55 protein-coding genes and 6 tRNA genes (1 of these 61 running past the window's edge) are annotated in these 57,671 nt (G+C 60.4%); 27 read left to right on the forward strand and 34 right to left on the reverse strand.

Annotation, left to right across the window (positions count from 1 at the left end):
- Position 1: 1 nt before the first annotated feature.
- From VMH34_02280 to gltX, 8 genes are all read right to left on the reverse strand, one after another.
- A complete protein-coding gene (locus VMH34_02280; GenBank protein ID HTT07607.1) occupies positions 2-1,171 on the reverse strand; it encodes a cation:proton antiporter in 1,170 nt (389 codons plus the stop codon).
- A gap of 24 nt (positions 1,172-1,195) precedes the next feature.
- Positions 1,196-2,995 (reverse strand): lipase maturation factor family protein, encoded by a 1,800-nt coding sequence (locus VMH34_02285; GenBank protein HTT07608.1) that lies wholly within the window; start codon positions 2,993-2,995, stop codon positions 1,196-1,198.
- Positions 2,996-3,043: 48 nt separating this feature from the next.
- Positions 3,044-3,119, reverse strand: a tRNA-Lys gene (locus tag VMH34_02290).
- Between the two features lie 164 nt (positions 3,120-3,283).
- A tRNA-His gene (locus tag VMH34_02295) sits at positions 3,284-3,359 on the reverse strand.
- A 16-nt stretch (positions 3,360-3,375) separates the two neighbouring features.
- Positions 3,376-3,452, reverse strand: a tRNA-Arg gene (locus tag VMH34_02300).
- Between the two features lie 192 nt (positions 3,453-3,644).
- A tRNA-Pro gene (locus VMH34_02305) sits at positions 3,645-3,721 on the reverse strand.
- A 65-nt stretch (positions 3,722-3,786) separates the two neighbouring features.
- The gene (cysS, locus tag VMH34_02310; GenBank protein HTT07609.1) at positions 3,787-5,187 is read right to left on the reverse strand and encodes a cysteine--tRNA ligase; all 1,401 of its coding nucleotides are present in this window, start codon (positions 5,185-5,187) and stop codon (positions 3,787-3,789) included.
- Positions 5,184-6,593 carry a glutamate--tRNA ligase gene (gltX, locus tag VMH34_02315; GenBank protein HTT07610.1) on the reverse strand — a complete coding sequence of 470 codons (1,410 nt, stop codon included), beginning with the start codon at positions 6,591-6,593 and terminating at the stop codon, positions 5,184-5,186. Before gltX ends, cysS begins: the two co-directional genes overlap by 4 nt.
- Before the next feature lie 115 nt (positions 6,594-6,708).
- On the opposite strand from gltX, the gene VMH34_02320 reads away from it, so the two are divergent.
- From VMH34_02320 to VMH34_02345, 6 genes are read left to right on the forward strand one after another with little or no spacing between them, the layout of a single operon-like run.
- Positions 6,709-7,266, forward strand: a complete 558-nt coding sequence (locus VMH34_02320) for a peptidylprolyl isomerase (GenBank protein HTT07611.1) — start codon at positions 6,709-6,711, stop codon at positions 7,264-7,266.
- A complete protein-coding gene (locus VMH34_02325) occupies positions 7,263-7,763 on the forward strand; it encodes a peptidylprolyl isomerase (GenBank protein ID HTT07612.1) in 501 nt (166 codons plus the stop codon). The genes VMH34_02320 and VMH34_02325 overlap by 4 nt, the downstream gene beginning before the upstream one ends.
- A gap of 27 nt (positions 7,764-7,790) precedes the next feature.
- On the forward strand, positions 7,791-8,549 hold the full coding sequence (locus tag VMH34_02330) for a UDP-2,3-diacylglucosamine diphosphatase (protein ID HTT07613.1): 759 nt from the start codon (positions 7,791-7,793) through the stop codon (positions 8,547-8,549).
- 12 nt (positions 8,550-8,561) lie between these two features.
- A complete protein-coding gene (locus tag VMH34_02335) occupies positions 8,562-9,245 on the forward strand; it encodes a CPBP family intramembrane glutamic endopeptidase (GenBank protein HTT07614.1) in 684 nt (227 codons plus the stop codon).
- 6 nt (positions 9,246-9,251) lie between these two features.
- On the forward strand, positions 9,252-9,560 hold the full coding sequence (locus tag VMH34_02340; GenBank protein HTT07615.1) for a DUF1272 domain-containing protein: 309 nt from the start codon (positions 9,252-9,254) through the stop codon (positions 9,558-9,560).
- Positions 9,561-9,594: 34 nt separating this feature from the next.
- Complete coding sequence (locus VMH34_02345) at positions 9,595-10,419, forward strand: c-type cytochrome (protein HTT07616.1); 825 nt, start codon at positions 9,595-9,597, stop codon at positions 10,417-10,419.
- Between the two features lie 91 nt (positions 10,420-10,510).
- On the opposite strand, the gene ampE is transcribed toward VMH34_02345, so the two are convergent.
- Together ampE and ampD are read right to left on the reverse strand one after the other, a co-directional pair.
- The gene (gene ampE / locus VMH34_02350) at positions 10,511-11,371 is read right to left on the reverse strand and encodes a regulatory signaling modulator protein AmpE (protein ID HTT07617.1); all 861 of its coding nucleotides are present in this window, start codon (positions 11,369-11,371) and stop codon (positions 10,511-10,513) included.
- A gap of 23 nt (positions 11,372-11,394) precedes the next feature.
- Entirely contained in the window at positions 11,395-11,958 is a 564-nt protein-coding gene (ampD, locus tag VMH34_02355; GenBank protein HTT07618.1) for a 1,6-anhydro-N-acetylmuramyl-L-alanine amidase AmpD, read from the reverse strand.
- Between the two features lie 66 nt (positions 11,959-12,024).
- Between ampD and nadC the strand changes: the two genes are divergently transcribed.
- On the forward strand, positions 12,025-12,870 hold the full coding sequence (gene nadC, locus VMH34_02360; GenBank protein HTT07619.1) for a carboxylating nicotinate-nucleotide diphosphorylase: 846 nt from the start codon (positions 12,025-12,027) through the stop codon (positions 12,868-12,870).
- On the opposite strand, the gene VMH34_02365 is transcribed toward nadC, so the two are convergent.
- The gene (locus VMH34_02365; protein HTT07620.1) at positions 12,865-13,488 is read right to left on the reverse strand and encodes a cyclodeaminase/cyclohydrolase family protein; all 624 of its coding nucleotides are present in this window, start codon (positions 13,486-13,488) and stop codon (positions 12,865-12,867) included. The genes nadC and VMH34_02365 overlap by 6 nt on opposite strands.
- 196 nt (positions 13,489-13,684) lie before the next feature.
- On the opposite strand from VMH34_02365, the gene VMH34_02370 reads away from it, so the two are divergent.
- The 11 genes from VMH34_02370 to VMH34_02420 all read left to right on the forward strand — a co-directional run bounded on the left by VMH34_02370 (position 13,685) and on the right by VMH34_02420 (position 27,906).
- Positions 13,685-14,536: a methylene-tetrahydromethanopterin dehydrogenase N-terminal domain-containing protein gene (locus tag VMH34_02370; GenBank protein HTT07621.1), complete on the forward strand. Its 852-nt coding sequence runs from the start codon at positions 13,685-13,687 to the stop codon at positions 14,534-14,536.
- Positions 14,517-15,659 (forward strand): SPOR domain-containing protein, encoded by a 1,143-nt coding sequence (locus VMH34_02375; GenBank protein ID HTT07622.1) that lies wholly within the window; start codon positions 14,517-14,519, stop codon positions 15,657-15,659. Before VMH34_02370 ends, VMH34_02375 begins: the two co-directional genes overlap by 20 nt.
- Before the next feature lie 21 nt (positions 15,660-15,680).
- Positions 15,681-16,415, forward strand: coding sequence for a hypothetical protein (locus tag VMH34_02380; protein HTT07623.1), 735 nt, complete (start codon positions 15,681-15,683; stop codon positions 16,413-16,415).
- 81 nt (positions 16,416-16,496) lie between these two features.
- Positions 16,497-17,213 (forward strand): hypothetical protein, encoded by a 717-nt coding sequence (locus tag VMH34_02385; GenBank protein ID HTT07624.1) that lies wholly within the window; start codon positions 16,497-16,499, stop codon positions 17,211-17,213.
- Between the two features lie 23 nt (positions 17,214-17,236).
- Entirely contained in the window at positions 17,237-17,623 is a 387-nt protein-coding gene (locus VMH34_02390) for a hypothetical protein (GenBank protein HTT07625.1), read from the forward strand.
- A gap of 51 nt (positions 17,624-17,674) precedes the next feature.
- On the forward strand, positions 17,675-18,172 hold the full coding sequence (tpx, locus tag VMH34_02395) for a thiol peroxidase (GenBank protein ID HTT07626.1): 498 nt from the start codon (positions 17,675-17,677) through the stop codon (positions 18,170-18,172).
- 382 nt (positions 18,173-18,554) lie between these two features.
- Positions 18,555-20,996: a PAS domain S-box protein gene (locus VMH34_02400; GenBank protein ID HTT07627.1), complete on the forward strand. Its 2,442-nt coding sequence runs from the start codon at positions 18,555-18,557 to the stop codon at positions 20,994-20,996.
- Positions 20,997-21,312: 316 nt separating this feature from the next.
- Entirely contained in the window at positions 21,313-22,152 is an 840-nt protein-coding gene (gene otsB, locus VMH34_02405; protein ID HTT07628.1) for a trehalose-phosphatase, read from the forward strand.
- A gap of 28 nt (positions 22,153-22,180) precedes the next feature.
- A complete protein-coding gene (locus VMH34_02410; protein ID HTT07629.1) occupies positions 22,181-23,965 on the forward strand; it encodes a glycoside hydrolase family 15 protein in 1,785 nt (594 codons plus the stop codon).
- Positions 23,965-26,244: a trehalose-6-phosphate synthase gene (locus VMH34_02415; protein HTT07630.1), complete on the forward strand. Its 2,280-nt coding sequence runs from the start codon at positions 23,965-23,967 to the stop codon at positions 26,242-26,244. The genes VMH34_02410 and VMH34_02415 overlap by 1 nt, the downstream gene beginning before the upstream one ends.
- A 204-nt stretch (positions 26,245-26,448) precedes the next feature.
- Complete coding sequence (locus tag VMH34_02420; protein HTT07631.1) at positions 26,449-27,906, forward strand: multicopper oxidase domain-containing protein; 1,458 nt, start codon at positions 26,449-26,451, stop codon at positions 27,904-27,906.
- Positions 27,907-27,931: 25 nt separating this feature from the next.
- Here VMH34_02420 and VMH34_02425 read toward each other — a convergent pair.
- The 11 genes from VMH34_02425 to VMH34_02475 form a co-directional block, all read right to left on the reverse strand.
- Positions 27,932-28,008: transfer RNA gene (locus VMH34_02425), tRNA-Arg, on the reverse strand.
- Positions 28,009-28,214: 206 nt separating this feature from the next.
- On the reverse strand, positions 28,215-28,673 hold the full coding sequence (locus VMH34_02430; protein HTT07632.1) for a DUF2214 family protein: 459 nt from the start codon (positions 28,671-28,673) through the stop codon (positions 28,215-28,217).
- Positions 28,674-28,682: 9 nt separating this feature from the next.
- Positions 28,683-28,775, reverse strand: a tRNA-Ser gene (locus tag VMH34_02435).
- 56 nt (positions 28,776-28,831) lie between these two features.
- Complete coding sequence (gene csrA / locus VMH34_02440) at positions 28,832-29,050, reverse strand: carbon storage regulator CsrA (GenBank protein ID HTT07633.1); 219 nt, start codon at positions 29,048-29,050, stop codon at positions 28,832-28,834.
- A 118-nt stretch (positions 29,051-29,168) separates the two neighbouring features.
- Entirely contained in the window at positions 29,169-30,389 is a 1,221-nt protein-coding gene (locus tag VMH34_02445; GenBank protein ID HTT07634.1) for an aspartate kinase, read from the reverse strand.
- An 80-nt stretch (positions 30,390-30,469) separates the two neighbouring features.
- Positions 30,470-33,091, reverse strand: coding sequence for an alanine--tRNA ligase (gene alaS, locus VMH34_02450; protein ID HTT07635.1), 2,622 nt, complete (start codon positions 33,089-33,091; stop codon positions 30,470-30,472).
- A gap of 10 nt (positions 33,092-33,101) precedes the next feature.
- Positions 33,102-33,512 (reverse strand): regulatory protein RecX, encoded by a 411-nt coding sequence (locus tag VMH34_02455; protein ID HTT07636.1) that lies wholly within the window; start codon positions 33,510-33,512, stop codon positions 33,102-33,104.
- 38 nt (positions 33,513-33,550) lie between these two features.
- Complete coding sequence (recA, locus tag VMH34_02460; protein ID HTT07637.1) at positions 33,551-34,591, reverse strand: recombinase RecA; 1,041 nt, start codon at positions 34,589-34,591, stop codon at positions 33,551-33,553.
- A 140-nt stretch (positions 34,592-34,731) separates the two neighbouring features.
- Positions 34,732-35,391, reverse strand: a complete 660-nt coding sequence (locus VMH34_02465; protein ID HTT07638.1) for a DUF1614 domain-containing protein — start codon at positions 35,389-35,391, stop codon at positions 34,732-34,734.
- Positions 35,392-35,436: 45 nt separating this feature from the next.
- Entirely contained in the window at positions 35,437-35,760 is a 324-nt protein-coding gene (locus tag VMH34_02470) for a chaperone modulator CbpM (GenBank protein HTT07639.1), read from the reverse strand.
- Positions 35,757-36,698: a DnaJ C-terminal domain-containing protein gene (locus VMH34_02475; protein HTT07640.1), complete on the reverse strand. Its 942-nt coding sequence runs from the start codon at positions 36,696-36,698 to the stop codon at positions 35,757-35,759. The genes VMH34_02470 and VMH34_02475 overlap by 4 nt, the downstream gene beginning before the upstream one ends.
- Positions 36,699-36,841: 143 nt before the next feature.
- On the opposite strand from VMH34_02475, the gene VMH34_02480 reads away from it, so the two are divergent.
- Positions 36,842-37,717, forward strand: a complete 876-nt coding sequence (locus VMH34_02480) for an ATP-binding cassette domain-containing protein (protein HTT07641.1) — start codon at positions 36,842-36,844, stop codon at positions 37,715-37,717.
- Between the two features lie 3 nt (positions 37,718-37,720).
- Here the strand turns inward: VMH34_02480 and VMH34_02485 are convergent, their stop codons facing one another.
- From VMH34_02485 to VMH34_02510, 6 genes are all read right to left on the reverse strand, one after another.
- Positions 37,721-38,143: a DUF6691 family protein gene (locus tag VMH34_02485; protein HTT07642.1), complete on the reverse strand. Its 423-nt coding sequence runs from the start codon at positions 38,141-38,143 to the stop codon at positions 37,721-37,723.
- 8 nt (positions 38,144-38,151) lie between these two features.
- Positions 38,152-38,583, reverse strand: a complete 432-nt coding sequence (locus VMH34_02490) for a YeeE/YedE family protein (GenBank protein ID HTT07643.1) — start codon at positions 38,581-38,583, stop codon at positions 38,152-38,154.
- Entirely contained in the window at positions 38,580-40,310 is a 1,731-nt protein-coding gene (locus tag VMH34_02495) for an FAD-dependent oxidoreductase (protein HTT07644.1), read from the reverse strand. The genes VMH34_02490 and VMH34_02495 overlap by 4 nt, the downstream gene beginning before the upstream one ends.
- 12 nt (positions 40,311-40,322) lie before the next feature.
- Positions 40,323-40,541, reverse strand: coding sequence for a DUF2892 domain-containing protein (locus tag VMH34_02500; GenBank protein ID HTT07645.1), 219 nt, complete (start codon positions 40,539-40,541; stop codon positions 40,323-40,325).
- 9 nt (positions 40,542-40,550) lie between these two features.
- On the reverse strand, positions 40,551-41,204 hold the full coding sequence (locus VMH34_02505) for a BON domain-containing protein (GenBank protein HTT07646.1): 654 nt from the start codon (positions 41,202-41,204) through the stop codon (positions 40,551-40,553).
- Between the two features lie 91 nt (positions 41,205-41,295).
- The gene (locus tag VMH34_02510) at positions 41,296-41,742 is read right to left on the reverse strand and encodes a host attachment protein (GenBank protein HTT07647.1); all 447 of its coding nucleotides are present in this window, start codon (positions 41,740-41,742) and stop codon (positions 41,296-41,298) included.
- 251 nt (positions 41,743-41,993) lie between these two features.
- Here VMH34_02510 and VMH34_02515 point away from each other — a divergent pair, with 251 nt between their 5' ends.
- From VMH34_02515 to VMH34_02525, 3 genes are all read left to right on the forward strand, one after another.
- Positions 41,994-42,536, forward strand: coding sequence for a phasin family protein (locus VMH34_02515; protein HTT07648.1), 543 nt, complete (start codon positions 41,994-41,996; stop codon positions 42,534-42,536).
- 39 nt (positions 42,537-42,575) lie between these two features.
- Positions 42,576-44,390, forward strand: coding sequence for an alpha/beta fold hydrolase (locus VMH34_02520; protein ID HTT07649.1), 1,815 nt, complete (start codon positions 42,576-42,578; stop codon positions 44,388-44,390).
- Positions 44,391-44,633: 243 nt separating this feature from the next.
- A complete protein-coding gene (locus VMH34_02525; GenBank protein HTT07650.1) occupies positions 44,634-45,884 on the forward strand; it encodes a cytochrome C in 1,251 nt (416 codons plus the stop codon).
- Positions 45,885-45,942: 58 nt separating this feature from the next.
- Here the strand turns inward: VMH34_02525 and VMH34_02530 are convergent, their stop codons facing one another.
- From VMH34_02530 to VMH34_02545, 4 genes are all read right to left on the reverse strand, one after another.
- Positions 45,943-46,353: a response regulator gene (locus tag VMH34_02530; protein HTT07651.1), complete on the reverse strand. Its 411-nt coding sequence runs from the start codon at positions 46,351-46,353 to the stop codon at positions 45,943-45,945.
- Positions 46,353-47,141, reverse strand: coding sequence for a cyclic nucleotide-binding domain-containing protein (locus VMH34_02535; protein HTT07652.1), 789 nt, complete (start codon positions 47,139-47,141; stop codon positions 46,353-46,355). The genes VMH34_02530 and VMH34_02535 overlap by 1 nt, the downstream gene beginning before the upstream one ends.
- A 159-nt stretch (positions 47,142-47,300) precedes the next feature.
- Positions 47,301-47,912 (reverse strand): response regulator, encoded by a 612-nt coding sequence (locus tag VMH34_02540; GenBank protein ID HTT07653.1) that lies wholly within the window; start codon positions 47,910-47,912, stop codon positions 47,301-47,303.
- Entirely contained in the window at positions 47,899-49,446 is a 1,548-nt protein-coding gene (locus VMH34_02545; protein ID HTT07654.1) for a PAS domain S-box protein, read from the reverse strand. Before VMH34_02545 ends, VMH34_02540 begins: the two co-directional genes overlap by 14 nt.
- A 402-nt stretch (positions 49,447-49,848) precedes the next feature.
- Between VMH34_02545 and VMH34_02550 the strand changes: the two genes are divergently transcribed.
- From VMH34_02550 to VMH34_02570, 5 genes are all read left to right on the forward strand, one after another.
- The gene (locus tag VMH34_02550; protein ID HTT07655.1) at positions 49,849-50,154 is read left to right on the forward strand and encodes a c-type cytochrome; all 306 of its coding nucleotides are present in this window, start codon (positions 49,849-49,851) and stop codon (positions 50,152-50,154) included.
- A 57-nt stretch (positions 50,155-50,211) separates the two neighbouring features.
- Positions 50,212-51,042 (forward strand): potassium channel family protein, encoded by an 831-nt coding sequence (locus VMH34_02555; GenBank protein ID HTT07656.1) that lies wholly within the window; start codon positions 50,212-50,214, stop codon positions 51,040-51,042.
- Positions 51,043-51,215: 173 nt separating this feature from the next.
- Entirely contained in the window at positions 51,216-51,662 is a 447-nt protein-coding gene (locus VMH34_02560) for an Hsp20/alpha crystallin family protein (protein HTT07657.1), read from the forward strand.
- A gap of 363 nt (positions 51,663-52,025) precedes the next feature.
- A complete protein-coding gene (hpnI, locus tag VMH34_02565; GenBank protein HTT07658.1) occupies positions 52,026-53,168 on the forward strand; it encodes a bacteriohopanetetrol glucosamine biosynthesis glycosyltransferase HpnI in 1,143 nt (380 codons plus the stop codon).
- A 75-nt stretch (positions 53,169-53,243) separates the two neighbouring features.
- Positions 53,244-53,765: a DUF3828 domain-containing protein gene (locus tag VMH34_02570; protein ID HTT07659.1), complete on the forward strand. Its 522-nt coding sequence runs from the start codon at positions 53,244-53,246 to the stop codon at positions 53,763-53,765.
- Between the two features lie 10 nt (positions 53,766-53,775).
- Here VMH34_02570 and VMH34_02575 read toward each other — a convergent pair whose 3' ends face one another.
- Positions 53,776-54,942, reverse strand: coding sequence for an EAL domain-containing response regulator (locus VMH34_02575; protein ID HTT07660.1), 1,167 nt, complete (start codon positions 54,940-54,942; stop codon positions 53,776-53,778).
- 157 nt (positions 54,943-55,099) lie between these two features.
- A protein-coding gene (locus VMH34_02580) for a PAS domain S-box protein (GenBank protein ID HTT07661.1) crosses the window boundary here: on the reverse strand, positions 55,100-57,671 show its final stretch. It continues 2,963 nt past the right edge of the window; the window shows 2,572 of its 5,535 coding nt (coding positions 2,964-5,535); its start codon lies off the right edge, out of view; its stop codon occupies positions 55,100-55,102.

Raw genomic sequence — 57,671 nt, forward strand, 5'->3', positions numbered from 1 at the left:
GTCAGTCGCGACGCAGGCGATCGGAAATTGCAATAGGTGTCGGGTAGCGCATTACGATCAGGTAGGTCGAGATAATAAACGTCACCAGCGTCGCCATCTCGATGATCTGGGATATTTTGTCGTCGATCACGTTCGTCTTGAGCGCCACCACCGCAATCAAGAGTGAAAACTCGCTGATCTGACCCAGCCGCACACCGATCTCCAGCGATACGCGCGGCTTCTCCCCGGCCCGCGACAACAGCCAGCGGAAAACGAAAGGCTTGGAGAGCAGCGCCAACGCCGCGATCAGCATGGCGGGAAGTGCGACCTCCCGGAGCACCGACAGATCGAAATTGGCGCCGAGTGAGAAAAAGAACAACACCAGAAAGAAATCTCGCAGCGGTTTCAGGCTCTCGGCGATGAACAGCGCCACGGGACTGGCTGCCAGCGCCACGCCCGCCACGAAGGCGCCGATCTCGTGGGACAACCCCAAAACCTTGCTCAACTCCGCGAGACCCAGGCACCAGGCGATGACCAGCAGGAACACATATTCATGGATGCGGTCGAAGCGCGCGATCAGTTTTTCCACTATAAAATGCTCGAGCAGAGACGCGACGAGGATCAGCGCCGCGAGCGAGAGCACCAGCAGGCCGACATGCACGAAAAGGCTGCCGCCCTGACCGTAGCCCTGCAACAGCAGCAGCATCAGGATGGCGATGAGGTCCTGCAATAACAGGATGCTTATGACCACCTGCCCCATGCGCTGGTGGTGCAGGGTCGTGGTCGGCACCAGTTTCAGGCCGATGATGGTGCTGGAGAACATCATGACTGCGCCGATTACCGCGGCGGGAAGCATGCCGTAACCCAACGCCGCTGCGATCAGAAAGCCCGGAATCGCGAAAATCCCGGAACTGGCCAGCGTCACCCACACCGCTTCGCGAAACATCTTCACCAGCTGGTCGGTCGGCATGTTCAGCCCCAGCAGATACAGCAGGAAGATGATGCCGATGTGGGAGACCTCACCGATCCACGCCGGGTCGGCCACCCATTTGAGTCCCCACGGTCCCAGCACCACGCCCATGAGGATGTAGGCCACCAACATGGCCTGGCGCGCGTACAGCGCGGCGGTCGCCGCCACCGCCGCACCGGCGAAGATTAGAAAAATGGAAAAAACCACCGAGCCTTCCGGCATGCGCCATCTCCTTGTCCGTGTCGGCTATTTCACCTCATCCGATTCGGCGGCACTCTTCTTGAGCGAAACGATAGGAAAATAAGTGCCGAGCAACTCGCGTTTCCACCAATGACCGGTTTCCCGACGCTCCTCATAGCTGGTGAAGTGATAGTCATACAACAGCGCCCGGATGTAGCGCGGCGGCGAATCCGGAAATGGATTGCGCTCGAAGAGCGCCGTCACTGGCGGTGAATTCTCCAGCAGCCGCTGCAACAGGTGTCCGAACCACCACTCCGAGCGCGGATCGCCGAGCGCCGCGAACCACATCTGCCAGTCCAGGCGCGGCTGGTGCGGAAAGTTCCACAATGGCCGCCGGTTCAAGGCGCTGGGCTTGTACTTGAATTCGTATTCGGCCCAGCGCAATTGGTTGTTGGAACCTTCAATGACGATCTCCGGCCGCCGCGTCGTCATGTTGGCGAAGAGGCCGTAGGGACTGACGATGAAGTACGACACAAAGAAATCACGGAATTCCGCCAGCGGTTCCGGCGGACGGTGGCGCGTCAACTGCGACTCGATCACGATGAGCCCGAGGCTCACCAGCAGAACAGCGAGAACACCGTGCATCCAAGCCACGGCTTTCGATCGCACGCGAACGATGCAAGGCGCGCGGATATTGAACGCCTGATCATCAAACAGCGAGACGCACAGCAGCATGACCAGCAGGTTGAAGAAGTTGTAATTGCCGGTGAGCAGGATGAATGTCTCGAAGCTGAGGATGCACCACGCCGCCAGCATGCGCGGCCGCCGCGGCAGGAAGATTAGAAAGACAAGCACAAGTTCGACCAGCAATGTCATGACCACACCGGCCTCAAGCAACCACGATGGCGATTGATGGGCGTACCAGGCCAGCGGCGTCGGCAACGGTTGCGTCTCGAAGTGATAATTGAGCGCTGTCAGATTCCGCCAGGTGACGTCGCCGCTCGTGATCTTCGCCGCACCGGCGAGGAACATGAAGCGGAAGGTCAGCCACCGAAACAGCCACACAATGACCGGCGATCCACCGGGCAGGAAGATGCCGAGAAAGCCGGCCTCGAGCAGCAGCATGTCCCACTGGAAGGTCATGAATACCTGGCCGGCGTGCGTCAGCGACAGATACAGCGCGTACAACAAAATCAGCATCGCACGCTGCCAGAACCCGACTGTAAGCAGTACGCTCGCCAGCACGCCGGTCCAGCATACGGCGTGCAATGCGGCATCGCTGGCGTCGAACCAGAACACATTCGGAACGACGAAGTAGGCCCGCGTACCGAGATGTTCATGCAACAGCGACAAATATGTTTGCAGCGGCAGGATGCCGCGCGCGCCGATCAGCCCCTCGACCTGCACGGCGTAGGAGGCAAAGGCAAACAGATAAATGAGACCCAGCCCGCGCAGCAGCAGCCAGGTGACGCGCGTGTGCGTCTCCGGCACACGCTCGCGGCCCCACAGCCAGCGGCTCAGCCAGTGAGCAGCCACCCGCCGCTGCGCCACGAAGTTGTAGCAGCACTCGCTGAACCAGGCATACAAAGGAACGCGCCGGTACAGCCACCACCAGAAACCACGCCCAGCGTGAACCAACACCAGATAAGCTGCCGCCGCGCCCTTGTATGTCTTGCCATCCGCCGCGACGAAATAAATCGCGCGACGGAATTCTTCGATTGAAATATGGGGAAACTCATGACCGACTTCCTGATAAGAGGCGTAACGGACCACCTCACCCGTCAGCCGCTGCCAATAACGCACCCAGTAGACGCAGAAACCGCAGTCGCCGTCATAGATCAACAGTGGCCGTGCGGATGCGGTCATGACTCTCCCTACGCCATTGGGCCAGATTTGTCGCGGGACATTTTAAATTGGTGGGCCGTGTAGGAGTCGAACCTACGACCTACTGATTAAGAGTCAGCTGCTCTACCAACTGAGCTAACGGCCCATTGTTTTAATCGCTGACCGGGCCTCCTGCCCGGCAGCTCCGCGGCGTGGCCGGAGTGAATCCACCCACGCCTCCGCGCCGGCTGCGCCGTCGCGTTCGCACGTCCTGTGCTCAATACCCCGGCTATCTTGCGTTCGCCAGTGACAGCGCCGATGGCAAAAATATGGGGTGACCGATGGGGATCGAACCCACGACAACCGGAATCACAATCCGGGGCTCTACCAACTGAGCTACGGTCACCGTAGTCATAATGTTATGGCGCGCCTGGCAGGAGTCGAACCTGCGACCACCGGCTTAGAAGGCCGGTGCTCTATCCATCTGAGCTACAGGCGCGTTCAATCATTCCAGTGTAGCCCAGGGGTTGCATCCATCCCTGGAACAGGTTCCCGGCCTCGACCTCCGTGTCTCGGCGCTCGGCGGGCCGAACATTCACTGGATGTTCGGCCCAACCCCGCCTCGCCCATCTGAGCTACAGGCGCATTCTTCACTCCGGACTGTAACTCGATGCCTTCGCACACACAAAATTGGTCGGGGCAGAGGGATTCGAACCCCCGACAACCTGCTCCCAAAGCAGGTGCGCTACCAGGCTGCGCTATGCCCCGTTCACGATATTGTACTAGGGGTTACGCACGGAGGGCAGGCATGATACGCACCACCCCCAAGAGCGTCAATTCCGCCGCCACGTTGTGCCGGACGGCCCGTCTTCGAGGGTAATGCCCTGCCCGGTCAGTAGATCGCGGATGCGATCGGACTCCTTCCAATCCTTGCGTTTGCGGGCCTCGGTGCGTTCCGCGACCAACTTGTCGATATTTTCCTGCGTCAGTTCCCCGGTGCCATAGTGTAATAAACGTGCATTGCCGTGCAGAAAGGCGGTGGGTTCCTGTGTCAGCAGGCCCAGCACGCCGGCCAATGCCTTCAACTGCCCCGCCGCCTGTGCGTTGCCCCGATTGGCCTCCGCGGCGAGATCGAACAGCACGGCGCAGGCCTCCGGCGTGTTGAAGTCATCGTCCATCGCCGCGCGGAAACGCTGCGCCGGCGGCTCATCCCAATCGAGCGGAACGGCGGCGGGAGGCGTGTTTTTGAGCGCGGTGTAGAGACGCGTCAGCGCGCTTTTGGCGTCGTCCAGATGCACATCCGAATAATTCAGCGGACTGCGGTAGTGCGCGCGCAGGATGAAAAACCGCACCACTTCGGCGTCGTATTTCTTCAATATCTCGCGCACGGTGAAGAAGTTGCCGAGCGATTTCGACATCTTCTCGTCGGCCACGCGCACGAAGCCGTTGTGCATCCAGCAGTTCACGAACGGCTTGCCGCTCGCGCCCTCGGATTGGGCGATTTCGTTTTCATGATGCGGGAACTGGAGATCGACGCCCCCACCATGAATGTCAAAATGCTCGCCCAGCAGCGTGCTCGACATGGCCGAACATTCAATGTGCCATCCCGGCCGGCCGCCGCCCCACGGCGAATCCCACGCGGGTTCACCCGCCTTCGAGTGCTTCCACAACACGAAGTCCAACGGATCACGCTTGCTGGAACTGACCTCCACGCGCTCCCCGGCGCGCAATTCGTCCAGTGATTTGCCTGACAATTTGCCGTAACCGGCGAAATCGCGTACCGAATAATTCACGTCACCGTCGGTGGCGCGGTAAGCCAGCTTGTTTTTCTCCAGACGCGAAATCATTTCCAGCATCTGTGGCACATACTGGGTCGCGCGCGGTTCGTGATCGGGCTTGAGGACGCCCAAGGCAGCCGTGTCCTCATCCATGGCCTGAATATAACGCGCAGTCAGCGCCTCGATGCTCTCGCCGTTCTCGACGGCGCGCTTGATGATCTTGTCGTCGATGTCCGTGATATTGCGCACATAGGTGACTTTGTAGCCTCGCGCGCGCAGCCACCGCGTCACCATGTCGAACACCACCATGACCCGGGCGTGGCCCAAGTGGCAGTAGTCATATACCGTCATGCCGCAGACGTACATCCGCACCTGGCCCAGCGTGATCGGCTTGAACGTTTCCTTTTTGCCGGTCAGCGTGTTGTAGATGTGCAAACTTTCCGTATCCTGTTTCAACACAGTACTTGCTCCAAACGTTGCCGGATGCGTTTCGTCCCCATCAAGTTGAAAAGCGCAACTAGTGCCGGTCCATCAAGGCGGCCCGTAAATGCTGCGCGCAAAGGTGCAAAGAGTTTTTTACCCCTCAGTGGCGTTACCGATTCCAGCTTGCGTATGAACTCAAGATAGTCTTCGCCAGACGACCCCAAAATCTCAAGTGCCTGGCGAAATATTGTTTTATCAACCGTCTGCATAAGCGTGGTGGCGGCGTTATCCATCACTATTGAGTCTTTATAAAGAATGGATGCCCAATCGCGCGCGTCTGATGGAAATAAAATGTTGCCACTGACACCGTGAATGAATTGCTTCAAGCATTCAGCTGGTACAAATGCCCGCGTGTCTGAATCTAGCCAATCGATCAAGGTTTTTTCTTCGGCCTTGAGTATAGCTTCGCGCTGCCAGTGCTCGAACTGCCGCTCATCGAAGTGCGCCGGAGCCGCACCGAGGTGCTTGAGTTCAAACTGCGCGGCCAGTTCGCCGGGCGTCATTGTCGCCGTATTGGCATAGGAGTGCCCCAGCCGCGCCAGGCCGTTCAGCACCGCCGCCGGCAGGTAGCCCTGCGCACGCAGGTCCTCAATCGAGGCGCTGCCGTGGCGCTTGGACAACGGCGCGCCGTCGGCGCCTACGATCAGATTCACATGGCCATAAGAGGGCGCGTGCAGTTTCAACGCCTGCAACAACAACAACTGACGCGGCGTGTTGCTCAAGTGATCATTGCCGCGCAATACATGCGTGATGCCCATCAGTGCATCGTCCACCGCGTTGCTGAAAAAAAACGCCGCGCTGCCGTCCGCCCGGCGGATGACGAAATCGCCGATGTCATCGGTCACGAACCGCTGCGGGCCGCCCACCAGATCGTCGAATTCGACGCTGACGCCTGCGGGCACGCGGAACCGCCAGGTGTGCGCCTCGCCCTTTGCGCGCCGCGCCTGCGATTCTGCCGCTGTCAGTTTGGCGCACGTGCCGGCATATCGCGGCGGTCTGCCCGCCGCCAGTTGTGTCTTGCGCTGAATGGCGAGCGTCTCCGCTGAACAAAAGCAGGGATAGACTGCGCCGGCCTCGGCCAGGCGCCGGAATTGTTCGTCATAGATCGCGCCGCGTTCGGATTGATGGTAGGGCGCGTGCGGGCCGCCATGCCCGGGCCCTTCGTCCCACTCCAAACCCAGCCAGTGAAGATCATCGATGATGCCCTGAATCGATGAGCCGCTGCTGCGGGTTTGATCGGTATCCTCGATGCGCAACAAAAAGACGCCGCCCAGCTTGCGCGCCAGCAGCCAGTTGAACAGGGCGGTGCGCGCATTGCCGAGGTGCAAATCCCCGGTGGGACTGGGTGCGAATCGGGTCTTCACTGTCTCGCCGGACATAGGGCGCGCATGTTACAGTAACCCCACTTTCCCCTCAAAAGAATCGGCGATGTTTCCCATGTTTAATACCGTGCTTTTGCGGTCGTGGTTGATGCGGTTGGCGGTGGCGCTGGTGATGACGGTGGCGATATGCGAAGCGGCCTATGCCGCCGCAGCGCCGCGCGTGCGCCTGCAGACCTCCATGGGCGACATCATTGTCGAACTGTACCCGGACCAGGCGCCCAAAAGCGTGGCGAATTTTCTGGCCTACGTGAAGTCCGGCTTTTACGACGGCACCATTTTCCATCGCGTCATCGACGGTTTCATGATCCAGGGCGGCGGCTTTACCGCCGATTTTGAAGAAAAGAAAACCCGGGCGCCCATCGAGAACGAGGCCGGCAATGGCCTGCAAAACACGCGCGGCACCATTGCCATGGCGCGCACTTCCGACCCGCATTCCGCCAGCGCACAGTTCTTCATCAACGTCGCGGACAACGCCTTCCTGAACCATACCGCCGACACCGAACAGGGCTGGGGTTATTGCGTCTTCGGCAGGGTGGTGGAAGGCATGGATACGGTGGACAAGATTCGCAAGGTGCCGACCGGCGATCGGGGCCCCTTTGGCGACGTACCGCAAACCGCCGTGCTCATCAACAAGGCGGCATTAATCACAACGGAGGTGGCGAAACCATGAAGGCGAAGCTGCAAACGAGTCTGGGCGACATCCTCATCGAACTTTATCCGGACAAGGCGCCGCTCACCGTCAGGAATTTCATCGACTACGTCAACGCCGGCCACTATGACGGCACCATATTTCACCGCGTCATCGACGGCTTCATGATCCAGGGCGGCGGTTACCTGCCGGGACTGAAACAGAAAAACACCCGGCCGCCGGTGCAGAACGAGGCCAACAACGGCCTCAGCAACAAGTCGGGCACCATTGCCATGGCGCGCACCAACGACCCGCATTCCGCCAGCGCGCAGTTCTTCATCAACGTCAACGACAATCCATTCCTCGATCACAAGGCCACGACCGCGCAGGGCTGGGGTTATTGCGTCTTCGGCAGGGTGGTCACGGGCATGGACGTCGTCAACGAGATCAAGGAAGTGGACACCGGGCACAAGGGCGGCATGGCCGATGTCCCCAGGGAGGATGTCGTGATCAACAAAGCCAGCATCGAGAAAGCCTGAGCCGTCACTTCTTCGCGTCGTGATCATATGGCGACGCTGTTCATTTCCGATTTGCATCTCTCCGCGCACCGTCCGGAAAAGCTGGCGTTGTTCCGTGAACTGCTGCAGTGGGCCGCGGGCCGCGTGGACGCGTTGTATATCCTGGGCGACCTGTTCGAGGTCTGGGTGGGCGATGATGACAACACGCCGCCCTATCCCGACATCATCGCCGCGCTGCGTACCGTCAGCATTGCCAGCACGCCGTTATATGTGATGCGCGGCAACCGCGACTTCCTGATGGGCGCGCGGTTCGAGATGCTGACCGGCGGCCGGTTGCTGCCCGATCCTTATGTCACGGAGTTTTATGGGCAGCGGGTACTGCTCATGCACGGTGATCTGCTGTGCACGCATGATCGGGATTACCAGAATTTCCGTCGCAAGGTGCGCAATCCGCGCTGGCAGCGGCGTTTTCTGTCACTGCCGTTGTTCCTGCGCAAACTGTCGGGAAAATGCGCGCGCCTGCGCAGCCGGCTGGCCCTGCGCCATAAGCCGGCATATATCATGGATGTTGATGCCACAGCCGTTGAACGCAGCATGCGCGAGCATGGCGTGCGACTGCTCATCCACGGTCACACCCATCGTCCGGCGGTGCACAACCTGACGATCGATGGACAGCCGGCGCTGCGCGTGGTGCTTGGCGACTGGTACGAGCAGGACTCCGCCCTTTTGCTGGACGCGGGTGATCCGCAATTAATGCGCGTCACCGACTGCCTGCGCCGTTTGGGTATGCCTTCCAAATCAGCTTAGAAGGCGCCGTCTATGCGTCATAGAGGCATTGATAAGCGCAGCCTTGTTGCCCTCGCCATCCTTCCCTCGCTGGCGCTCGGGCTGCTGAACGACCTCTATCTTGAATCGCTGTATCAGCACAACGTCGCCTGGTTCTGGGCGGCGGATTTCACCCAGTTTGTGATTGTGCCGGCATTGATGGCGTTTTTTCTCCTCAAGGCCGGGTCGATTACGCCCCGCGATTATGGCTTCCGTCCATTTGCTCCAGGGATGCGGATCGTCGAAGTCGCGGGCTTGTGCCTGCTGACGTGCGCCGTGTTCTGGTTGTCTTATGAACCGGTGAAACATATTGCGTATTCGTTGTTTCGTTCCCATCCCGAGACGTTTGGATACGACTCGGTGATTCCTCAACCACTTTTATTGAAGATTCCCGTCGTGCTGTATTTCTCGCTGACGGCGGCATTTGTCGAGGAGGCGGTATTCCGCGGCCTCCCCTGGCTTTATTTTTCACAATTCAATTCCGGCCGGCGCAGGGCGGCGGTTTACGTGGTCTCGACAGCTTTGCTCTTCTCCGCGATCCACTCCGAACAGGGATTGCCCGGAATGCTGGCGGCTTTCACCCTGGGCGTGGCAGCCGCTATGATGTATGCAAAGATTCAAAACCTGTGGCCGTTTGTCGCCGCCCATTTCGTTACCGACCTCATCAGCTTCTGGTGAAAAATCATGCTTGAACTCCGGCCCACTTGCGAAAACTGCAACAAGACGCTTCCGCCCGAATCCACCGAGGCGATGATTTGCACGTTCGAATGCACCTTTTGCAGAAAATGCACCGAGGACGTGCTGCACAACGTCTGCCCGAATTGCGGGGGCGGCTTTTCGCCGCGGCCGATACGGCCGAAGAAAAACTGGAAGGGCGACAATTTCCTGGGTAAATACCCGCCCTCCCGGACTGTGAAACACCGGCCGGTCAACGCCGCCGATCACGAAAAATTTTCTACCGGAATTAAACCGATCGCCCCCGCCGATCGATAGCATGAACCGGGTTCGACTTGTGAAACGGCGCGCCATGAAACTTGCCTCGCTTCTCTCTCATTGCGTCTGGGTATGCGTCCCCTTGATTTTGTGGAATGCGGCAAACGCCGATACTCATCAAAACCTCCAGCTCGTCGGGCCCGGGACTCAAAAAACCATCTCGCTCGCCGAACTGCGCAAGAATCTCAAAACCGTCTCCGTCACCCTGGATGATCCGGTTTATCAAAAGGAAAAAACTTTTGACGGCTTCGAGCTGCAAGAGGTCCTCGGTCTCCTGGGCCCTTCCACCGAGGGAGTGGATGAGATCGTATTTCAATCAACCGACGGCTACGCCCCCAGCCTGCCCATGTCAAAAGCCCTGGCTCATGGCGCGATCCTCGCGTATCAGGAACACGGCAATCCCAGAAAATGGGACAAAATCCGGCAAGGCAAGGCGTGGCTCTCGCCCGCTCCGTTCTATCTGGTATGGAAGGAAGGAAAAGAATTGGGTGAGGAGTTTCCGTGGCCTTACCAACTCATCAAAATCGAGCTCGTCAAATTTTCGAGTAAATTCGCCAAACTCTATCCGGCCGAAGCCAAAAATGACTCGGCGGTCATGCGCGGGTTCGTGGATTTCAAAACCAACTGTATGCGTTGTCACTCGATCAATCTCGAAGGCGGCGATCTCGCGCCTGAACTCAATATCCCCCAAAACGTCACTGAATACTGGAGTCGCGATACCCTCAAAAATTTTATCGCCAACCCGGGGGCTTTTCGCGCCAAAAGCAAAATGCCTCCATTCGAAGACGTGCTCAAATCCGGTGGGATCGACGACATCCTTGAGTATCTGGACTACATGAAAGTGCACAAATCCCGATAACGGCGTGAAGGGCGAGAACCCGGGAGGTTGCATGTCAGTAAATGGGGATTTCCGAGCCCGGGCAACACAGTGATGCCGAGCGCACGTTTTACTAACGGATACCGGCGAGCGTGATTAACGCCAGCATGGTGAGCCAGACAAGGAAGGTGCGACCCACCAGTCCGCGGATTTCGTCGATCCAGTGGCCTTCTTCCTCGGGCGTCAGCGGCGCGGCGGGCGGCGTGAACTGCATGGCGCCCAAACCGGCGGCGCGAATCAGATTGTCATTTTCGTAGAAGTTCAGCGTGCGGCGAAACTGCCAGGCCTCGAGCGCGTGCGTCAGGCTGCCGCCCAGCGCAAAGCCGAGCGCAAACAGCCGCGCCGGTACCCAGTTGAGGATGTCATGCAGCCGCTCCGCCGCCGCCGTGTAGTCCGCGGCGCGCGTGTTGCGGGACGCCCGCAACTCGGTCGCCAACCGGTAGAACAGGGCGCCGACCGGGCCCAGCACCGTGAACCAGAAGAAGACCGCGAACAGGCTGTCATTGGCGGCTACCAGCACGGCCTCCAGCACCCGCATGATGCGCTGCGGTGTCTTCTCCACTCCGGCCTCACCGGTCAATTCGGCGGTCACCTGCGCCAGCCGTTCGGCGTCCTGTGCCAGCACGGCCTGGCGGTAGGTCTCCAGTTCCCGCGGCAGGTCAAGCGGCCCCAGGCAGTAGAGCAGCACCACCACCGCCACGATATAAGTCCCCACCGAATTTGCGCCCATGAACGCCAGCAACAGTCCCAGCACGGCAATCGGCGGAGCCAGTGTGATCACCACCCCCAGACTGTCATGCCCGCCCGGCAGCCGGGCCAGCCAGTGCTGCAGCCCATCGGCGTAGCGGTGGAACCCGCCCCACTGGCGCAAGTGCTCCAGCGGACCCAGGTGCTGCTCAATGAGAATACAGACGAGGATGATGATGAGTGTCATGCGATTCCCTTGCGCCTATGGTGCTATGTTACCTGCAACAGCAACTCCCGGAAACGCCGCCAGTCAAAACCGGTGCCAGGGTCGGTCTTGCGCCCGGGCGCGACGTCGCTATGGCCCACGATGCGATCCTCCCCGATTGCCGGCCACTGCCGCATTAAAATACGGCAAACCCCCGCCAACCTGGCATATTGGGCGTCGGTATACGCATCGGTATCCGTACCCTCCAGTTCAATACCGATGGAATAGTCATTGCAACCTTCGCGGCCACGAAACACCGAGGCGCCCGCATGCCAGGCCCGGCGGTGAAACGGCACGTACTGGGTCATGTCGCCCTCGCGGCGGATGAGCACATGCGCCGAAACCCGCAGTCCCGCGAGCGTGGTGAAATACGGATGTTCATCCGATGACAATTGATTGGTGAATAACTGATCGATGTACGGCCCGCCGTATTTTCCCGGCGGCAGACTGATGCCGTGGATGACCAGAAGATCGATGGCCACGCCCGGCGGCCGATCGTCACAATTCGGCGACTGCAGGTAGCGCACGCCCGCCAGCAGGCCGGTGGCCGGATCGACTGGGGGGGACATAGGGCTTGTCATGCGCGCATGTTCCGATAGGCTAGTGAAAGCTTAACTTAAAACCCGGACTTTTTTATGGATCACGCCCCCCCCCTGCCGCCCGACCAGGTCATCGAGGCCGCGGTGCGCGCCGCGCTGACGGAGGACGTCGGCAGCGGCGACGTCACTGCCATCCTCATCCCGGCGGCGACGCAGGCACAGGCGCAGGTGATCACGCGCGAACCGGCGGTACTCTGCGGCGGCGCCTGGTTTGACGAGGTCTTTCGCCAGCTCGATACCCGCGTGCGCGTCGAATGGCAGGCGCACGACGGCGATGATGTACGCGCCGATCAAGTGCTGTGCCGGCTGCACGGGCCGGCGCGCGCGCTCCTGACCGGTGAGCGCACGGCGCTGAACTTCCTGCAGACGTTATGCGGCACGGCCACGGTGACGCGGCGTTACGCCCGCCTGCTGACGGACAGCAAAACGCAACTGCTGGACACGCGCAAGACCGTGCCCGGCCTGCGCGCGGCGCAGAAGTACGCCGTGCGCTGCGGCGGCGGACGCAACCACCGTCTGGGGTTGTACGACGGCGTGCTCATCAAGGAAAACCACATCAAGGCGGCGGGTTCGATCGCCGCCGCGGTGCAAGCCGCCCGGCAGCGCCACCCACGGCTGCCCATCGAAGTGGAGGTGGAATCGCTGGCTGAACTCACCGAAGCCGTGCAGAGCGGCGCCGACATCGCGCTTCTCGATAATTTCTCCGTGCCGATGATGCGGGAGGCGGTCAAACTGGCCGCCGGACGGCTGAAGCTGGAAGCCTCCGGCGGCCTGGACGAACGGAAATTGCCAGAGGTTGCGCAAACCGGTGTGGATTACATCTCCGCGGGCAGCCTGACCAAGCACGTGCACGCCATCGACCTTTCGATGCGGTTTCTATAATCGACTCTTGACGATCTGGTAGATCTGCTCGGTCAGCGCATCGCTGCCCTTGAGTATGCCTTCCAGCTGCTTGAGCCGGCTGTCAGCGAAGGCGCGATCCTTGATGTTGGGCACATTGATGTACACATTCAGCGCCGCGCTCTTCAAGGCCGCCTGCGCCGCCAGCACCGCCACGCCGGCGTCGCTGATGACATTCTTGTTGCCCTTCTCCGCCACCGGCTTGCAGAGATCGATCACGCCGGCGCAGACTCGCGCGCAGCCGAGCGGCACGTCGGTGGCGGCCTGCAGGGCCTTCTGGATGGCCTCGGCGCGCCTGCTCTTCTGCTCGTCGGTGTCCTTCGGCATGCCGTAGGCGGCCATGACCTGATTGAACACCTCAACATCGGCGCGGATCATGTCGGTCAGCTCCGCGCGCAGCGCCTCGGATTTCTCCAGCGCCGCCTTCATGTCCGCTTCCACCTGCTCGTGGCCCTTTTTCCCGATGGTCAGATTGCAGACCATGCTGGCCAGGGCCGCGCCCATCGCGCCCATGATGGCGGCGGCGCTGCCGCCCCCCGGTGTGGAAGTCTTGCTGGCCAGTTGATCGAGAAAGGTCTGGACGGATTGATCTTTGATCATCGTACCGCACTCCTTGAATTCAGAAGGGTCTAATTTCGGGACGGGGATTATATGCCAGCCCGCGTCGCTGGCAACCCGCGAACGTCATTAATTATTGTCCCGCCAGCCCGCTTGGGTTAAGGTTTGCGCGGCATTGCCCCGCGCGGGCAGCGCACACCGACAATAAAGAGACCGCCATGATGGCGAGGAGGATGTCATGAAGAAGCTTTTGTTCCACCTGGATACCGATCCCATGCCCAGCGTTTTCGATACCGTCGTCGCCCATGATGGCGGCGCCGATCACGTGCACGGCTACGGCGGGGTGACGACGGAGAATTGCGTTGCGCTGGTGGCGGGCACCATCTTCACCCGCGGCGACAAAAAGTTCAGCGCCATCTTCGTGAGCGGCAGCAACATGCAGGCGGGCGAACAGTTGTTCGAGGCGATCAAAAAACAATTCTTCGGCGATTTCCGTGTCTCCATCATGCTCGACAGCAACGGCAGCAACACCACCGCCGCCGCCATGGTGGCGCAGATGTCCAAGGCGAAGCCGCTGGCCGGCAAGCGCGCCGTGGTGCTGGCCGGCACCGGCCCGGTGGGCCAGCGCGCCGGCGTGATGATGGCGCGCGAGGGCACCGAGGTCATCCTGACCTCGCGCAAGCTGGACCGCGCGGAAGTGGCGTGCGCGGCGATGAACAAGGCCTTCGGCGTCGAGCTCAAGCCGATGGCGGTCACCGACGAGGCCTCCACGGCCAGGGCGCTGGCCGGCGCGCATCTGGTACTCGCCACCGGCGCCGCCGGCGTGCAACTGCTGCCGGAAAAATTGTGGAAGGATCATCCCACGCTGGAGATGCTGTCGGATGCCAATGCCACGCCGCCGCTCGGGTTCGAGGGCATCAAGGCCAAGGACAAGGGCGAGAACCGCCACGGCAAGCTGGTGTTCGGGGCGCTGGGTGTCGGCAACCTGAAGCTGGCGCTGCATCGCGCCTGCATCGGCAAACTGTTCGAGGCCAACAATCAGGTCTTCGACGCCACCGAGATTTATGCCATTGCCAAGACCATGGCATAAGACGCGCGCGCAATCATGGCTCGTGCGCCGTTTCCTGCGATGTGGCGCACTGGCCGCTGGCCTGTGGGCGTTGGGCCATGCCCTGCCCGTCTGGGCGGCCGGCCCTTCGACGGAGCTCAGGACAGGCACCTTCGAGGACGGCCGCGCCGCCTACGCCGCCAAGGACTACAAGAAGGCCCTGGGCATTCTCAAGCCGTTGGCGAAGTCCGGCGATGCGCAGGCCGAACTCGCACTCGCGGTGATGTACGACCGCGGCGAGGGTGTGAAGCAGGACGTGGCCGCGGCCCTGGACTGGTATAAAAAGGCCGCCGAACAGGGCGTCCCGGTCGCACAGCACGATCTGGGCTTGAAGTACTACAACGGCGAGGGTGTGACCAAGGATCCCGCCGAGGCGGTAAAGTGGTGGCGGATGGCCGCCGACAGCGGGCTTGCGGACTCGCAGTACAACCTGGGCCTGATGTACGCGCGCGGCAGCGGCGTGGGACAGGACGACCAGGCCGCCGTGCAGTGGTTCGAGAAGGCCGCGGCGCAGGGTCACGCGCTCGGCCAATACAGCCTGGGCGCTGCCTATGCCTTGGGGAAAGGCGCGCCGGTCGATTATCAAAAAGCGGCGGAATGGTTCCGCAAGTCCGCCGAGCAGGGCACGCCGCAGGCGCAATACAATCTCGGCGTGCTGCTCGAAAACGGCCAGGGCGTCACGGCGGACCTCGCGGAGGCCAGGAAGTGGTACCAAAAAGCCGCGGCGCAGGGCTTGGAGGCCGCCAGGCAGAAACTGGCGGCAGCCGAAAAGCAGAAGCCACCCACCGCCACCAGCACCGGCGAAACGCCGCACGGCCAGGACTGGATCGCCGCACAGAACCCGGAGAGCTACACCATCCAGCTGGTGGCCTCCTCCAGCGAGGACAACCTCGTCAACCTGCTGAAGCACAGTTCGCTGCCCGGCGAGGCGGCCTACTTTTACAACAGCCAGGCCACGCCGGCCATGTACACCGCGCTATGCGGCGTCTACGCGAACTACGAAGAGGCCAAAACCGCCATGACGCGCCTGCCGGCGGACCTGCAAAAGCAATCGCCGTGGGTGCGCAAATTCGCCACCGTGCAGGCCTTGATCGGCAAGCATTGACCATCCCCCGGCAGAGCCCGCATGGCCACCTTTTATGAAATTCTCAACGCGCCGCAGGAACGGCTGTTAAACCTGTTCTACATCGCCGTCCGGGGCCCGGAAAAGGAGGATCGCAAACAAAAAATCAAACGGGTCGCGGCCAAGCTGGGCCTGCGCTCGGCGCAGGTGGTCTGCGGCCTGGGCTTCAACCGCCACATCCGCAACCTGCCGGACATCATTTCCGCGCTCGGATTCGAGAATTATGAACAACTGGCCGCCGACCGGAACTCCTATTTCATCAATGACCTCTATCAATACCTGAGCATCGAGGACGTCCTTGCCGTCTACAAGGCCCTGAAGCATCAATATGACCTGATCCCGGTCATCCAGTATCTCCTGACCAGCCGGCTGGCCAACATCGAGCAGCGCATAGACGCCACGGTCAACCCGCTGGTGATCGAGCGCTACAAGAAGGAACTGCGCACCGTCTATGCCGAGGGCATCGCCCAGATCGACTTCGCCGAATCGCGGCTGACCAATGTCCACAGCGGCTTCAGGGCGCTGATCAATGAAGTGGTCATCATGGTCGAGACCAAACTCATACCCATCGGCGACATTTTTTTCCGCGACACCGTCCTGCCGGAGGAGAAGCGCAAGCTCATCTCCCGCGGCCTGGTGCCGGCCAATTTTGTCCACGACCGCCTCGATGACACGGCCACCCCGGCCAAAGAGCGGGAAATGCTCCAGGCCTGCCTGTCTCTGGTGGATAAAAAATGAAATCAATCGCTTTATGGGTGACAGGGTTTGATAGAATGCCTCGCCATTCGACCCCGAACAGAACGCCGATGGGAGCAAGCTGTGCCCACCTTTAAGGAGATTTTGACCGCCACGCCGGAGAAGCTGGTTAATTTCTTCTACAAAATCAAACCGGCCCCGACCAGCGAATTCCTCGTCTGCATCGACTGGACCGCGACCCAGCTGGAGGTCAACCACTGGCAACTGGTCTGTTCGCTGGGCTTCAACGCCCATGCGCGCGATTTGACCGACATCATGGCCCTGCTCGGCATCACCTCGTTCAAGTCGCTGGCCATACGCCGCAACGAACTGTTCGCCACCGACGCCTACGAACACCTGCCCATAGACAACGTGCTGGACATCTACACCCACGCCATCCACGACGCGGAATTCACCAAGGCCATCCAGGAGACCATTCCGCGCCGGCTGGAACTCGTCGAGAAATCCATCGGGCGCAGCGGCAATCCGGCGCTGGAGATCAGCTATCGCATGGAAGTGCACGCCATCTACAACGGCGCCCTGGTCGGCAAGGAGTTTGCCGATAAACGCCTGAGTAATGCCGCGCTGGGTCCCTGCCGGCTGGTGGCCGGCGAGGTGGACGTCATTGTTGACAACAACCTGCTGCCGGCGCCCAATATCTTTTTCATGGACAGTGTGATGGGCGAGGAAAAGCGCGGCTTGGTGGAGCGCGCATTGATTACAAAAGACATGGTCAAAAACCGCCTCACCAACACCGGCATCTCAGACGAAGAGCAGCAGGTGCTTTCAACACTGGTCTGAACGGCTTCCGCCATCCCGCAGCCATGGATCAGCTCACCTTTCAGAAGTCCTGGATCGACAGCCTGCGGCGGTTGTGGGGCGAATTTCGCGATGATCTAAAAATGGGCGAGCTGCTCACCCTGCTGGCAGTGGCCACTCGCGGCAACTCCACGGCGGAGGAACTGGCGGCGTACACCGGCATCGATGTACACCTTCTGAAGGATTATCTATGCACGCTGGGCCCGCCGACGGGCCGTTGGTGGCAGCGCCGGCATGGCTTGATCCAGACCGAGAATTCCGGCCAGCAGCCGCAGCAGATCCATTACGGCATGACGCTCAAGGGCGCGCTCGTGATCCGCACGCTTTTCCTGATCGCACGCCTCGACGATCAACCCCCCTCACCGACCGAATCCGCCCGCTGGCGCTTCTAAACATGTAGAGTACATAATGATGTATCGATCCAAATAATAAGGAGCACACCCATGGCCACCGTCACGTTAAAAGGCAACCCCGTCAAGACCAACGGCAATCTCCCCAAGGTGGGGAGCGCAGCCCCGGACTTCGTGCTCGTCGATGGCGATCTCAACAACGTCTCATTGAAAAACTTCGCCGGCAAAAGCAAAGTCCTGAACATCGTTCCGAGCCTCGACACGCCGACCTGCCAGACCTCCACGCGCAAATTCAACGAATCGGCGTCCAAGCTGCCCAATGCCGTGGTGCTCGTCATCTCCGGCGATCTGCCCTTTGCCATGAAGCGCTTCTGCGAAACCGAGGGACTGAAGAACGTTCACACGCTGGCCATGATGCGCTCACGCAATTTCGCCAAGGATTACGGCGTGTTGATCGAAGACGGTCCGCTGGCGGGGATCACCGCGCGCGCCGTGGTGGTGCTCGACGCCAGCAACAAGGTCAAGTACACCGAACTGGTGCCTGAGATCGCCAACGAACCCAACTACGCCGCGGCTTTGGCGGCGTTATAAATCGCAAATTTATGGAATACCACACTTGGAGATAACCAGGTGTTTGCAGTGAAAAAAGCTATACGGGGACGTATCACAATTCTTTCTGAAGACGTGCCCTCCAACAGCATGGTCAGTTAGATTTGCACTTGGCAAATCGGTCGAACTAATAAATCCTGCCAAGACATGTCAATCTGGTAGTGCGTCAACCTTTTAACTTACTGTAAACCAAGGGGTATCTCGGGGACAGTTGGTTCATAGGGGTTGTTCCGCCGCTTCGGCCTTTGCCGGTGCCACCCTCAGTTCCATCCTGCCCGTTGATCGAAAAATAACATCTATACTTTATGGGATTGGGGCCAATCCATAAAAATTTAATGGGGTTGTTGAAAAACGGATTTTCCAATTGAACATCGCGCAACCCAAGCAAAGCGAGACCCTGCTGACCGGCCAGAAGCGGGTGCTCGAAATGATCGCCGAGGGCCGGCCGCTCGGCGAAACACTCGATGCGCTGCTTCGCGTCATCGAAGCAGAGTCTCCAGGAATGCCCTGTTCCATTCTGCTGCTCGATGATGACGGCGTGCACGTGCGACACGGGGCAGCGCCGAGTCTTCCGGAAGGTTATATACACGCAATCGACGGTTCAGCCATCGGCCCACGCGCCGGTTCGTGCGGCACGGCGGCGTTCCGGCGCGAACAAGTCATCGTCGAAGACATCATGACCGATCCGCTGTGGGAGGATTACCGTGATCTTGCGGCGAAGCACGGGCTGCGCGCCTGCTGGTCCACACCCATCTTCGATGCGCAGCGGCGGGTGCTCGGCACTTTCGCCTTTTACTTCCATTCGCCCGCCCGGCCAACGCAGCATCACATGCAACTGATCGAAACGGCCACGCATATCGCCGCCATCGCCATCGGCACCCAGCGCAAGGAGGAAGCGCTACGCCAGAGTGAAAAATTATTTCGTTCCGCCATGGAATATTCAGCGATCGGAATGGCGCTGGTTGCGCCTGACGGAAAGTGGCTGGAAGTCAATCGCGCTGTATGCCAGATAACCGGCTATTCCCGGGAAGAATTGCTGGCCATTAATTTTCAAATCATCACCCATCCTGAAGATCTCGATACCGAAATATCCCAGATGCATCGGATGTTGAGAGGAGAAACTGTTACCAACCAGATGGAAAAACGTTATATCCACAAAGATGGTCACATCGTGTGGATTCTGCTCACCGTTGCACTGGTGCGCGATAACCTGGAAAAACCACTTTATTTTATTGCACAAATCCAGGATATCACCGGGCGCAAGCAGGCGGAGAAGACCCTGCAGGAGAATGAGCGTAAATACCGCGAACTGGTTGAAAACGCCAACAGCATCATCATGCGGTGGAGATGCAACGGACACATCACATTCATCAATGAATTCGGCCAGAAATTCTTCGGCTACGCCGAAGATGAGCTGGTCGGGCGCCACGTAGTAGGCACCATCGTCCCGGAGACGGAGTCCACCGGCCGCGACCTGCGTCCACTGATGCGCGAGATATGCCGCAACCCCAAGGAATTCGAAAGCAACGTCAACGAGAACGTGCGCCGCTCCGGCGAGCGGGTATGGATCGCCTGGACCAATAAAATCGTCTTCGATGATACCGGGCAGGTGAAGGAAATATTAAGCATCGGTTCGGACATCACCGAGAAAAAACTGGCCAATGAGAAACTCGCCGGGACCGAGGCGCGCTTCCGTCATCTGCTCAATTCCAGCCCCAGCGCAATCTACGCAACCACACTGGAATCCAGAAAATGCACCTACATCAGCGAAACCATCATCCGCCTGACGGGGCATGAGCCGCAGGCGGTGCTGGATGATCCCAAGTTCTGGTTCGACAATGTGCAGCCGGATGATTTTCAGCGCATTAAATCCGAACTGGAACGTCATATAAAAGAGGGGGGCGGACAACTTGAATACCGTTTCCGCAAGAAAAATGGTGAATATATCTGGGTCAGGGACAGTTTCCGTGTCATATGGGACGCAAACAAGGTGCCTTTCGAGGTGGTGGGCTCATGGACCGACATCACGGCCTCGCGGCAAGTCGAGGAACAACTGGTGCAGTCGCAGAAGATGGAAGCCGTCGGCCAGATGACCGGCGGCATTGCGCACGATTTCAACAACCGGCTGACGGTGATCATGGGCAACCTGGAACTCCTGCAACGCCGGCTGGGAAACGATCAGGCGGCCGCAAATCAGCTTAAGTCGATACTGTCCGCCGCGGAAGGCGCGGCCGACCTTACGCGTCAACTTCTGGCCTTCTCCCGCCGCCAAGCTATGGAGACGACCGTGGTCAATGTCAACGAACTGGTCGTGAACTTGCGCGACATGCTGCAGCGGACGCTGGGAGAGATGGTGAAGGTTGAGGTGCATCCGGGCCCGGACCTGTGGTCGGTCAGGACTGATCGCAGCCTGCTTGAAAATGTGCTGATCAATCTCGGTGTAAATGCCCGCGACGCCATGCCCAAAGGTGGCAAATTGATTATTGAGACCGCCAACACGGCGTTGAAAGACACCTATTCACTTATCCACGGCAAGGAAATCAGCGGCGATTTCATCCTGCTTACCGTCAGCGACACCGGGACGGGCATGACTGAGGAGGTCAAACAGCGCATTTTCGAGCCATTCTTCACCACCAAGGCAAAAGGCAAGGGCACGGGATTGGGCATGAGCATGGTCTATGGTTTTGTGAAGCAGTCAGGAGGTCACATTGATATCCACACCGAGCTGGGGCATGGCACCAGCTTCAAGATTTATCTGCCCAAGGATAGCTCTGCGGAAAACACCATGTCCATTATCGAGAGATGACGAATATCGAGAACAATTGAGAACATGCTGCGATTTTTTTAATCTCAATGCGGCAAACCCCTCAAAGAGTTCTCGCTCCTTCAATCAACACGCCGGTTTGGCCGCGGTGAAATCAGAGGTTGAAATAGTCGGCGTACCCGGCTAGATTCGGGGTTCTGACCCTGTGGTTCGTAACAAATAGTCGTTAAAAAACTTCAAGAAGTATTGTTGTCAGAGCGGTCCGGTCAGCAATAACTGTTTAACACAGCGTGTTTTTTTCTCCATTGCCACCGGCGTTCCGCTTCCGAATGGATAACGCACGTATGAGACTCGATCAATGCGAAACCCAGAGGTGTTATCCGCGATGATTGAAGAATCCGGCCATACCGGCAGGCGCAGGCTCGACGCCTTCTTCGAGGCGCTGCGCGAGGCGCCGAGGCGCGTACTCATGCTGGATTATGACGGCACCCTGGCGCCCTTCCGGCTGGAGCCGCACAAGGCGTTGCCCTATCCGGGTGTGTGCGAACTGCTTGATCGGGTCATTGCGGACAGTGGCACGCGGCTGGCGATCATCAGCGGCCGGTGGATTCGCGATCTGATTCCGATGCTGGAGCTGAAACGCAGACCCGAATTGTGGGGCACGCATGGGCGCGAAAGATTGTGGCCGGACGGGCGGTACGAATTCGCGGAAATACCGCGTGAATCCCACCTCGCGCTGCTGGAGGCGGACGCGTGGGAGACGCAGGTCAGGCTGTTGGGCGGGCGCGTGGAGCGTAAGCCCGCCAGCCTCGCCATTCACTGGCGGGGCATCTCCGCCGCGCGGGTAGATCAGATTCGCGATCACGTCCTGGAGATGTGGGAGAAAATCGAACCGCGGGGCGACCTCGACCTTCGCAGTTTCGACGGCGGGATGGAACTCGTGGTACGCGGCTGCTCCAAGGCCACGGCGGTGAACACGATACTTTCGGAGTCCGGGCCCGGCACGGTGGCGGCGTATCTGGGCGACGATCTGACCGACGAGGACGCCCTCACGGCCTTGCAGGGGCGCGGTCTTGGCGTGCTGGTGTCCGATGCCCCACACCGCACGGCCGCGGATGTTTGGCTCCGCCCTCCGCAAGGGGTGCGCGCCTTTCTCGCACAGTGGGTGCAAATCTGCGGCGGCGCGGAAAAATCATAGCCGCCGCGCAACGGACTAGCGGAATGATATGGAACAACTGAAGCTCGGCCTGATCGGCAACTGCAACATCTCCGCGCTGGTTGATTCACAGGCGCGGATTGTGTGGTCCTGCATGCCCCGTTTCGATGGCGATCCGGTGTTTTGCGCCCTGCTTCGCAAAAACGCGCGGGAGAATCACGGGGCGTTTGCCATCGATCTGCAAAACATCGCCCGCACCGAGCAACGCTACCTGCGCAACACCGCCATTCTCGTCACCACGATGTACGATGATCGGGGCGGCATCGTCGAGGTCACCGATTTCGCGCCGCGATTCCGGGATCTCGGGCGCATGTACCGCCCCATGATGCTGGTACGGCGGATCCGGCGCCTCGCCGGCAGCCCAATGGTTACGGTGCGGCTGGCGCCGACCTTTGATTACGGCGCAAGCAAACCCACGCTCACCTTCGGCAGCCACCACATCCGCTACATCGCGCCCGAACTGGTCCTGAGGCTGACCACCGACCAGTCCATCACCACCATCCTGGAACAGAGATCATTCCTCGTCGACCGGGACGTGACGCTCATACTCGGGCCGGATGAATCGGTGCCGGACACGGTCGGCGAATTGGGCCTGCGGTGGTTCGGCGAGACCCGCAGCTACTGGCAGGAGTGGGTGCGCTTTCTGGGCATTCCCTTCGAGTGGCAGGAAGCGGTGATTCGCGCCGCGATCACCCTGAAGCTCAGCGCCTTCGACGATACCGGCGCCATCGTCGCGGCCATGACCACCTCCCTGCCCGAGGCGCCCGACAGCGGGCGCAATTGGGATTACCGTTATTGCTGGTTGCGCGACAGCTATTTCTCCGTTTGTGCGCTGAATCGGCTGGGCGCCACACGCTCGATGGAGCGCTACCTGCATTACATAATCAACGTTGCCGCGAACGCCGAGGAAGGGCGGCTGCAGCCGGTGTACAGAATCAGCGGCCGGCCCGACATGGATGAAACCGTCGTTTCAGCCCTGGAGGGATTTGGCGGCATGGGACCGGTGCGGATCGGCAATGCCGCCTATCGGCAATTGCAGAATGACGTCTACGGTTCGGTCGTCCTGGCCGCGACCCACACCTTCTTCGACCACAGGCTGGATCGGCCGGGCGACGAGGCGTTGTTCACGCGTCTGGAGACGCAGGGCGAAATGGCGCGCCGCGTTTTCGAACAGCCGGATGCGGGCATCTGGGAATTGCGCAACGAAGCGCGGATACACACCTTCTCCAGCGTCATGTGCTGGGTCGCCTGCGACCGGCTGGCGAAGATAGCGCGGCATCTCCGGCTCGACAATCGCGCCGCCTACTGGCAGGGGCACGCCGATGCCATGCACACGGTGATCTGCAATCGCGCCTGGGACACGAATCAGAACGCCTTCGTCGAAAGCTTCGGCGGGCACGAACTCGACGCCAGCCTGCTGCTGCTCTATGAACTGGGATTCCTGGCCGCGGATGATCCCCGATTTGCGTCCACGGTGAATGCCGTTGAGCACAATCTCAAAAAAGGCGATTTCATCTTCCGCTACACACAGAAGGATGATTTCGGCAAACCGGAGACGGCCTTCACCGTCTGCACCTTCTGGTACATCGACGCGCTGGCCGCGCTGGGCCGCAGGGAGGAAGCCCGTGCGTTGTTCGAGACGCTGCTCGCCATTCGCAATCCCCTCGGTCTGTTGTCGGAGGACGTCCATCCCGTGACCCGTGGTTTGTGGGGGAATTTCCCGCAGACCTACAGCATGGTCGGCCTGATCAACTCGGCAATCCGCCTCAGCCGGAGTTGGGAGGAGGCCACGTGATGAAGCCGATATCACGCCTGTCAAAATCGTTGCGCATTGGCGTCCTGATCGCTGGCGTCGTCTGCCTGGCGACCGGCCTCCTGGCCTGGAACCAGGTGCAGCGCGAACGCGACATCGACCTCTATGACGTCGACAAGCGGGCGCATGCGTTGATCCACCAGCTTTCCTTCAACATGTTCGATGTCATGCAGAAGTCCAATGCGGAAATCGAGAAGTTGCTCGGCTCCCGCCTGGAGGGATATGGCCGCTTGATCGGGTTTGCCGTGTACCGGGGCAACGGCGAGTTTGTGACGTCGGCCAAGGCCGTGTCCGAATACAGCAAGTTGTTGCAGGGCATCGTGCAGCGTGCCCTGCAGAGCGAATCCGAGGTCACTGAAATTTCACGAGCCAACGGGCCGCTGCTGCATATTCTCGCCAGCCCCATCAAAAGGAAGGACGGATTGATTGTCGGCGTTATCGTCTCCATTCACGACATCGGCTACATCGATGAGCGCTCGAGCGCCCGCCTGATTCAATTCGGCTTCTGGATCCTGCTGGTCCTGCTGCTGGTGATGACGGTGGTGGTCGGCGCCATGTGGATTGCCTACGAACGCCCGCTGCACAATCTGGCGCAATGGATGCGGCGCCTGCGGCTGGAGAATGTTCCGGAAGCACCTCCGCGCGGCCTCTCCCATGAGTTGCTCGAAAGTGAAAGCGACCGGCTGGCGGCCACTTTCCGCGCGGCGCGTTCGACGGGGCGGGCGCGGTCGCGGGCGGAAGTTCGCGCCGACCGCGTATGGACCCGGGCCCGCCTTCGGGCCCACGCCATCGATTGCCTCGGCGAGAACCGCCAGCTTGTGGTCGTCAGCAATCGCGAGCCCTACATGCACCAGTTGGACGGCAACCAGCCGCGGATGATCATCCCGGCGGGCGGTCTGGTCACCGCCCTTGACCCGGTGCTGCGGGCCTGCGGCGGCCTGTGGGTGGCGCACGGCGGCGGCGACGCGGATCGACAGACCGCCGACAAGCACGGCCGGCTCACCGTGCCGCCGGATGACGCGCGTTACACGCTGCGGCGGGTGTGGCTGTCGCGCGAGGAGGAACAGGGATATTACTACGGCTTTTCCAACGAGGGCCTGTGGCCACTGTGCCATCTTGCCCACGAGCGGCCGGTCTTCCGTGCCTCCGATTGGGAGCATTATGTGAAGGCCAACCAGCGTTTCGCCGCGGCTGTATTGCAGGAGATCGGCGATGGCGGGGCGGTGGTGCTGGTCCAGGATTACCAGCTGGCGTTGCTGCCGGGGATTCTCAAGGCCGCCCGTCCGGACCTGCGCGTCGGCCTCTTCTGGCACATCCCGTGGCCGAACCCCGAGGCGTTCCGCATCTGTCCGTGGCGATCTGAAATCCTGCAAGGCATGCTCGGGGCCGATCTGATCGGATTTCATCTTCAACAATACTGCAACAATTTCCTCGACACCGTTGACCGTATGCTCGAGGCGCGGCTCGACTGGGACCATTTCGCCGTGGAATTGCGCGGGCACACCTCCCACGTGCGTCCATTCCCCATCAGCGTGCAGCGGTGGACCGAGCGCCGCGTCCCCGGCAACGATAAACTTTCACAGATGATCTCGGAACTCAAGCAGCAGAACAAGATCAACGGCGAGCGAATCGCCGTGGGCGTGGATCGCCTCGATTACACCAAGGGCATACCGGAACGGTTCCGCGCCGTGGCGAGATTCCTGGAAAAATATCCGCAGCATCGTGAGCGATTCACCTTCGTGCAACTCGGTGCGCCCAGCCGCACGCATATCCGCCGTTACCGCGAACACCTCGCCGGACTCGAGGCACTGGCCGACGAGATCAACTGGAAGTACCAAACCGACACATGGAAGCCCATACATTTCCTGATCGGCCACCACGATGCGGCGACGGTGTACGCCTTCATGCGCATGGCCTCGATCTGCATCGTCAGCTCCCTGCATGACGGCATGAATCTGGTGGCCAAGGAATATGTGGTCGCCAAGGATGACAACGACGGCGCGCTGATTCTGTCGGAATTCGCCGGCGCCGCCCGGGAGCTGTCGGACGCACAGATTATCAATCCCTACGATATCGAGCAGTTTGCCGATGCGATCCGCGATGCCATCGAGATGGATCCCGCGGAACGGCGCACGCGGATGGAGCGGATGCGCCGCGTGGTGGACGAGCACAACGTCTACCGCTGGGCCGCCGGCTTTCTCACCGAACTTGCCGCCACCCGGACCGCGACCGCCACACCGGCCGCGGCGGCGGTGACTTAAGGAGACTTGCGAAGTAATTGCGAAGTGGCCACCGTACAACCCCTACTGGCACAATGAAAATTCCGTGTTTCCCTGGTCTGGGCACCCTACTTGGTGTAGTTTAGAAACAGCGCGGATGGGTCCGGGGTGATTCCGTAAACCTTAAGGCGGAACAATGGAGTCTTCTTATTGGAGCGGACTTTTGCAAGCCGGAGAGCACTGCTCATGAAACGACTGATGCGCACTTCCTTCATTATTCTACTCCCGGTTTTGCTTTTTGCCGCCTATGCGCTTTGCAAATTAATGGCCCTGTCGGATCCATATGATGTCTCCCATATGGATCTGAAACCGGTTCCGGCCCAAATTTCCACGGCGCGTCATACCGGCCCCTACTCCTCCGGCAATGCGTTGAGCCTGACCGCCGTTCTCAAACCGCTCGATCCGTCACCGGTCAAAGAAATCCGCCTCGACACCGTACATAAGGTTATAGAAATCGCACCTGGTGTGAAATTCAGCGCCTGGACCTTTGGCGGCCAAGTACCGGGACCCACCGTGCGCGTCAAAGTCGGCGACAGGATCCGATTTTCCATGACCAACCGCAGCGATGAGGCGATGCCGGGTGTTAAACTCATGTCCGCACCGATGATGCATTCCATGGATTTTCATGCCGCCATGGTATCCCCCCAGGACAAGTACCGCTCCATCGCCCCGGGCCAGACCATCAGCTTCGAATTTACACCCAACTACCCGGGCGTATTCATGTATCACTGCGGTACGCCGATGATATTGGAACATATAGCCTCGGGTATGTATGGCGCTGTTATTGTCGAACCGCGCGAGGGTTATCCCACCAAGGCGGACCGCGAGTACATGATTGTCCAAAGTGAGTTTTACACAAAACTCGACCCGGAAAAACGCGAGGTGGATGGCACGCCGCTCTACGTGCTTGACGGTGAACGGCTGCGCGCGGCAACGCCGACATACACGGTGTTCAACGGCGAGCACAACGGCATGGTAAGAAATCCGTTGACGGCCAAACCGGGCGAGCGGGTGCGTCTGTTCGTGCTCAACGTGGGCCCGAGTAAAACTTCGAGCTTTCACGTGGTTGGCACAATTTTAGACCGCGTGTGGATGGACGGTAATCCGGACAATCAGTTCCGCGGCATGCAGACCGTGCTGTTGGGCTCAAGCAGCAGCGCAATTGTCGAATTTGTCATTCCGGAGGCCGGCTCGTATATCATGGTGGACCATCATTTTGCGAATGCATCACAGGGCGCGATCGGACTGATCGATGCCACCGGCAAGGGCGCGCCGAGCGACCTCGAGCATCACAACATAGCGGCCAGCAACACACCCACTGACCCCATGGCCGTCAAGGGCAAACTGGCCTTTGAGAGCAAATGTCTCGCCTGCCATTCCATCGGCCAGGGGAGGAAACTCGGACCCGACCTTGCCGGGGTGACCAAACGCCGTTCCGACGAATGGATTACAAAATGGTTGAAGTCGCCGGAGAATATGCTGCAGACGGATGCCGATGCGAAGGCCCTGCTGAAGGAAGCCAACAACATTCCAATGCCGAATCAGAACCTGTCAGTTGATGAGATCGAACAATTTATCAAATACTTCCACTGGATAGATGCGCGGCCGGCGGGCAGCGTGACGACACAGGAAGGAGGACACTGACGTTTCCTGTCGAGGGATTTGATAATGGCGCGCCCGGAGAGATTCGAACTCCCGACCCCCTGGTTCGTAGCCAGGTACTCTATCCAACTGAGCTACGGGCGCGTTTTTGCACTGGCAACTTCTGCGATCTCATCCCTCCCTGGAGCGGCGACCGGGCCTCGACTTCCATGTCTCGGCGCTCGGCGGGGCGGACATTCACTGGATGTCCGCCGCTTGCCGCCCCGCCCAACTGAGCTACGGGCGCGTGTCGCTATCGATGCAGCAAGGGCGGGCATTATTATAAAGAATTCCCACCTTTGATTGAACGGTCAGGAAGTATAACCGATGCCTCTGGCCATCAGCGCGGCCAGCACGGGGATGCCGGAGAATACCAGCAGTTCCGCCTTTATCCATCCCGCCACGCTGCGCACTTCCATTTCCGCCGGCAACCATGCCGGTTCTTTCCGCAACCGCCGGCGCCATTGCAGGAAACGTATCGTCGGAAGCATTGAGAGTATGGCAACACCGGCGAAAAGTATGATCTTGAGCATGAATAACGGATTGTGCAGGTAAAACGCCGATCCCTTGGCGCCATAAAAAACCCGCAGGAAACCCGCCAGCAGTACGAGCACCGCACACAGTCCATAGGCCAGATCGAGACGGCCAAGCAGGTGAATCTTGAGTGCGGTCATGGGAGCGATAATCAACGCGCATTCCGCCGCCAGCAACGCCAGCAGCGTGAATACCGTCAGATGATGAAAGATGGCGAGCAGCGCGTCTTGGATCATATAAGGAATTGGCGGAGAGGGAGGGATTCGAACCCTCGATAGAGTTTTTGACCCTATACTCCCTTAGCAGGGGAGTGCCTTCAGCCTCTCGGCCACCTCTCCACTACCGGCACGTTAAGGATAACCCGCCGCCATGGGCGGGTGAAAGAATATTATCGTTATTTGTCGTCTTCGCCCGCCTGCGCCGGGCTGGCGTGCGGCTTGCCTTCCGCCTTTTCCTGCTGAATCCGCTGATAGATTTCCTCGCGGTGCACCGAAATGTCCTTGGGCGCGTTCACACCGATCCGCACCTGATTGCCCTTGACTCCCAGCACCGTGACATTGATGCTGTCACCGATCATCAGCGATTCGCCGACCCGCCTGGTCAATATCAACATTACGAATCCTCCTGCTCCTGTCCTACGCGTACCTCCCTTCCGCTTCCCCATCCTTTCACCCGGCTAGTTTACACCCGCACGGGCCCAAGTGGTTGGAGTTGATACAATCGGTTGAGGTTCAATCCACGGCGCGGTCAAGGCCAAAGGCCGTATGCAGGGCGCGGGCGCCCAGTTCGATGTATTTCTCGTCCACCACCACCGAAATCTTGATTTCGGAGGTTGAGATCATGCGGATGTTGATGTTCTCCGCCGCCAGCGTCTGGAACATCTTGCTGGCGATGCCGGCGTGCGAGCGCATGCCCACGCCCACCACCGACAGCTTGGCGATCTTGTTGTCGCCCTCGACCGCGCGGGCCTTCATCTCGCCGGCCGCCTTCTTGAGGAGGTCCAGCGCGTGATCGTAATCCGTCCGGTTGACGGTGAAGGTGAAGTCGGTGGTGCCGTCCGCGCCGACGTTCTGCACGATCATATCCACTTCGATGTTGGCAGCGGCGATGGGGCCGAGGATGCGGCTGGCGATGCCCGGTTTGTCCGGCACGCCGAGCACGGTCAGCTTGGCCTCGTTCTTGTTGGCGGTCACGCCGGATATAAGCGGCTCTTCCATACTTTCCTCCTCGGAGGTGATGAGCGTTCCGGGTCCATCCTCGAATGAGGACAGCACGCGCAAACGCACGTTGTACTTGCGGGCGAATTCGACGGAACGGATCTGCAACACCTTGGCGCCCAGGCCCGCCATCTCCAGCATCTCCTCGAACGTCACCTTGTCGAGGCGATGGGCGGCGGGCACGATGCGCGGGTCGGAGGTGTACACGCCGTCCACATCGGTGTAAATCTGGCATTCATCGGCCTTGAGCGCAGCGGCCAGGGCCACTGCGGTGGTGTCTGATCCGCCTCGCCCCAGCGTGGTGATATTGCCATGCTCGTCCACGCCCTGGAAGCCGGCGACCACCACCACCTTGCCAGCCTTGAGATCGCGGCGCAGGACGGCGGCGTCGATCTTCGTGATGCGGGCCTTGTTGTGGACGCTGTCGGTCAGGATGCGCACCTGATGGCCGGTATAGGATGCCGCCGGACAACCGTGCTTCTCCAGCGCTATCGCGGTCAGCGCAATGCTCACCTGTTCACCGGTCGCGAGCAGCACATCCAGTTCCCGGGGCGCGGGGCGATCGGCGACGGTCCTGGCCAGCGCGATCAGCCGGTCGGTCTCGCCGCTCATGGCCGAAACCACCACCACCAGATCGTGGCCCTCTTTGCGGGCGCGGATGACGCGCCGCGCCACGGCGTCGATGCGTTCCACGTTGCCGACCGAGGTACCGCCGTATTTTTGTACAATCAACATGACCAATCCTTGAACTTAAAAGCGCGCCAGTCTACCGGAAATCAGAAAAAAGTTAAGTCGACTGTGACCATTAATAATATTCAACCGCCCAGTCGCGATTTGACCCACGGCACCACCGACTCAAGCGCGGCATCAAGATGGGAGGGATCGGTGCCGCCGGCCTGGGCCATGTCGGGGCGCCCGCCACCCTTGCCCCCGACTTGTTGCGCGACCTGATTGACCAGTTCACCCGCCGGCACCTTGCCGGTCAGGTCCTTGGTGACGCCGGCAATCAGGCGCACCCTGCCCTCTTCCACCGCCGCCAGCACAACGGCGGCGGAACCGAGTTTGTTTTTCAATTGATCCACGGCGTCGCGCAGGGCGGCGGCATCGGCGCCATCGAGGCGCGCCGCCAGCACCCTCGCCCCACCGACGGCCACGGCCTGCGTGGTGAGATCGGTGCCGGTGCCGCTGGCGAGTTTGCCCTTCAGCGCCTGCATGTCCTTGTCCTGCTGCCGGCTGCGTTCGAGCAATTGTGCAACGCGCTCGGTGACGGTATCGCGGTTGGCCTTGAGCTGATCGGCGACGGCCTTCAACCGCGCCTCGGTCTCCGTGACCCAGCTGAGCGCCGCCTCGCCCGTCAGCGCCTCGATGCGCCGCACCCCCGCCGCCACGCCGCCCTCGGCGATGATCTTGAACAGGCCGATGTCGCCGGTGCGGGCGACGTGCGTGCCGCCGCACAACTCCACCGAAAACTCGCCCATGTTGAGCACGCGCACGTCGTCGTCGTATTTTTCACCGAACAGCGCCATGGCACCGCTCTCCATCGCCTTCTGTATGGGCATGACGCGCGTCCGCACCTCGCGGTTGGCGCGGATCTCGGCGTTGACCAGCCGTTCGATCTCGCGGCACTGCTCCGCACTCACCGGCTCGGAATGGGAAAAATCGAAGCGCAGGCGATCGGGGGCCACCAACGAGCCCTTTTGCGTCACGTGCTTGCCCAGCACCTGGCGCAGGGCGGCGTGCAGCAGGTGTGTCGCGGAATGATTGAGTCGCGTCGGCTGGCGATGTTGCGCATCGACTTGGGCCTCCACCGGGTCGCCAACCTTCAACCGGCCGAGTTTGAGCTGGCCCAAGTGCAGATGTACGCCAGACTGTTTGCGTGTGTCCGCCACTTCGAAGACTGCATCGGCGGCACGCAGGCGGCCCACGTCGCCGACCTGACCGCCGGATTCGGCATAGAACGGCGTGCGATCCAGCACCACGACCCCGGTCGCGCCCGCCGCCAATGTATGAACCTGCTTGCCGCCGGCGAACAGCGCGCGGATCACGGCCTTGTCGTTCAAGGTGTCATGGCCCGTAAACTGGAATCCCGGCGCCAGCGGTACCAGCAAGTCCGCGGGAATGGCGGTCTCGGTGCCCGCCATGCTGAACTGGCTGGCGGCACGGGCGCGCTCACGCTGTGTCTGCATCTCGCGCTCGAAGCCGGCGTGATCGATGGTGAGCCCGCGTTCACGCGCGAAGTCCGCAGTGAGATCGACTGGGAAGCCATAGGTGTCGTAGAGCACGAACACATCCCTGCCGGGTATTTCCTTGCCCACGAGGCGGGAGAGCGCCTGCTCCAGATGCTTCATGCCCTGATCCAGGGTCTCGTCGAAACGCTCCTCTTCATCCTTGATGGTACGCATCACCCGCTCCCCGGCCTTGCTGAGTCCGGGATAGGCGGCGCCCATATCACGTTCCAGCACCGGCACCAACGTGTAAAAAAATGGACCCTTCAAGCCCAGCTTGTGGCCATGGCGGAGCGCCCGGCGGATGATGCGGCGGAGCACGTAGCCGCGCCCTTCGTTGGAAGGCGTCACACCCTCGGCGATCAGAAACGCGCACGAGCGAATATGATCGGCGATGACCTGCATGGAATTTTTATCGGCATCCCTGCCCGCCAGCTTGCGCACCGCCGTGATCAGGTGCTTGAACAGGTCGATGTCGTAATTGCTGTGCACGCCCTGCATGACGGCGGCCAGCCGCTCCAGCCCCATGCCCGTATCCACCGAGGGATGCGGGATCGGATGCAGTACGCCATCCGCGGTGCGGTCGTATTGCGTGAAGACCAGATTCCAGATTTCGACGTAGCGATCGCCGTCGGCATCCTTGCTGCCCGGCGGCCCGCCGGGAATGCCTTCCCCGTGATCGTAGAAGATCTCGGAACACGGGCCGCAGGGGCCGGTGTCGCCCATGGCCCAGAAATTGTCCTCATCCCCGCAACGCGAGAAGCGCCCGGGATCGACCTTCATTTCCTTGAGCCAGATGTCCGCGGCTTCATCGTCGTCCGTATATACCGTAACCCACAGCCGTCCTGCGGGAATTTTCAACGTACCCGTCAGGAATTCCCAGGCATAGCGGATCGCCTCGCGTTTGAAATAATCGCCAAAGCTGAAGTTGCCCAGCATCTCGAAGAAGGTGTGATGCCGCGCGGTGTAGCCGACGTTCTCCAGATCATTGTGCTTGCCGCCCGCGCGCACGCAGCACTGTGAGGTGACCACGCGCGGATACGGCGCCGGCTCGCGGCCCAGGAACACGTCCTTGAACTGCACCATTCCGGCATTGGTAAAAAGCAGCGTCGGATCATTGGGCGGCACCAGCGGGCCGCTGGGCAACGCCTTGTGTCCCTGCCGGATAAAATAATCGAGAAACGCCGTTCGCAATTCAGTACTGCTTTTCATGCTCTTGCCCTTACTCTATGTCCGCACACTGCAGCGCATGCCGGATATGATCCGCCGAGAACCCGCGATATTCGAGGAATCGCATCTGCCGGGCCCGCTCCGCGACTGCGCGCGGAATGGCGCGGCCGAATTTCTTGTGACGGACCTTGGCAGCGAGTTCGAGCCAATCGACGCCCTCCATCGCCGTGCGCACTGATTCCGGAGGGGTGATGCCGCGTTGCCGGAGTTCCTGCTGGATGCGCAACGGTCCATAACCCTTTCCCGACCGCTGCCTGATGTATTCACTGGTGAACCGATCATCGCTCTGCGCGTGTTCCGCTTCCAATCCCGACAGCACCTGTTCAATCAACGCGGCGTCCGGGTTGAGACGCTTCAGCTTGGCGGCGAGTTCCCGCCGGCTGTGTTCGCGCCGCGCCAGCAATTCAACCGCCCGGCGGCGCAGGTTCCGCGCATCATCGCTCAGTCGTCATCCTCCGTGCTGTCCTCGTCGGCGCCGCCGGCGGCGCTGACAGCCACCACCGCCTTGGCGCGGATCTGCGCCTCGATCTCCCTGGCCTTGGCGGGATTGTCCTTCAGATACTGGCGGGCGTTGTCCTTGCCCTGGCCGATGCGCTCGCCCTTGTAGCTGTACCAGGCGCCGGTCTTCTCGATGATGCCGTGCTGCGCGCCGAGTTCGATGATCTCGCCTTCGCGCGAAACGCCCTCGCCGTACAGAATATCGAACAGCGCCTGGCGGAACGGCGGCGCCACCTTGTTCTTGACCACCTTGACCTTGGTCTCCGAGCCGATGACCTCCTCACCGCGCTTGATCGCGCCGACACGGCGGATGTCGAGGCGCACGGAGGCGTAAAACTTGAGCGCGTTGCCGCCGGTGGTGGTCTCCGGGTTGCCGAACATGACGCCGATCTTCATGCGGATCTGGTTGATGAAAATCACCAGCGTGTTCGAGCGCTTGATGTTCGACGTCAATTTGCGCAACGCCTGTGACATGAGCCGGGCGTGCAAGCCCATGTGGGAATCGCCCATCTCGCCCTCGATCTCGGCCTTCGGCGTCAATGCCGCGACCGAATCAATGACCAGGACGTCGATGGCGCCGGAGCGCACCAGCATGTCGGTGATCTCCAGCGCCTGCTCACCGGTATCCGGCTGCGACACCAGCAGCTCACCGACGTTCACGCCGAGTTTCTCGGCATATTGCACGTCAAGCGCGTTTTCCGCGTCGACGAAGGCGGCGGTGCCGCCCGCCTTCTGCGCCTCGGCCACGACCTGCAGCGCCAGCGTGGTCTTGCCGGAGGATTCCGGGCCGTAAATCTCAACGATGCGCCCGCGCGGCAGGCCGCCGACGCCGAGCGCGATATCGAGGCCAAGCGAGCCGGAGGAGATGACGCTGATATTGCGCTCCGTGCTGACGTCGCCCATGCGCATCACCGAGCCGGTGCCGAACTGTTTCTCAATCTGGCTCAGTGCGACTGACAATGCCTTCTTGCGGTTTTCTTCCATTGGTATGTCCTTGGCAAAATCCGGTTTTACTGCCCGTTTCGCGGCCAGACTATAGTTATTGCGCACGCCGGTTTCAGGGCGGGCAGATTATTGCACAGGCGCTGTCACTTTGGCAGGCCACGAGGCCGCCTGAACCGCCGCTACGTCAACATCACGGCCACCAGGCCGGTGAGAAAAATGCCGTCGAAGGTGCCGGCGCCGCCGATCGAGGCGACCGGCACGCCGAGACTCGGTATGTCGCGCAACCGCAGCAAATCGGCGCCGATCAGCACGCCCAGCGAACCGCAGATGTAGGCCAATGGAGCGCGGTATTCCCCGCCCAGCAGCAACGCGGCCAGCGCGGCGGTCAAGGGCGCCACGAACAGGGGCATGGCGATGCCCAGTCCCGGCAGCGGCCGGCTCAAGCGGTGGCTCACCGCCGCCACGATGAGGGTGGCGAGCGCCGTCCCGGTCACGTCGATCGGCGTATTGCGGAACAGATATAATGAAAACAGCACGGGGATGAGACCGCCGCCGACATTGACGGTGACGATCGTCCTGCCGGACCACGCCGGCCGCGGCCCGCGCAGCAGCCCGTAAAACACGGTCTGCATCTCCGGCGACGGCGGCCGCGCGCGGACGCTGAAGAGCGGCAGATTGATGGCGCTGCCGAACAGGGACAAAAACAGCAGCATGAAGGCGGAATCCTGCGACAGCCCCAGTTTCTCGAACGTCATGGTCACCAACCCCAACTGCACCAGCACCATGAGCATGCCGAGCGCGGCGATAAACAACACCAGATACAACGGAGAGAATGGCATCGGCGCGCTCCGGGAGTGGGTTCGCAATGAGAGGCGGATTCGGCCTCAGGTGAGATCCGGCAGGCGGGCGTGGAGCTCGCGAACCTGCGACTCCAGCTCCCGGATGCGGTCGAGCAGTTTGATCATCAGGGCCACGCCGTGGGGGTCCAATTCCAATTCCCTGCCCAGACGGCGCGCCTCCCGGGCGGCCACCAGGTGAAGGCAGCTGAAAGTCGCGGCGGACGTTTCCGCGCGGGCCGGCGTCAGCACGCCGCATTCGATGAACTCGCGTATTTCCGGCTCGGTGCATCCGGACAGTTCGCACAGGTCCTGCAGCGAGAATTCACCGTGCTCACCCAGCCACAATACCCGGGTATTTTCGATCTTCAAGGCGCCTTCTCCTGTCCAAAATGCCCGCGGGGATTGAAAGTGGAAACGTCGGCAAGTGATTTGAACAACGCGCGTTCCTGCTCGCTGATCGCGCCCGGCACCACGATTTGTATGTTGGCGTAGAAATCGCCCGCGCCCCCGTCGGGGGTGGGCAGTCCCAGTCCGCCGAGCCGCAAGTGCTGGCCGGCGCGCGTTGCCGGCGGCACCTTGAGGCGCACCGGACCGCCGGGCGTGGGAACCCGCACGGCCGTTCCCAGCACCGCCTCCCATGGCGCCAGCGGCAGATCCAGATAAATATCGTGGCCGCTGACGCGAAACAGGGGATGCGGGCGCAGCACGATGTTGAGATACAAGTCGCCGTCGCGCCCACCCTTGAAACCCTTGCCGCCCCTGCCCGCAAGCCGCATGCGCGTCCCGTCCGTCGCGCCCCTGGGAACGCGGATCGTGAATGAACGCTGTTCGCGGTGCATGCGCCCCTGCTCGTCATACTCCGGCACCGTCAGGTTCACCGGCACCTCGGTGCCGCGGTAGGCCTCCTCCAGCGTGATGTGCGCGGTGATTTCATAGTCCTGCCCCGGCATCCCGGCGCCGCCGCGGCCGGCACGATGTCCCCCGCCGGCGAGTCCGGCCAGCAAATCCGCCAGGTCGATGTCTTCGAAAACGAAATGCGAATCGCCAAACCGGCCTCCCCAGTCCGGCGGCGGACGAAAGTCCTCGCCCGCACGGTGGCGGCCCAGTTGATCATAGGCAGCGCGCTTTTCCGGGTCCTTGAGGGTTTCATAGGCCTCGGAGACCTCCTTGAATTTCTCCTCGGCGCCGGCTTCCTTGGAGACATCCGGATGATATTTACGCGCGAGTTTGCGGTAGGCCTTTTTGATTGCCTCGGCGCTTGCGTCCCGTTCGACGCCCATGATGGCGTAGTAATCTTTGTATTTCATCGGTTGACCAGCTCAGATACCGTGAGGCCGTGCTTTCAGCATAATATATAATGTGCCGCTGTCCGCAGTCACAGGCGAAAATGCGGGGCAGCGCAAAACCGCACCCTGTCGCAACCCCTCCCCCCAATCACGACAAAAACCGCATGAACCGCCGTCAAAAGAAGGACCCCAGCATACCGCCCGCCGGCGGCAATACCGAAATCCGCGTTGAAAATCTGTACAAGGCATTCGGCGAGCACACGGTGCTGCAGGGAATAAACCTCGACATCCACCGCGGCGACATTCTCGCCATCATCGGTGGATCGGGATGCGGCAAGACGGTGTTGCTCAATCATATCCTCGGCCTGCTGGCGCCGGATCGGGGCCGCGTCCTGGTAACGGATCACGACGCGCCGGGCGAACCGCTTTGCGATCTGGCGAAGATCTCGCCGGAGGGCGTCGATCGCATCCACCGTCGGTGGGGCATGGTCTTTCAGCGCAATGCGCTTTTTTCCGGATCGGTGCTGGACAACATCGCCCTCTGGTTGCGCGAGATCCGTGAAATGCCGGAGGAGGACATCCGCCGGATCGCACGGCAATCGCTGAAGGCGGTGGGGTTGCCCAGTGACGACGAGTTCCTGGCGAGCAGTCAGGAAGCGCTTTCCGGCGGCATGGCCAAGCGCCTCGCGGTGGCGCGGGCGGTGTCGATGAGCCCCACGATCATGTTTTACGACGAACCCACCACCGGACTCGATCCCACCAGTTCGAGCCAGATCCACGACCTCATCTATAAAACGCATGAGGCACGGGACGCGGACGGCAGACACCGCACGACGGTGATCATCACTCACGACAAGGACTTGCTGAAGCGCCTGCGGCCGCGCACGGTGATGCTGCACGAAGGCAAAATCTATTTTGACGGACCGTTCGAACAATTCGAACAGCGGGCCGACTCGGCCATCATCCGGCCTTATTTCCGGCTGATGCCGACATTGCACCAGCGCAACCCCGATCAGACGCCTCCCCTCCCGGTGGCGTGACCGTCAGCGCCCCGCGCGTCTGGCGTTCAAGACTTCGTAAAGATGCATGCCCGCCAGCATCGCCAGGACGAAAATCAGCGCCTTGCCCTGAAGCCGGCCCAGCGACACCAGGGCCGGGCCGGGACAGAACCCGGCCAACCCCCATCCCACGCCGAATAGAAAGCTTCCCCAGATCAAACGCCGATCGATTTTTCCGGCGGTGCTCAACCTCATCTTCGCGCCGATCAAGCTCACGTTGTGATGGTTCGACAGGCGAAAGGCAAAAAACGACGTCAGAATCGCCCCGGCCATGACGAAGGCCAGCGAAGGATCCCAGCGTCCGGCCGGATCGAGAAAGCCGATGACTTTGGTGGGATCGGTCATGCCCGACACCACCAGGCCCACGCCGAAAACGAGCGCGGTCAAAAACGCGACGCACAGTTCCATCCGCCCCCTTATCCAAACAGGTGTCTGGTGACGAACACCGTGGCCATGCCTGTGATCGTGAATGTCGCGGTGGCGGCGAATGACCGGGGCGACAATCGCGCGAGGCCGCAAACGCCGTGGCCGCTGGTGCAGCCCGAACCCAGCCGGCTGCCGAAACCGACCAGCAGCCCGGCGATGACCAGGGTGAATCCGCCCGCATTTATTTGCGGAGTCGCCGCGGCCAGGAGCAGCCGATGCGCCCACGGGGCGAGCAGCAATCCCGCGACAAACAGGACACGCCAGGCGGTGTCGCCCGCCCGCGGATGAATCAATCCGCCGACGATGCCGCTGATGCCTGCAATCCTGCCATTGACAAGAATCAGCATGCCCGCCGCCAGACCAATCAGCATCCCGCCGGCCAGCGATGACCATGGAGTAAAGTGATTCCAGTCAATCATCATGCAGCGCAGGAACTGACCGCCTGTTCCGCCATCCGCTCCTCGGCGTGCGGAATGAACGGCACGCCCGGCCGGCCCGTGCACAACGGCGTTCGATGATGGCTGCAAAACGTCTTGGAGCCGCCCGCCAGCGTCTTCACCCGTTTGAAGCCGGACTGGACCAGGATGCGGTACGCCAGATAACTGCGGAATCCGACGCGGCAGTAAAGCAGCAGCGGCTTCGGGCGCGGCAGTTCGTCAAGCCGTTTGCGCAACTCGTCGAGCGGCACGTTGATGGCGTCTGGAATGTGCCAGGCGTTGTATTCCAGCGCGCTGCGCACGTCGATGATAACGGCGCGATCGGCGATCGCCGGATAATCCTCCGCGTACCAGAGGTCGATATCGCCCCGCAGCAGGTTCGCGCCCACGAATCCCGCCATATTGATCGGGTCCCTGGCGGCCCCGTAGGGCGGCGCATAGGCCAGCTCCAGGTGTTCCAGATCGAACACCGTCATGCCGGCGTGGATCGCGGTGGCCAGCACATCGATGCGTTTGTCGACGCCGTCGTAACCCACCACTTGCGCGCCGAGGAGGCGGCCGTCACCGGGCGTGAACAGCAGTTTCAGTTGCATCGGCGCGGTGCCGGGATAATAACTGGCGTGACCCGATGGGTGAATGTAGATTTTCCGGAAGGGCCGGCCCAGGCGGCGCAGGGTTTTTTCATTGGCGCCGGTAACGCCGCCGGTCATCTCAAAGACCTTGAGGATCGCGGTCCCCTGTGTGCGTCCAAAGGCGCTGGCCCGTCCGAAGATGCAATCGGCCGCGACCCGGCCCTGCCGGTTGCCGGGTCCGGCCAGCGGCACCAGCGCCGCTTCGCCGGTCACCGCGTCGACGACTTCGACAGCGTCGCCGGCGGCGTAGATCAGCGGATCGGAGGTCTGCATGCGCTCATTGACACGGATGCCACCGCGCGGCCCGATGCTCAAGCCCGCCGCCCGCGCAAGCTGCGTGTCCGGCCGCACGCCCACGGCCAGAACGACGAAATCGGCGTCAAGCCGTTCATTGGTGCTGAGCGTCACCCCCACGCGGCCGTTGCGATCGACGAATTCGATCGACGGCGACCCCAGATGCATCCGCACGCCGTGGTACTCCAGGTGATACTGGAGATCGCGCGCCATCTCCGGGTCGAACGGCGGCATGATCTGCTCCAGCATTTCGATCAGGTCGACGTCGAGGTTGCGCTGGCGGAGATTCTCGGCGATCTCGATCCCGATGTAGCCGCCGCCGATCACGATCGCGGACCGGGCCCCCGCATCCACCACCGCCTTGATTGCATCCATGTCCTCGATGTTGCGAAGCACGAAAATCCCCGGATGATTGATCCCCGGAATGCCAGGCCGGATGGGATTCGCGCCGGGGCACAACACCAGCCGTTCGTAGGTTTCTCGGTACTGTTGTCCGGTCGCCAGTTCCTTGACCTCCAGGCAGCGGGCTGTGCGATCGATCGCCGTCACTTCATGGCCGGTGCGGACATCCAGGTTCAGGGTCCCGGCCAGGGTTTGCGGCGTTTGCAACAGCAAATCCCCGCGCTCGCGAATCGTCCCGCCGATGTGATAGGGCAATCCGCAGTTGGCGAAGGAAACGTAATGGCTGCGTTCGAGCACGACAATCTCCGCTCGTTCGCTCAGGCGCCGCGCCCGCGCCGCGGCGGACATGCCGGCGGCGACACCACCGACAATGACGATTTTCATGATGGGATTGACTTACGTCCCGCCGGCCCCGCGGGTATTGAGCCCCAGTGCCTTGTAGGCGGGACACCAGCCGATGAGACCGGTGACGAGGGGGATCAGCCTGACGGTCCCCCACCAGTTTCCATACATGACGCCCGCGATGATCAGCGCGACACCAATGACGATACGGATGATTTTCTCCGTTTGCCCGACATTGCATTGCATGGATTCTTTCTCTGCGGGTTCTCGCACCCCGATCATTTATGAAACGCTGATATGATCCTCGACCGACACGACGCCGGGTATCGACCACGCCGCCCGCCTGGCGGCCTCGCGTTCAGGCCAGCTGCGCACCCGGCCGCGCAGAGTTACCCTGCCGTCGGTCACGTCGATGGTGATGGCGCCGGCCTCAAGATCGGCGGCGCGCTCGAAGGCGGCCCGAATCTTGTCGCGCACGTCGGTGACATTGACGCGCGGCCGGATCCGGATATTGTCGACCACTGCCTTGACGCCACCGAGCTTGCGCACGTCGTTTTCAGCCGCGGCGCGCTGGTACTCATATTCGACTTCACCCGTCAGCGTGACGACGCCATGCTCCACCTTGACGGCCGGCATGGCGGTCTGCGAAAGCGAGACGTCCCAACCCATGATTTTGACCGCTCGCGCCGCAATCTCATCGTCCGCCGTCTTCTTATGGGGCGGCAGCCGTACCTCGAGTTCCTGCGCCAGGGCCTTCACTCCCTTGACCCGGCGCACGATTTGCTCGGATGCGCACTTCTCGGCAAAACTCTCGACGTGGCCTGTCAGAGTGACGACACCGCCAGTGACACTCACGCCGATGTGCGCGGCATCCACGCTCGGATCAAATTCCAGTTCGTCGATGACCCGCTGCTGCAGTTTCAAATCTTCAGACATTGCCAATCTCCGCCGGGTTTCATGGTTGAAGAATCGCCCATTGCCGAGGGGGACATTTTGATCCCGATCAAGAAATGGGCGGCGGCTTGACTTATTTCAAGGCGGGAAGATGCCCCGCCAGTTCATCGAGCGGCAGTTTGTTCAGATCCTTGGCGATTGCCGCCTTCACTTTTTTGCCCGCCGCGGCGCTCAGATGCCGGCGCAATTCACCCAGCGCATGCGGCGGCGCGAAAAGGATCAAGGCATCGTATGATTTTTGAGTGTCCGCCTCGTTCAGATGAGTCGCAACGCGCCGGAGAAAGGCATCCATGTTCTTGCGATGGGGATCATGGCGTGGTTCGATGGCATGGCGGGTGGCGTCTCCGCTCTCCTGCGCGCGTCCCGGCCGATCCGACCCCAGGTCGCGCGACAACAAATGCGCCTCCGGCGAGCCCAGCTCCGAGATTACCTCAAAGCCGTGATTCTCCGTTTTTCGTTTGACGATGCGGGCGTATGCGCCGTCCGCCATCACTATCCAGGTGGTCTGCTGTCGTGTCATAAAGCTGTCATGTGGCCGCCCACATCATCTTAACCATGCATTCTAAGAATGTCAGGAACTTCCACGGATAAGAATAATCCCCTATATGTAACCGGCACTTGATCTGGATCAATGTGGCTGACCCGGCCCGGTAGTTAACTGAATACAATAAATACGATATTACCCTTGACACCCGGAAGGGATGGATTATAACCGTCAAAAGTGCGAATGATTTGGCGCAATCTTAAATGTAACGCCCAGGAGTCACCACGATGAAAACCAGCAATCCATTGTTCAATTTTTACCGCAGCGGTCTGCGAACCACGCTGGAAATGATGAAATTCTCGCTCGAGGACGCCAAACGTTTCCAGACCCGCCAATTGAAGGCCATCACGGAGGCTTTGTCGGACAACGAGGAAAAGGCGAAACAGACGGCGGCGGCCACCACGGTTGAAGACCTGGTCGGGATACAAACCGAACTGGGGCGTTCCCTGATCAAAGAGGCGATGCTTTGTTGGCGCGGCCTCGGCGAAGCGGCAAACTGGAATCCCATGGAAGACATGGAACAACTGCAGGCCAGAATATCGCAGATGAGCGATGGATTCCGGGAGATGTTGGGGCTGTCCCCCATGGGGATGGAGCCGGTGACATCAATGTGGAAATCGATGTTCGATGCCTATTGCAACGCCTGTGCCATGACTTCCCGGGCGACGGCGGACGCCACGCGCCTGGCCACGGACCAGATGGGGCTTGCAACCCTGGTCGTCCCTGAAGAAAGCACAAACGCCAGACGCAGCAGGCACAAAGCGGCGTAATCCCCCGTGTCTGATGCCCAGAAGGCAAAGGTTCTCTCCATGCAGCCGGCGCCCGTATCGCAAAGCGTCGATGCGGGACAGAAAGATCAGAAAGACAATATCTTAGCCGCCTTCGAGGCGATTCCGGAACCCGTCAATGAAGAGGCGCGGCAGCGCGACGCGCTGTTGCATGCCGCGCTGGCGCGTTTGACGCAGGGCATTTCACCTCATGCCGCGATGCTGGCATGGCTGGACTGGTTCACGCATTTAGGCACGTCGCCCGGCAAGCAAATGGAACTGCTGCAGAAGGCCGTTCGCAAGCTCACGCGCCTGGCCTTGTACGTGGGTTCCGCCGCCGGTCATTGTCCGAACTGCATCGAGCCATTGCCGCAGGATCGGCGCTTCGATCATCCCGATTGGCGGAACTGGCCCTTCAACGTGATTTACCAGTCGTTCCTGCTCACCCAGCAGTGGTGGTGGAACGCCACCACGGAGGTGCGCGGGGTGACCCGGCATCATGAATACATGGTCGCCTTCATGGCGCGCCAGTGGCTGGACATGTTTTCCCCGTCCAACTTCCTGTTCACGAACCCGCAGGTTCTGCACGAGACCGTCCGTACCGGCGGCATGAACCTGGTCCGCGGCGGACAGAATCTGTGGGAGGACATGCTGCGGCTGGCCGCCAACCGGCCGCCCGTCGGGTCCGAGGCGTTCAAGGTCGGCAAAAATATCGCCGTCACGCCCGGCAAGGTCATCTACCGCAACCGCTTGATCGAACTGATTCAGTACGAGCCGCAGACGGCGACCGTCCATCCGGAGCCCGTGCTCCTCGTGCCGTCCTGGATCATGAAGTACTACATACTCGATCTCTCGCCGTCCAATTCACTGGTCCGCCACCTCGTGGACAACGGCCATACGGTGTTCATGATTTCCTGGAGAAACCCGGTCGCCGAGGATCGCGACCTCGGCCTGGAGAACTACCTCGTACAAGGCATCCATGCCGCCATCGACGCAGTCGCCAAGGTGATGCCCGGGCGGCGGATCCACGCGACGGGTTATTGCCTGGGCGGCACCATGCTGGCCACCTCCGCGGCGGTGCTGGCGCGTGAAAACGATCGCCGGCTGGCCAGCCTCTCGCTGCTCGCCTCGGAGCTCGATTTCTCCGAACCCGGCGAACTCGGACTGTTCATCGACGAAAGCCAGATTTCCTTTCTCGATGACATCATGTGGACGCGCGGCTATCTCGACGGCAAGGAGATGAGCGGGGCGTTCGCCCTGCTCAATTCCAAGGACCTGGTGTGGTCAAAAATGACCCACAACTACCTGATGGGCGCCCGTGAGCCGCTGTCCGATCTGATGGCGTGGAACGCCGATGCGACGCGCCTGCCCTACCGCATGCACAATGAATATCTGCGCAAGCTCTATCTAAGCAATGAACTCGCCGAGGGACGCTACGAGGTTGACGGCCGGCCGGTGGCGCTGACCGACATCCGCCTGCCGCTGTTCGTGGTGGCCACCGAACGCGACCACGTATCGCCATGGCGTTCCGTGTTCAAGGTGCACCTGCTGACCGACACCGAGGTGACGTTCGCGCTGACCACCGGCGGCCATAACGTGGGCATCGTCAACCCGCCGGGCGTGAATGCCGCCGGACGCGGCCATCGCATCGCGACCCATGCACCCCGGGATAAATACACCGATCCCGATCTGTGGTTCGAGCGGGCCCAGTGGCGCGAGGGTTCGTGGTGGCCATCGTGGCTGTCATGGCTCAAAAGACTTTCCAGCGCACCGGTGGCGCCGCCGGCAATGGGCGCGCCCGAGGCCGATCTGCCGCCGCTCTACGACGCCCCGGGTCGTTTCGTCCTCGCGCCGTGAATACTTCTACTCCCGCCCTTACAAGGCCGTACGGAGGAATAAATATCATTTGACATCAACTATTGAACTAACTTTTTCGTAAGGAATCGCGTTGGTGGTAAGTAGTCTCGTCCAGAAACGGGGGGGACCATGATTAGCCGAATCAATGTCGTTAAATGCTGGACATCATTGTTGCTGCTTTGTCTGATCCTTTTTAGAATAACTCCAAGTCATGCAATGCCTAGTTTCTCCCGTCAGACGGGTATGGCATGCGCCCAATGTCATATCAATGCCTTCGGCCCCCAGCTCAATTCCTTCGGCCGCAACTTCAAACTCACGGGCTACACACTGGGTGACTGGCAATTCCCCCCCTTGAGCAGCATGCTCGTGGCTCCCTCGTTTACCCATGCCGACAGGGACGTGCCGAGCCCCACCCCGCCTTTCGGCAAGAACAATAGCTTGTCTGCGGACCAGTTGAGCTTTTTTTACGCCGGCAAAATCTTCACCTCTCAACTGGTTGACTCGGGGGCTATGATTCAAGTCACCTACGATCCCAATGCGGATGCGATCGCATGGGACAACGCCGATGTCAGGTTTACCCGCAATGCGACGATTGGCGGTCATGCGGTAACGCTGGGCGTCTCGGTAAACAATAATCCCACGGTGCAGGATCTCTGGAATACAACCCAGGCGTGGGGATTCCCGTTTCTGACGACCGCCAACGAAGATTTGCCCACGCCGCCGGGCGCCGCGTCGCCTCTGATCAGCAACCTCGGGCAGCAAGTCGGCGGCGCGACTGCGTACTCGATGATCGACCAGTGGTTGTATGTCGAGGCCGGCGCTTACGCGAGCCTCTCGCCCGATCTGCAACGCACCTTTGGCGTACTGGGTAGCGACACCGCGAACAAGATCGATGGCGGCGCGCCCTACTGGCGCGTGGCCCTCCAGCATGAGTTCCCGCATGCCTATGTGGAAGTCGGGCACTATGGATTGGCGGCGGATATTTTCCCCGCGCGCGTCTTTAGCGCCGGCACGGACCACTACACGGACCTGGGGGTGGATGCGACGTTTCAATATGACCCCTTCGGCGATAACAACCATATTCTCCAGTTGTGGGGCACTGCGAACTGGGAGGACCAGCATTTGAGTGCGAGTCAGACGCTCGGCTTTGCGGGCAACCTGAACAGTACACTCACCACGTTCAATGTCACCGGATCGTACACCTACCTGCAGACGTACCAGTTAAACCTGGGGTATTTCTCCAGTCAGGGGAGCACCGATCCCATTCTGACGAATCCCTCCGGTAATCCGGAGAGTGACGGAGTGATCGTCGAATTCGATTACACTCCGTTTGGCAAGGCCGATTCGCTCTGGTTGCCGTACCTGAATGCGCGCTTCGCGGTGCAGTACACCGCCTTTACGACATTCCTAGGACGCGGATCGAACTACGACGGCAGCGGCAGGGATGCAAGCGACAACAGCACACTGTTCCTGAGCGCGTGGTTCGCTTTCTAGAAATCAACAGGAAGGCTGACATCCCACCATTACAATGTCGCGATTGCTTTCTTGAGCATCACGCCGTGGGATTCGACAGTATTTGTTTGATCCGTCCCAGCAACACCACTTTAAAAAAGGGTTTTTCGAGGCAATCCGCAGCACCGGCACGTATGGCCCGCACGGTAAGGGGGATATTGCCGGGCGACGTCAGCACGATGGATGGCAACGGCGTTCCCCGCCCCCGCATCTTCTCAATCAACTCGATGCCCGACATCCCCGGTAACTTTTCCTCGCCCACAATCAGCAAATCAAAACGGGAAAGATCCGCCAGCGCCTCCTCCGCCGAGGTCTGGCACAGCACTTCATAACCATGCGACCGCAACAGGGATTGCAACGCTTCTCCCATGGCAATATCGGCGTCCACCACACCAATCACTGGCCGTCCAGCGGCCTGGGCTTTCGGGTTCTCCACGACCGTCGCCTTCATCAGTTCAGTCCATGGACATGGTGTTGCGTCTTGCCAAGGGGCGACCAACCATGAGCGCCCATGACTTCGTGCAATTTTTCCAGCGACAGCAGACGGATATGACGGCGTTCGACCTTCAGCAGTCCCTTGACCTGGAATTGTGTGAAGATCCGGCTGACCGTCTCCACGGCCAGCGACAGGAAACTGGCCACTTCCTGCCGTGACATGTGCAGATTGAATTCCCTGTCCGAATAGCCGCGCTTTCCGTATTGATCCGAGAGTTGCAGCAGGAACATGGCCATGCGCTGCTCCGCGTCGCGTTGCGATATGAGCATCGCGTGCTGTTCTTCACGCGCCAGTTCCTGGCCGGCGATGCGCATGAACCGCCGCAGCGCCGTTGGCACACGGGTGAATCCATCATCAAGTTCCCCCAGCGTGAAGCGGCAAAAGCTGGTGGTCTCCAGCGCCTGCGCCGAGGAAACGTGACGCTCCTCGCCCAGCGCGTCCAGCCCCACTACATCGCCCGACAGGTAAAATCGAATCACCTGTTCGGCGCCGTCCGGGGCGTTGATGGTGGCCTTTACCGTTCCCGAACGGACGACATAGAGGGCATGCATCTTGTCCCCCTGCCGGAACAGATATTCTCCTCGATCGATTACCCTGCCGTTATGGCCGCAGTGCCTTTGATTGGAAGCACCACGTCCGTGCGCATCTTCCACATCGCAGATCGCATGCAGACTGCACTTTTTGCAGGTTGTCTGGGACTGACTGAAGGAAACCACATTCGTCACTGTTTGAACCTGAGCCATATACCCTCCTCCACATCATTATCATTCAGGCATCGTCAGGCTTATTTATAGCCGGCTGGAAACGGGGTGGGTATTCGAAAATACCCGGACTGGATTGCGGGAAGTACGTAGTAAAGCGGGTACGGCTCGCAGGCATGGATCCCCCGCCTGCGGCGGGAATCAGTCGTTCAGAAGCACCATCTCCTGCACCAACTCCGCCAGAGACCTGGCCTGCATTTTTTCCATGACCCGCGCGCGGTGGGCCTCCACGGTGCGTTCGCTGACGCCCAAATCCAGGGCCGTCACCTTGTTGGCCTTGCCGGCGACCATGCCGTCGAGCACGTTCCGTTCCCTCGCCGTGAGCAGTTCCAGCTTTTCCATGAGTCGAAATTTGCCTTTCAGGCGCTCACGGCGCTCCTGATCCTTTTGCAGCGCCCGCTCCAGACTGTCCAGCAGAACCTGGTCCTTGAACGGCTTCTGGAGGAAATCGAAGGCCCCCTCCTTCATCGCCACCACCGCCATGTCCACGTCGCCGTGACCGGTGATGAAAATAATGGGGAGGACCAGTTGATGTTTGTTCATGTGCTCCTGCAGTTGCAGGCCGCTCATGCCGGGCATGCGCACGTCGAGGATGATGCAGCCCGTCACCTCCGGCTGCAGTTTGTCGAGCAGTTCCGCCGCCGTGGCGCAGGGTATCGGGCGGTAGCCGACGGAGCGCAGCAGCATGCAAACCGCCTGCCGCACGGAAGTATCGTCATCGACGACATAAACGGCGGCCTCAGAGGGCTTCATCCACAGCCTCCATCGCCACGGGCAGGGTGAAGGAAAAGCACATGCCGCCGCCGGGATTGGAGGCGTGCCAGAACTTGCCGCCGTGGGCGGTGATGATCGACAGGCTGATGGGCAGCCCCAGGCCCATGCCGCCGGCCTTGGTGGTCACGAAAGGAGTGAAAAGCACGTTGGCCACGGTGGACGACAGACCGGGTCCCCGATCCGCGACGTCCACCTGCACGCGATCGGGCGCCGGGCGGTTCGTGCGCACAACGATTTTGCGTTTCTCCGGCTCAACCACCTTCATGGCATCGAGCGCATTCAGGATCAGGTTCATGACCACCTGTTGGATTTGCACGCCGTCGACGGTGACCCGCGGCAATTCGGAATTCAGCTCCAGATGGATGTGGCATTCATTCTCGCGCACATTGCTCTTGGCCAGTTTCACTATGGAACGCAGGCATTCGTTCAGATCGGTGGATTCATAGGCGATGGCGCGTTTGCGGACATAGCCGCGCATGCGCTGAATGATCTCCCCCGCCCGTTCCGCCTGCGTGGACATTTGCTCCAGGGCCTCGCGCATCTCGCCGGGCAGCGCCGGCACCTGCTCCATCATGCGATTGATGGCCTGGGCATAGGCGGTGATGGCGGTCAACGGCTGGTTGATTTCATGCGCGATGCCCGAGGCCATCTCGCCCAGGGTGTTCAGGCGATCCACCTGCGCCAGGGCCTCGCGGTGGGCGCCGGCCTCCTGCTCCGCCAGCACCTGCGGCGTCCGGTTGATGACATGAGCGGTGATCATCGGTCCCCGCAGGGGGGCGTCCACCAGCCCGCCGTGCAGGCTGACATGCAGCAGTTCTCCACCCGGAGGACGCAGATGCAGGTCGATCTCGGCCACCGTCCGGTGCATCAGTATTTTCTGACAAAACTGCCGGAAATGCTCCCGGTCCTCCGGAATAATCCAGGATTCGAACAAGCCCCCCTTGATGTCATCCGCCATGATACCCAGCATGCGCAGCAGCGCGGCATTGACGTAATGCACCCCGGCATCGGCGCCCAACGTGACGACGCCGATGGGCGCGCTCTCGATCATGAGGCGCAATTCCTGCTCGCTCACCCGCAGCGCGCTTTCCATGGCCTTTTCCTTCGAGATGTCGCGCAGGATGCCGATAAAACGGCGCTCATTCCCCGCCTCGGGCAGTTCCCCCACGGCCAGATAGAGCGGGAACTCCGTGCCGTCGCGGCGGCGGCCATATACTTCGCGGCCGATGCCGATGATATGGGCCGTGCCCGTCTTCAGATAGTTCTGCATGTAGCCGTCATGTTGATGCCGATCCCGGTCGGTCATCAACTGATTGAGTTTGGTGCCCACGACCTCATCCGCCCTATAGCCGAACATCTTCTCCGCAGATGGGTTAAACCGCCTGATGATCCCATGCGCATCCGCGATAATCAGCCCGTCCACGGTGGCGGCAAAGATGCCGTCCAGTTCACCCTCCAGCGCCCGCAACCGTTGTTGCAGCGTCCCTGGCCGCTTTTTTTCCGTTTTAGTCATTTCGGTTCACTATTGTTCAGCGCGGTGCTCTGCGCGGTGCTCTGCGCGGATTCGGCCTCGCGCCCGAGTTGCACCGGACTTAGAACGGAACATCGTTCTATGGGCTCATCTTCAATCCGGGCCGCGTCACGAGTTACCCCACGACAGGGATCCTCGTGGGATTCATCGTAAACCTGCAGCCAGCCACTGGCGTTGACCACGTGTTCATCGCCCTTGACAATGAATACTTGGGATATTTTCGCACCTAAATAAGTGTCGAAACCCGTTCATTGTTGATCTGGATCAAGTTTTTCCCTCTTTAAGGCCCCCTATAGTTACAATATCCAAATCAACAGAAGGATAAATCCGTTCCCAGCCCACGGATATATTAAGGGGTCTCCCATGAAAACGTCACTTCCCCAGATGGGTTACGTCGTCGGTTTGTCCATAACCCTGGCATCGGTTGCGAATCCGATCGCAGCGAATGAAGCGCTGGCCCAGAAGCACAACTGCCTCCTGTGCCACGCCGTGGATAAAAAAGTCGTCGGCCCCGCGTACAAGGATATCGCTGCTAAATACAAGGGCGACCCCAAGGCCCTCGATACCCTAGTTAAAAAGGTGAAAAACGGGGGCAGTGGCGTGTGGGGCAACATTCCCATGCCGCCCAATTCCGCAGTGCCGGATGAAGACATCAAAACCCTGGTGCAATGGATCCTGTCGTTGCAATAGCGCGCGGCTGATTGTGCCCATCCCGACCGCCTGCCACTGGCTCTCGACCCGCGGCGGATGAAACTATTCGATAAATTAAAAATTCTGTCAGGCGCGGGCGGGATTGCGGCGCACGACGGCGGCGCCGCGCATAAATGGCAGCATCATCTGCGATGGATGGTGTTTCTGGCGTTGCTGGCCACGATACCCGCCTTCTATCTGCAACTGGGCGGGATCAACCCGTATTACCAGCGCATGGGCGCCCTGATTTATCTGGCTGCCGCCATTTTCCTCGCCGGCCATGCCCTCATCATCGCTTCAGTATCAGACCGCCCCTGGAGCTACTTGAAGCGCAATTGGTCGGATGCCGCCATCGCGCTGGGTGCTTTTCTGAGTTTCAGCAGCTCCGGCGCGGCGTGGTCAACTCTGGAATGGATCCTGCGGACATTGTTGATCATGTTAATCGTGTTGCGGCTGATCTTGGCCCTCCGGCATTTTTTCTCGCCCACCGGCACCCTTTATCTGCTGGGAATGGGCATCATCGGCCTGGGATTGGCGGGTTTGGGGTTCTACTGGCTGGAGCCCAGCGTGCAATCCTACGCGGATGGCTTGTGGCTGGCGTTTGTCAGCGGCTCCAGCGTGGGCTACGGTGATTTGATACCCACCACGCCGGCCGCCCGCATCTTCGCGGTTTTCGTGATTATATTCGGCTCCATGATGATGTCCCTGGTGACGGCGAGCCTGACGGCCATGTTTGTGGAAAAGGAGGAACATCAAATCGAACTCAAACTGCATCACGACATCAAGGAATTACGCCGGGAACTGGAACAGCTCCGCGCGGAGCTGCAGAAACACAATCCTCGAGGCGCCCTTCTTGCCAAACGATCGCCCGGGGAAGGTGCGACCTGATCCTGATACATCCCCGTCAACCCGTCGTTTTCTTAATTATTTATCGGGTGCTTGCGATCTCCGTTTCGTTTGATCCGGATCAATACAACTTCAAGGATATGGGCCAGAATGTCATTTATCAGCAATGCGGCAGTTATATGTTTCAACGGTTTTAATTAAAGAGGAGACGGCTTATGACCAAGTTAACCCGATGGGACCCCTTTGATCTCTCCGGCCTGCACATGTTCGATGACCGGTTCGAGGATTGGATGCGCCGCATGTTCCACCCGCTGCGTGCGCGTGGAGCAGAGGAGGCGCTGGACATCGCCATCGATGTCACGGAAAAAAACAACGCCTATCTGATAAAGGCCTCGATTCCGGGCGCAAGGAAAGAGGACATCAACGTTGCAGTGGACGGCAATCTGGTGTCGATCAGCGCCGAGGTGAAGAAGGAAAAGGAAGAGAAGGAAGGCGAGAAGGTGTTGCGCCGCGAGTGCTGCTACGGCGGCATGCAGCGCAGCTTTACGTTGCCGGGAGATGTCGAGCAGGGCAAGGTGGACGCGAAGTACGTGAATGGCGTGCTGGAGCTGACCCTGCCCAAAAAGGCCGGGGGTACGGCCAGGAAGATAGAAATTCAATGATGGCCGCGTCAGCAGGGTCTCTCCCCCTCCCCGATTCCCGCTGACTTTATTGTTAAGGCCGTGCCAGCAGGGGCCCTCCTTCCCCTGTTGGCCTTGTTTTCGAAGGGGGAGTGATGGCCGCATTTTGTGTTCTTCCGTCAGTGCGTTCCCCTCCATAACTCCTTTCGCGCGACGGCCTCCCGCCGCGGCGTCTGTAACAAAATCGTAACTTGAGCCACTACCGGAATCCTTTTGCCATGTGCCCAATTAAGCTGAATGGCGGTGGTCGCGCAGTATTCAAAGGTGCTGTAAAAAAATGCATACTATGCAAATTACAAATCCCCCCTTGTGGATATTTTCATCGTTTGTTGACCGGGAATGTCGATGTCGCTGATCAAAACCGCCATGGAATTCCTTGCCCTGATGATCGCAGTCGGTGGCGTTGCCTACCTGTTGCTGGCCATCTGGCGCGTCAGGCAGTTTAAGGAGCGCCGCGTCGGTTCCCCCCATTTCTCCCCCGGAGTGACCGTGATGGTGCCCGTGCACGGCGCGCCGGCGCGTCTGTATGAGTGCCTGCGCTCCATCTGCGATCAGGATTATCCCGATTTCCAGGTGATCTTCGGGTTGCATCGCCATGACGACCCGGGCCGCACGGTGATAGAGCGTGTGCGGGCCGAATTTCCCCGGCGTGATCACGAAATAGTCATTGATGAGCGGCGGATCGGCGCCAATCCGAAGGTGTGCAATCTCGCCAATATGTATCACGCCGCGAAGCATGATGTGATTGTCACCGTGGACAGCGACGTTTTGGTCGACCCCCGATTTCTCAAGACGATAGTGGCGCCGCTGGCCGATCCGGCCGTCGGCGGCGTGACGTGCCTTTACAAAGGCACTCCCGCATTCGCAAACTTTTCTTCTATCCTGGGGGCCCTGTATATCAACGACTGGTTCATCCCTTCGGCGCTCGTCGATCTGGGCCTGCGCGAAATGGATTTATGCTACGGGGCCGCCTGCGCCATGACCAGGAAATCACACGAGGCGACCGGCGGCTTTGCCGCCCGCGCCTCGGCGGTCGCCGAGGACGATGTGCTGGGGGAGCTGTTATACAAGGCCGGCTTCAAAATCCGTCTGGCGCCCTACGTCGTCACCACCATGGTGCTCGAGCCCGACTTCCGTTCACTCCTGCGCCATGAGTTGCGATGGATGAATTCCGTCAAGGCCTGCCGCCCCCGGGATCATCTGATGTCGGTGGTCATGCATGCCGTGCTGCCGACCGCCTTGCTGGCCGCCGCCAGGCCGGCCGCCCTGACAATCGGTCTGCTCGTCGCCATCGTTGCATTGCGCCAGGTCCTGCATTTGCTCCTTCGGGCGCGATTGCTGACGCAGGTTCCCCGGACGCCCTGGCTGGTGCCGTTGCGCGATGGCCTGAATTTCTTCGTCTGGACCATGAGCTTCCTGACCCGCTCGATGCGCTGGGGCGATATTCAACTGCGTCCGGCCGGCGCGCGGCAGATGGTTGCGGATTAGCGAAGGAATCGCATGGACAAGCCATGGGCGCGCCTGCGCCGCTGCGTTTGCAGGTTCATAAACGGATTGAGCGTCATGAATCTCCGCACGGTCTTTTTGCTGGCGCAAATCCTGCTGATCAGTCCGCTGTCGTTTGCCGATGATTCAACGGCAGCCGGTGCCGTGGTGACCCGGTTCTATGACAAATATCTCGAACGCCGATGGATTGGCCTGCCCAGCATCAAGGATCAGAAGGAAATCTCGCCCTACTTGAGCAGGGAACTCTCGAAGTTGCTGAATGACGCGCGCCGGTATGAACAGGATTACAAGAGAAAACGCCCGGATGAAAAACCGCCCTTCGTCGACGGCTGCCTGTTCGCAAGTCTGTTCGAAGGACCGCAGGCATTCAAAATCGCGCAAATCACGGCCATCCCCGGGGGAGGATGGCAGGTGACCGTCGCTTTCTCATACGAGGATCAGAAATGGCGGGATATCGTCGTGGTGAAACGCGAGGGAAAGCGATACGTCATTGATGACGTCCTGTTGTCCGGGGCGGGCCCCTTCAATCCACCAGGACGCCTGTCGGAAACGCTGAAATGGCGGGACAACGGCGGGTAAAGCGCCGCGACTACGCGACTGCGGCGGCCCGCCCCATCCAGCCCGTGCTCCAGCGCGGCACCTCCGTGGCAGGCATCGGCTTGCCGATGTAATAGCCCTGGGCGTGGGTGCAGCCGTAGCCGCGCAACAATTGCAGGGCGGCCTGGGATTCCACGCCCTCGGCGCAGACCTGCAATCCCAGATTGCGCGCCAGATCAATGCAGACGCGGATGATCGTCTTGGCCTCGTCATTGCGCTCGATTTCCTGCACGAAGGATTTATCAATCTTCAGTTCACTGAACGGCATGCGGTAGAGCTGCACCAGCGACGAGAAACCGGTGCCGAAATCGTCCATGGACAGGGCGAAATTCTTCAGGCGCAGCCGGGTCAGGATATCCATGGTCTTGGCGACGTTCTGCATCGCCCCGCTCTCGGTGATTTCCAGCTTGAGCGTGGCCGGATTCGCCCCCTGGCGACTGACCAGGCCGAGGAAACGATCGGGTAAATCGAGGCGATCGAGCAGCACGGGCGCGACGTTGACCGCGACCGTCAGTGCCAGCCCCTGGGCTTGCCATGCGGCGTGAGCCTGTAACGCCTGCTCCATCACGTATTCAGTCAGGGCATCGATGAGTCCGCTGCGCTCCGCCAGCGGTATGAATTCCATGGGCGGCACCAGTCCCACGCCCGGCCGCTGCCAGCGAACGAGGGCCTCCATGCCGACGAGCGTTCCCGGCTGGGTATCGAGGGCGATCTGCGGCTGGTAATGCACCGTGAATTGCCGTTGTTCCAGCGCCGCCTTCAGGTTCTCGGAACTGGGCAGATCGTGCCGGACGTTTTGCAGCAAGCCTTCCAGTTCCGCCAGGCGCACCGGTTTTTGCATGGTGCCCAGCATCTTGAGACGCAGTTCCTGGCCCAGACGCACGGCGGCATTTCGCACCCTGGCATCCGCGCCGCTGATGAGCAGGATGGCGGCCGTCATTTGACGCTCGGCGAGCCAGCGCAGGAATTCCACACCGTCCATCTCCGGCATTTGCAGATCGAGGATGATGACCTGCGGCGTATTGACCGCGAGGTAGGCCTCGCAGTCGGCGCGGCGCTGCACGGTGGTCACGCTGTAGCCGCTAAGGCAGGCCACCTCGGTCATGAAGTCGGCGACCTGCGAGTCGTCATCGATCACCAGCAATTGCGGCGTGTCCATTAACCAGTCCCCACGGTCAAACCTCCCCATGCGAGTATTGGGCAAGGGGCTGGGCTGGAAAATCAGGGAGAACCGAAGGATGACCTGCTAAAAACCTTAACCATCTCTAACTCGTTAATATTTCAGCATTAGTTTGAACGGCGTCATCATGGATCCGTCATCTTTCCTCGGTCACGCCCAAGGCCCGGCGCACTGCTTCCTGGAGCGCGTGGGCGCGGTAGGGTTTGGCCAGCCAGAAATCGTTTTCCGTCTTGGAGATATGATTGGCGGCGGCCTGCGGCGCATAACCCGAGGTATAGAGCACCCTCAGCTCCGGACGTTGCGTGCGCAGTTTGAGCGCCAATTCAACACCGGTCATGCCTCCCGGCATGACGACGTCGGTAAACAACAGGACAATGTCCGGATGTCGCGCGAAACATTCCAGTGCCGCCGGACCGTTTTCCGCCGAGATGACCTGACAGCCCATCTCGGTCAATGCCGAAGTCGTGATCGCGAGTACGGCCGGGTCGTCCTCCACCAGCAGAATCTTCTGGCCGCCCAGTTTGCCCCATGTAGAAGTGGTGGTGGTCGCAGATGTCTTGTCGGCGGAAGCGCCCTTGCGATGGCGCGGCAGATAGAGCTTGATGCTGGTGCCATGGCCCACTTCGGAATAAATCTCGATGTGGCCGCCGGATTGCTTGGCGAAGCCATAGGCCATGCTCAAACCCAGTCCCGTGCCTTTGCCGCGTTCCTTGGTGGTGAAAAAAGGCTCGAAGGCATGCCGCCGGACCTCCTCGGACATGCCGGTGCCCGTGTCGCTCACCGCCACCAGCACATACTCTCCCGCATCGGCCTGGGCGTGCCGGGTCACGTACGCCGAGTCGAGGGTGCAGTTGGTGGTCTCGATGGTGAGCACGCCGCCGCCGGGCATGGCGTCGCGGGCGTTGATGGCGAGGTTCAACAGGACATTTTCCATCATGCCGCGGTCGGTCCTGACCTGCCAGAGATCGGCCGCCGGCGCCACCTCAATCTTGATCGTTTCGCCCAGGGCGCGTTGCAATAGTTCCTGCGTCGATTGGATCAGATCGTTGATGTCGAACACCTGGGCCTCGAATACCTGCTTGCGCGAAAAGGCCAGCAGGCTGCGGGTCAGGGAGGCCCCCCCTTCCGCGGCCTTGAGCGCCGCATGGACATAGCGCAAAGCCGTGGCGTCATCCTTGAAACGGCGCTCCAGCAGTTCCAGGTTGCCGATTATCGCCGTCAGCCGGTTGTTGAAATCGTGCGCCACGCCACCGGTCAACTGTCCCACGGCGTCCATCTTCTGCGACTGCGCCAGTTGCTGTTCCATGTGTTTTCTCTGCGTAATATCGGCGCAAGCACCGATCCATCGGCCCTCCGCTTTATCGGCGCCCTTGATGACCATGCCTTGATCCAGCCAATGGCGGTAGCTGCCGTCCTTGCAGCGGACGCGATATTCCTCGGAAAATGGCTTGCTTGGATCTCGCAGATGCGCATCAACCGCGGTGATGACGCGCTCGCGATCTTCGGGATGGATGCTGTTTTCCCATCCGGCCAGGGTGCGATCAAATTCTCCCGGGCCATACCCCAATGCAGCCCCCACGTCTCCATGCCACGTAAGTTCATTGGTATGCGGATCCCATTCATAAATCATATCGTTGCTGGCAGCAGCAACCGTGCGGAATCGTTCCTCGCTTTTCTTGAGCGCCGCTTCTGCCTCCACGCGCTGAGTGACGTCCCGCGTGAGCTTGACAAAGCCCAACAGCTTGCCATTGGGGTCGCGCATCGCCGTAACGACCACGTTCGCGTAAAACTGTGAGCCGTTCCTGCGCACACGCCAACCCTCGGTTTCGCTGTGCCCCACCGCCTGTGCCCGCGCGATCATCTGCGCAGGTATTCCGGCGGCAATGTCCTCCGGTTTGTAAAAGCGCTCTATCGACCGCCCAATGATTTCCTCAGCAACATACCCTTTGAGCCGCCGCGCGCCATCGTTCCAGGTGATGACCCGTCCTTGCGGGTCAATCATGAAAATCGCATAGTCTCGGACGCCTTCGATCAGCAGGCGAAAGCGTTCCTCGCTCTCTTTGACTTTTAGCTCCGCTTCGTGGGAAGCGGTGATATCCGTCCATGACCCTATGATCTCTTTTCCGACCACGCGGAAGTTGTCGCGGATCCAGCGGTATTCGTCCCCCTTGCATAGGAAACGATATTCCACCGTACCGCTCTCCCCTCTCTCAAGAGCCTCCATCTCGGCAATGACACGCGGAAGATCCTCCGGATGTACATGACTGGGCCAGAAATCAGGATCGTTTTGCATGACCTCCGGTTCAATACCGACGATATCCCTGATGGTGTTGCTGACGAAGTTGCAACGATGCGGCTTGTCCCTGCTGGTTGCATAAATAACCGAGGGACTGGAGTTGATCAGATGGGCGAACCGCTGCTCCGCGCGGGCCAATAATTGTTCCTTCTCAAACCGCATCTGTGATTCGGCGAGGATGTTCGCGATGGCCCCGATGAAATGGACGTCGTTATCGGTGAATTTGCGTTTCCTCGTGCTGTGCACGCCGAGTATGCCCAGCGGGTTGCCGACATCCCCGATGATGATGCTGACGCCGCTGACGATGCCGTGTTCGACGAGCAGGGGGATGGCATTGAAGCGTTTTTCCTCGTTGATGTCCTCGACGATGACGGGGGTCTTGGATTTCAGCGTGTAACTGGCCTGCGTGCGC

Source organism: Gammaproteobacteria bacterium (assembly GCA_035501935.1).
Taxonomy (GTDB): Bacteria; Pseudomonadota; Gammaproteobacteria; order JAJPIJ01; family JAJPIJ01; genus JAJPIJ01.

What these genes read in the sequence shown, in the direction of transcription:
- VMH34_02560 (HTT07657.1), top strand. Translation starts at nt 51,216, where the DNA reads ATGACCAAGTTAACCCGATGGGACCCCTTTGATCTCTCCGGCCTGCAC.
- VMH34_02535 (HTT07652.1), bottom strand. Translation starts at nt 47,141, where the DNA reads ATGGCTCAGGTTCAAACAGTGACGAATGTGGTTTCCTTCAGTCAGTCC.
- csrA (HTT07633.1), bottom strand. Translation starts at nt 29,050, where the DNA reads ATGTTGATATTGACCAGGCGGGTCGGCGAATCGCTGATGATCGGTGAC.
- VMH34_02420 (HTT07631.1), top strand. Translation starts at nt 26,449, where the DNA reads ATGAAACGACTGATGCGCACTTCCTTCATTATTCTACTCCCGGTTTTG.
- alaS (HTT07635.1), bottom strand. Translation starts at nt 33,091, where the DNA reads ATGAAAAGCAGTACTGAATTGCGAACGGCGTTTCTCGATTATTTTATC.
- VMH34_02490 (HTT07643.1), bottom strand. Translation starts at nt 38,583, where the DNA reads ATGATGATTGACTGGAATCACTTTACTCCATGGTCATCGCTGGCCGGC.
- gltX (HTT07610.1), bottom strand. Translation starts at nt 6,593, where the DNA reads ATGTCCGGCGAGACAGTGAAGACCCGATTCGCACCCAGTCCCACCGGG.
- VMH34_02555 (HTT07656.1), top strand. Translation starts at nt 50,212, where the DNA reads ATGAAACTATTCGATAAATTAAAAATTCTGTCAGGCGCGGGCGGGATT.
- VMH34_02340 (HTT07615.1), top strand. Translation starts at nt 9,252, where the DNA reads ATGCTTGAACTCCGGCCCACTTGCGAAAACTGCAACAAGACGCTTCCG.
- VMH34_02320 (HTT07611.1), top strand. Translation starts at nt 6,709, where the DNA reads ATGACGGTGGCGATATGCGAAGCGGCCTATGCCGCCGCAGCGCCGCGC.
- VMH34_02550 (HTT07655.1), top strand. Translation starts at nt 49,849, where the DNA reads ATGGGTTACGTCGTCGGTTTGTCCATAACCCTGGCATCGGTTGCGAAT.
- VMH34_02330 (HTT07613.1), top strand. Translation starts at nt 7,791, where the DNA reads ATGGCGACGCTGTTCATTTCCGATTTGCATCTCTCCGCGCACCGTCCG.
- VMH34_02280 (HTT07607.1), bottom strand. Translation starts at nt 1,171, where the DNA reads ATGCCGGAAGGCTCGGTGGTTTTTTCCATTTTTCTAATCTTCGCCGGT.
- VMH34_02370 (HTT07621.1), top strand. Translation starts at nt 13,685, where the DNA reads ATGAAGAAGCTTTTGTTCCACCTGGATACCGATCCCATGCCCAGCGTT.
- nadC (HTT07619.1), top strand. Translation starts at nt 12,025, where the DNA reads ATGGATCACGCCCCCCCCCTGCCGCCCGACCAGGTCATCGAGGCCGCG.
- VMH34_02485 (HTT07642.1), bottom strand. Translation starts at nt 38,143, where the DNA reads ATGGAACTGTGCGTCGCGTTTTTGACCGCGCTCGTTTTCGGCGTGGGC.
- recA (HTT07637.1), bottom strand. Translation starts at nt 34,591, where the DNA reads ATGGAAGAAAACCGCAAGAAGGCATTGTCAGTCGCACTGAGCCAGATT.
- VMH34_02510 (HTT07647.1), bottom strand. Translation starts at nt 41,742, where the DNA reads ATGACACGACAGCAGACCACCTGGATAGTGATGGCGGACGGCGCATAC.
- hpnI (HTT07658.1), top strand. Translation starts at nt 52,026, where the DNA reads ATGTCGCTGATCAAAACCGCCATGGAATTCCTTGCCCTGATGATCGCA.
- tpx (HTT07626.1), top strand. Translation starts at nt 17,675, where the DNA reads ATGGCCACCGTCACGTTAAAAGGCAACCCCGTCAAGACCAACGGCAAT.
- VMH34_02475 (HTT07640.1), bottom strand. Translation starts at nt 36,698, where the DNA reads ATGAAATACAAAGATTACTACGCCATCATGGGCGTCGAACGGGACGCA.
- VMH34_02505 (HTT07646.1), bottom strand. Translation starts at nt 41,204, where the DNA reads ATGTCTGAAGATTTGAAACTGCAGCAGCGGGTCATCGACGAACTGGAA.
- VMH34_02380 (HTT07623.1), top strand. Translation starts at nt 15,681, where the DNA reads ATGGCCACCTTTTATGAAATTCTCAACGCGCCGCAGGAACGGCTGTTA.
- VMH34_02465 (HTT07638.1), bottom strand. Translation starts at nt 35,391, where the DNA reads ATGCCATTCTCTCCGTTGTATCTGGTGTTGTTTATCGCCGCGCTCGGC.
- VMH34_02335 (HTT07614.1), top strand. Translation starts at nt 8,562, where the DNA reads ATGCGTCATAGAGGCATTGATAAGCGCAGCCTTGTTGCCCTCGCCATC.
- VMH34_02410 (HTT07629.1), top strand. Translation starts at nt 22,181, where the DNA reads ATGGAACAACTGAAGCTCGGCCTGATCGGCAACTGCAACATCTCCGCG.
- VMH34_02570 (HTT07659.1), top strand. Translation starts at nt 53,244, where the DNA reads ATGAATCTCCGCACGGTCTTTTTGCTGGCGCAAATCCTGCTGATCAGT.
- VMH34_02480 (HTT07641.1), top strand. Translation starts at nt 36,842, where the DNA reads ATGAACCGCCGTCAAAAGAAGGACCCCAGCATACCGCCCGCCGGCGGC.
- otsB (HTT07628.1), top strand. Translation starts at nt 21,313, where the DNA reads ATGCGAAACCCAGAGGTGTTATCCGCGATGATTGAAGAATCCGGCCAT.
- VMH34_02325 (HTT07612.1), top strand. Translation starts at nt 7,263, where the DNA reads ATGAAGGCGAAGCTGCAAACGAGTCTGGGCGACATCCTCATCGAACTT.
- VMH34_02345 (HTT07616.1), top strand. Translation starts at nt 9,595, where the DNA reads ATGAAACTTGCCTCGCTTCTCTCTCATTGCGTCTGGGTATGCGTCCCC.
- VMH34_02530 (HTT07651.1), bottom strand. Translation starts at nt 46,353, where the DNA reads ATGAAGGCGACGGTCGTGGAGAACCCGAAAGCCCAGGCCGCTGGACGG.
- VMH34_02575 (HTT07660.1), bottom strand. Translation starts at nt 54,942, where the DNA reads ATGGACACGCCGCAATTGCTGGTGATCGATGACGACTCGCAGGTCGCC.
- VMH34_02495 (HTT07644.1), bottom strand. Translation starts at nt 40,310, where the DNA reads ATGAAAATCGTCATTGTCGGTGGTGTCGCCGCCGGCATGTCCGCCGCG.
- VMH34_02540 (HTT07653.1), bottom strand. Translation starts at nt 47,912, where the DNA reads ATGAAGCCCTCTGAGGCCGCCGTTTATGTCGTCGATGACGATACTTCC.
- VMH34_02545 (HTT07654.1), bottom strand. Translation starts at nt 49,446, where the DNA reads ATGACTAAAACGGAAAAAAAGCGGCCAGGGACGCTGCAACAACGGTTG.
- VMH34_02515 (HTT07648.1), top strand. Translation starts at nt 41,994, where the DNA reads ATGAAAACCAGCAATCCATTGTTCAATTTTTACCGCAGCGGTCTGCGA.
- VMH34_02365 (HTT07620.1), bottom strand. Translation starts at nt 13,488, where the DNA reads ATGATCAAAGATCAATCCGTCCAGACCTTTCTCGATCAACTGGCCAGC.
- VMH34_02430 (HTT07632.1), bottom strand. Translation starts at nt 28,673, where the DNA reads ATGATCCAAGACGCGCTGCTCGCCATCTTTCATCATCTGACGGTATTC.
- VMH34_02390 (HTT07625.1), top strand. Translation starts at nt 17,237, where the DNA reads ATGGATCAGCTCACCTTTCAGAAGTCCTGGATCGACAGCCTGCGGCGG.
- VMH34_02525 (HTT07650.1), top strand. Translation starts at nt 44,634, where the DNA reads ATGGCATGCGCCCAATGTCATATCAATGCCTTCGGCCCCCAGCTCAAT.
- ampE (HTT07617.1), bottom strand. Translation starts at nt 11,371, where the DNA reads ATGACACTCATCATCATCCTCGTCTGTATTCTCATTGAGCAGCACCTG.
- VMH34_02415 (HTT07630.1), top strand. Translation starts at nt 23,965, where the DNA reads ATGAAGCCGATATCACGCCTGTCAAAATCGTTGCGCATTGGCGTCCTG.
- VMH34_02520 (HTT07649.1), top strand. Translation starts at nt 42,576, where the DNA reads ATGCAGCCGGCGCCCGTATCGCAAAGCGTCGATGCGGGACAGAAAGAT.
- VMH34_02445 (HTT07634.1), bottom strand. Translation starts at nt 30,389, where the DNA reads ATGTTGATTGTACAAAAATACGGCGGTACCTCGGTCGGCAACGTGGAA.
- ampD (HTT07618.1), bottom strand. Translation starts at nt 11,958, where the DNA reads ATGTCCCCCCCAGTCGATCCGGCCACCGGCCTGCTGGCGGGCGTGCGC.
- VMH34_02285 (HTT07608.1), bottom strand. Translation starts at nt 2,995, where the DNA reads ATGACCGCATCCGCACGGCCACTGTTGATCTATGACGGCGACTGCGGT.